The following is a 55,102-nucleotide window of genomic DNA, read 5'->3' as shown; positions in this document are numbered from 1 at the left end:
GAAGCGAAGGCGCTCGGCATTGCGCCGCCAAAGATCGAATGGCTGCGGCTGTCCGGCGCGGCGGCCATGAACGAGGCGCTGATTTCGGGCGGCCTCGATTTCGCGACCGCCGGCATCACGCCGATGATCCTGACCTGGGACAAGACGCGGACCACGGCCAAGATCATCGGCATCGCGGCGCTCGGCTCGATGGCCAACGTCCTGACCACCAACAATCCCAAGATCAAGACGCTGGCCGATTTCACCGAAAAGGACCGGATCGCGCTTCCATCGGTCAAGGTCGGCTTCCAGCCGATCGTGCTCCAGATGGCGGCGGACAAGGCGTTCGGCAAATACGACAAGCTGGACGAGCTCACCGTCAGCATGCCGCATCCGGACGCGACGGCGCAGATCCTGTCGGGCCAGTCGGAGATTACGGCGCATTTCGCCTCGCCGCCGTTCTCGCAGCAGCAACTGGCGAGCGGCAAGGTGCATCAGGTCCTCAACAGCTACGACGTGCTCGGCGGCCCCCACACCTTCAACGTGGTCTATTCCACCACGAAGTTCGTCAACGACAACCCGAAGACGATCCAGGCTTTCGTCCGCGGTCTCGACCGCGCCAACGAATGGATCAAGGCCAATCCCAAGGAAGCGGCCGCGCTTTACATCAAGGCGGAAGGTTCGAAGCTTGCGCCTGATTTCGTCGAGAGCATCATCCGCGACAAGGACGTGAACTTCACCACCGTGCCCGAGGGAGCCCAGAAGTTCGCCGATTTCGAAGCCAAGGTCGGCCTGATCAAGCAGGCACCCGCCTCGTGGCGGGACCTGTTCTGGTCGGGGCTCGGAGAGAAACCGGGAAGCTGACATGAACGTCGCTCCGCGACTAACCGGCCTCGTCGGCGACATGACGGCGCCGGCACTACTAGAGCTCGATCACGTCAGCATCAGCTATCCGACGCCGGACGGTATCCTGACTGCCGTTGAAGACGTCAGCTTCAAAATCGCGGCCGGGGAGCGGCTGGTGCTGCTCGGCCCGTCAGGCTGCGGCAAATCCACGCTATTGCGTGCCGTCGGCGGTTTCCTCAAGCCAAGCGCGGGCGAGCTCCGTATGAACGGCCGGCGGATCGGAGCTCCGGGGCCCGACCGCATGACCGTGTTTCAGGAGTTCGACCAGTTGCTGCCCTGGCGCACGGTGCTCGGCAATGTGCGCTATGCCCTGGAGCGGGGAAAATCGCTGCCGCGGCGAGATGCAGAAGGTATCGCGCGGCGCTGGCTCGAGCGCGTCGGGCTGAAGAATTTCGTCGACGCTTTCCCTCACACCTTGTCCGGCGGCATGAAGCAGCGCGTCGCGATCGCGCGGGCCTTTGCGCTGGAGCCGGCACTGCTGCTGATGGACGAACCCTTCGCCGCACTTGATGCCCTGACGCGGCGGCAGATGCAGGACGAACTGCTCAAGCTGTGTGAGGAGACCGGCAACACCGCCCTGTTCGTAACCCATGGCATCGACGAGGCGATCCGCGTCGGAACCCGCATCCTGGCCCTGACGCCGCACCCGGGACGGCTGGCCGCCACCTTCGATGTCCCCCCGGAAGTCCGCGTGCGCGGCAGCTCAGGTTTTGGCGAGCTGGAGCGGCGGATCCAGGAGACCGTGTTTTCCGCAGCGGGAATCGACCATGTCTGACATCGCGGCCCCCAAACTCGTTCATGCGCCGGCGCTGCGACGTGCACTTGCAGGAACGCCCTGGCGGCGCTTCGTCATCCTCGCCGGCTTTGCGCTAACCTGGGAGCTCTATGCGTGCTGGCTCGACAACGCGCTTCTGCTGCCGACCCTGGGCGCGACGCTGTCGGCGCTATGGTCGGCCGTCCTGTCGGGCGAGCTGCCGAACCGTGCAGCGACCTCGCTGCGGGTCCTCATCACCGGCTATGCGCTGGGCGTTGCCATCGCAGCAGTGCTGACGACCCTCGCCGCGCTGTCGCGCTGGGGCAATGAGGCTCTTGGCCTGTTGACGTCGATGTTCAATCCGCTTCCGGCCATCGCGCTGCTGCCCATTGCATTGCTGTGGTTCGGCGTGGGAACGCCAAGCCTCATCTTCGTCATCGTGCACTCCGTTCTGTGGCCGGTGGCGCTCGCCTGCTATAGCGGATTCCTCGCGGTGCCGCCGACCCTGCGAATGGCCGGCCGCAACCTTGGCCTATCGGGCGGCCGGTTCGTCGCGGAGATCCTGGTGCCCGCTGCCTTCCCACAGATCCTGTCGGGCTTGCGGATCGGCTGGGCGTTCGCCTGGCGCACGCTGATCGCGGCGGAACTCGTGTTCGGCGTCAGCGCGCGGTCCGGCGGGATCGGCTGGTTCATCTACACCAGCCGCGCGCAGCTGGAGACGGCAAGCGTCTTTGCGGGACTGCTCACGGTGATCCTGATCGGTCTTGTTGTGGAGGGCGTGATCTTCCGGAGCCTGACGCGGATCACGGTTCAGCGCTGGGGGCAGGTGCAAACCTAGGTGCCGACGATCCCGATCGGTCCTAATGGCGAAGATATGGGAATGCGTAGCGATCAGCCAGATAGCGGAGTATTCGCTCCGAGGAATCGATGAAGCGCCGGCCGTTGGCAACGCCTGCGTCCTCGGGCACCGGCCGGCTTTCATCGAAGACCAGAACCGGAAGCGATTGGTGCTGCTCGCCCAGGATTTCGACGAGGGGCGTTCGCGGACGCGCGAACGGCAGGCGGTGCACCTCGATCTGCGTTGCCAATCCGGGAAACGACGCCAGCAATCCCTCGATAGCATTACAGTGCGGGCAGACGAAGAAGCGGCCCGGCCGTTCGGGATCTTCAAATCCCGGCTTCAACAGAAAGAGGCGATCTCCGCTCATGGCAGGCCTCCAGAGGCGACATGAATCTCAATGGCCGAACAGCCGATAGCTCCGATCGGCCGCTCGCAGGTGCCGGCTCTCCTCGACCCAGCCCACCGCTCGCCGATAACTGCCCAGCAGGGTCGCCTCCTTCAACGCGGCCACGTCGACCGCCTGCGGCGCGTCGGCGAACGGCGAGACGAACAGCGCATCCTCGGGACAATAGAGCTCGCACAGGAAGCAGGTCTGGCAGTCGCTCTGGCGCGCGATCCTGGGAATGCCGTCCGTCTTGTCGAAGACATTGGTCGGGCACACGTTCACACAGATGTCGCAGGCCGTGCACCGTTCGGCATCGATGACCTCGATCATTCCGCGGCCTCCGCATATTGCTTAGACCCCAATGGGCGCGCCGATGTCCAGACGTCGTCGAGCCCGCCGGTCGTCACGAAATGGAGGTAACGGTCGTCCTGTTCGGGGTAGTCGTCGCGGCGGTGCATGCCCCGGCTTTCCTGACGCGCCAGCGCGCTGCGATACATCCAACGCGCGGTCGCGAGCATGGCGGCCGCTTCGCGTGCACGTAGCAGCTCCTGCTCGTCCGGCGCACCGGCAGCCGAGGCATCAGACCACAATGCATCCAGCCGACGGAGCGCCCCACCCAGTCGCCCGGCCTCGCGGAAGTAATTCAGCTCGTAGGGGAACACCTCGTCCTGAACGCTCCGCGCGAGCGCGCCGCCCTGCAATGGCCGCGCATTGCCGGAGCGCAGACCAACAGTGCCGCGCCGGAAGGACTGGCGCCTGCTTGTCGTACCCAGCTGGCGCGCGAACTCTGCGGCACCCTGACCGGCCCAATAGCCTGACGACATCGCCCAAGCGGCGTTGTGGCTGCCGCCACCGGTGAAGCCGCCGCAGATCAGTTCGCGCGTCGCGGCATCGCCTGCGGCGTACAGACCCGGAACCGTGGTCGCACAATTGTCGTCGATGATCCGCAAGCCCCCCGTGCCGCGAACGGTCCCCTCGAGGCGCAACGTGATCGCAAATCGTTGCGTGAAGGGATCGATACCGGTGCGGTCGAACGGGAGAAAGAAGTTCGGCTGCGACATGCGCATGTGCCGCCGGGTCTCGGCATCTGCCTGGTCAAGCTGGGCGTACACGGGACCCTGACGGAGCGCGCGCGCAATCACGGAGCGTCCGCCTTTCGACGACGCGCCGGGAATGACGCTGCCTTGCTCGTCGGTGAAACTCGCCCAGCCATAGAACAAGGTCTTGGTCACCGATCCGAAGGCCGGCGAGATCGCGTAGGCGTTGGAGAACTCCATGCTGGTGAATTCCGCGCCCGCTTCCGCAGCGAGGAGATAGCCATCGCCGGTCAGCACGTTCGAACCGAGCGTCTTGCTGAGAAAGGCGCACCCGCCGGTGGCGATCACCACGGCCTTGGCGTTCACCGCCCAGCGATCCCCCTTCTGGCGGCGCAAGCCCGTAGCTCCCGCCACCACGCCGTTGCCGTCGACCAGCAGCTCGAGCGCGGGTGAATGATCGAGGATGGTCACCCCGGCCTGCTTGGTCCGCTTGCGCATCAGCCGCATGTATTCCGGGCCCTGGAGCGAATTGCGCTGCGGCTTGCCCTCGTCATCGACGGGATAAGGATAGCCCCACTCGGCGAGCTGGTTGCTCTGGACGTAGGTCCGGTCCAGCACGCGCACCATCCAGCGGCGGTCCTGGAGGTGGCCACCGAGCTTCTCACGGCTGGCCATCGCGGCCTCGCGGCGCTCCGGAGAGGGGTCGACATACCAGACACCGGTGCCGGCTGCCGCAGTCGCGCCTGACGTGCCGCAGAACCCCTTGTCCGCCAGCACGACACGCGCACCATGCTCGGCGGCGCTGATCGCGGCCCATGTGCCCGCGGGACCGCCACCGAGCACCAGCACATCGGCGTCGAAGACGACGGATCCTGCCGAACTCGACAGCTTCTCGGCACGGTCAGGTGGCTTCGTCATCACTCGTCTCCAACCTCATTTCTGCTCAACCCTTCGGCCGCCACGCGCAATCGCTGCAAAGCTACGCCACGCGGGCAACCAGGACGTCCGCCGTGGCATCCGCGAACTCGGACGACATGTCGTTGAAGAGAGCAAGTTCCTGAACGGTTGCGGCACGCGGGCGATGGTTCGAAAACCCGGAGCCTTGTCGATTCAGGAAGAAGCGCCCCAGAGCCTGCACAAACGCCGGCGATCTCACGATCTCCGAAGCGTGGCTCTCACTACCGGCCACGAAGGCAAAGCTCATCTGATTCACGTCGACGACATAGATCATGCCAAAGCTGTTCCTCGAAGGTACGCTAGCTGCTGAACCCCGCCGGAATGAACGCCGGGATCTTCTCCTCGATGAATTGCTTCACCTCCGGCGAGTTGAACACCTGGATGAAGGCCTTCAGGCGCGGATCGTCCTTCTTGTCGGGCCGGGCCGTGAAGCGAAGCACGAGGCCATCGTCAGCGGTGCGATCGATGATCAGGGCGGACTTCGGATCGCCGCCGGCCGGAATGAGGTAAGTGATGTTGACGAGCGCCAGCGTTACGTCGTCCAGCGACCGATAGGTCTGGGCGGGGTCGAGCTCGACGATCTTGAGGTTCTTTGGATTCTCGATGATGTCGAACTTGCTGACCGAAAAGCCCTTGCCGGGCGCAAGCTTGATCAGCCCAGCCCGTTCCAGCAGGATCAAACCGCGGGCACCGTTGAGCGGCTCGTTTGGAATAGCGACGCTGTCGCCCGACTTGATCTCGTCGAGCTTCTTGATCTTCTTCGAGAACAGGCCGACAGGCGCAATCACGCCGACCTTATCGACCTGCACCAGATTGAAGCCGCGCTGCTTGTTCTGAAGAGCAAGATAAGTCGCATGCTGGAACAGATTGGCATCGACCTCGCCGCTGTTCACGACCTCGTTCAACGCCACCCAGTCCGACAGCTCGACGATCTTGACGTCCTGCCCCTTCTCCTTGGCGAGCTTGGCGGCAAAGGACGCCAATTGGGCAACCGGGCCGGCGCTGGTCGCAATCTTCAGCGGTTCGCTGGCAAGGGCGGCTGCCATGAATGCGAGCCAGAGACCTGCTGCCTGAGCGGTACGACGAAGTACTTTCATGTCCTCAATTCCCATTGCAAATCAGTTGATGCGTCTCACGCGGCCTTGCGTGTGCCGGCGTCGGCCTGCGCCAGCGCCTGCCCGAGATCGGCCAGGATGTCGTCGGGATGCTCGATGCCGACCGACAGGCGGACATAGCCGGGGGTCACGCCGGCGGCGAGCTGCTCGGCCGGAGTGAGCTGCTGATGCGTCGTCGATGCCGGATGAATGGCGAGCGAACGAGCGTCGCCGATATTGGCGACATGATAGAACAGCTTCAGCGCGTCAATGAACCGCCGCCCGGCTTCGACGCCCCCCTTCAACTCGAAGCCGACCAGCCCGCCGAAGCCGCCCTTCAGATAGGTCTCCGCCCGGCGCCGGTTCTCTCCGGTCTGCAGGCCGGGGAAAATCACGTTCGACACCGATGGATGCTTGGCGAGGAAATTCGCGACCTTTACCGCATTTTCGTTGTGCTGACGGATACGCAGCGGCAGGGTCTCGATGCCCTGGATGAACTGGAAGGCGTTCTGCGGCGCGATCGATGCGCCGAGGTCGCGCAACAGCTTGACGCGAGCGCGCAGGATGTAGGCGATCGGGCCGAGCGGCTTCGCAGCCTCGGTCCAGATCGCGCCATGATAGGCTTCATCGGGCTTGTTGAGCAGCGGGAAGCGCTCCGCATGCGCGGCCCAGTCGAAATTGCCGCCGTCGACGATGGCGCCGCCGATCGCGGTGCCATGGCCGCCGATATACTTCGTGGTCGAATAGACCACCACCGCAGCGCCATGCTCGAACGGCCGCGCGATTAACGGCGATGCCGTGTTGTCGAGGATCAGCGGCACGCCGAGCGAGCGGCCGATATCGGCGACCTCCTTGATCGGGAATACGTTCAGCTTGGGATTCGGAAGCGTCTCGCCGAAATAGGCTCGCGTCTTCGCATCGGTCGCGCGGCGGAAGTTCTCGGGATCGGAGGGATCGACGAAGCGCACCTCGATGCCGAATTGCTTGAGGGTCTGCGACAGCAGCGTCCAAGTGCCGCCGTAAAGGTCCGTCGAGGACACGATATTGTCGCCAGTCTGCGCGATGTTGAAGATCGCGAAGGCGGACGCCGTCTGTCCGGAGGCAACCGCGAGGGCCGCCGCCCCGCCCTCGAGCGCAGCAAGCCGATCCTCGAAGGCCTGCTGGGTTGGATTGCCAATACGCGTGTAGATCGGACCGAGCTGCTCCAGCGCGAACAGCCGCGAGGCATGATCGGTGTTCTCGAACTGGAACGACGTCGTCTGATAGATCGGAACCGCGACTGCACCCGTGGCAGGGTCGGTGCGGTACGATCCACCATGCAATGCGAGCGTCTCGAAGTTCCGGGTCTCCAACGCCATCTGCAATTCCCTTTTCATTTCGAGAGCGCGCAAACTTGCGCGGCAAGCGGTGCTTGTCGGCGAAAATGATGCGGTCGGATTTTGCGGCTGTCGAGCGCTCCAGGAAAATAGCGATACGCGTGCTGCATCATCGTGGCATCGCAACGCTTTTGTTTCCGCGCGTTCGCCGAATTGGAAACAAACTCGCTGGCGCAAGATGCTAAAAATGATCGCGCAGAGCGGATCGGCTCTGCGATGCACGATCGGGCTAGACCATGACGAGACCGCGCGAACTGCGCTTCAACGCTTTCAACATGACCGCACCGAGCCACAATTGGGCGGGCTTGTGGTCGCATCCGCGTGATGCGTCAATCGATTACAACACGCTCGATTATTGGATCGACTACGCCAGAACCGCGGAACGCGGACTGCTCGACGGCATTTTCCTTGCCGACGTGTTCGGCGTGTACGACGTCTTTGGCGGAAATGCCGAGGCTGCCGCGCGGCATGCGGTCCAGCTCCCCAACGCAGACCCGACGCTCCTGGTATCCGCTATGGCGCTCGTCACCAAGCATCTCGGCTTCGGCATCACGTCGAACCTGACCTTCGAGCATCCCTATCAGCTCGCCCGCACGTTCTCGACGCTCGACCATCTCACCAAGGGCAGGATCGGCTGGAACATCGTCACAGGCTATCTCGATAGCGGCGCGCGCGGCATGGGCCTTCCGGCCGGCCGCGCGCATGACGACCGCTATGATGCGGCCGAGGATTTTCTCACCGCCGCCTATAAGCTATGGGAGGGAAGCTGGGAGGACGACGCGGTTTGCCGCGACCGCGCCAGTCGCATCTTCACCGATCCCGCAAAACTGCATCGGGTGCGGCATGACGGCCCCTATTTCAAGGTTGACGGGATCCATCTCGCCGAGCCGTCGCCGCAGCGGACGCCGCTGCTGTACCAGGCCGGCACCTCCAAACGTGGCCGCGCCTTTGCGGCCCAACACTCCGAAGCGATCTTTCTCAATGGCCAGACCAAGCCGATCCTCGCCCGCGCTGTCCGGGAGATCCGAGAGGCCGCCAAGGCCTTTGGCCGCGATCCCTATGACATCCGCCTGTTCGCCGGCGCGACCGTGATCGTGGCGCCGACCCGAGCCGAGGCCAATGACCTTCTGGAAGACTACGCGCGGCATGTCGACCAGACCGGCCAGCTCGCGCTGTTGTCGGGCTGGACCGGCATCGACTTCTCGACCTACAGGCCCGACCAGCCGATCGAATATGTCGAGAGCAACGCCATCCAGTCGATGGTCGAGAATTTCACGGTGCGAAGCGAACGGCCGGTCAATGTCGGCGACCTCGCCAAATTGAGCCGGGCCGGCGCACGGTCGCCCTTCGTGGTCGGCTCGCCACAGGACGTCGCCGACGAGCTGATAGCCTGGGCGGACGAGACCGACGTCGACGGCTTCAACCTGTTCCGCCTGGTCGCGCCGGAATCGCTGAACGCCTTCGTCGACCTCGTGGTGCCGGAGCTGCAATCGCGCGGCGTCTATAAGACCGCCTACCGCGAGGGCACGCTGCGCGAAAAGCTGTTCCCGGGAGGCGGTTCACGGCTCCGCGATACACATCCTGGATCGGCCTACCGGATCAAGGAACCTGTATCGAGGACCATCGCACGGCCGGCGGAACCGGCAAGATAGTTATCCCAATCTTGTAATCCCGTGCGACGACCTTACCACGTAGCGATGTAAGTGCCCTTGAAACGCTTGTCCAGAAACTCCTTCACAGGAGCTGAACGGTATGCGTCGATGAGCTGCTTGACCCACGGCTTTTCCTTGTCCTCCTCGCGGAACGCCAGAATATTGACCCACGGGCCTTCCGCGCTCTCTCGCGCAATCGCATCGACCGCTGGATTAAGGCCCGCCTGCACCGCGTAGTTGTTGTTGATCGACACGAGATCGACATCTTGCAGAGCGCGCGGAAGCTGGGCGGCGTCGAGTTCGACAAAGCGAAGCTTTTTCGGGTTGTCGGTGATGTCGGTAAGGGTCGAGGCAACGTTGTTCGGATCCTTCAGCTTGATCACGCCGTGCAACGCTAGGATCATCAGGCCGCGGGCGCCGTTGGACGGATCGTTTGCGATCGCGACGCGGGCGCCTTCTGGCAGATCAGCGAGTTTCTTGTACTTCTGCGAGTAGACACCCTGCGGCGAGGCGATTGTGGTGGCGACCTTGACCAGCTTCCAACCGGTCTTGGAGATTTGGTTCTTCAGATACGGCTCGTGCTGGAATGAATTGGCTTCGAGGTCCTTGAGCGCCAACGCCTGGTTCGGGATCACATAATCGGTGAACTCGACCACCTTGATATCGAGCCCGCGATCGGCGCCAACCTTCTTCACGACGTCCATGATCTCGGCATGAGGACCGGCGGTCACGCCGACGCGGATCGTCTCGGCCGTCGCCGTCGTTGCAAGCAGGGTTGTCGCCGCAAGTATTGCGATAATGCGCATGGTTGTCTCCAGTTTCTTGAAAGCTTGGATCAGCGGTGCCTCAGCCGACGGTTTACCCGGCGCGCCAGATATTCGCCTGCGCTTTGTACGAGCTGCACCAAGGCGATCAGCACGACGACGACGGCCAACATCATCTCCGGCATGAAGCGCTGATAGCCATAACGGATGCCGAGATCGCCGAGCCCGCCACCGCCGACCGCGCCGACCATGGCTGAATAGCCGAGCAGGCTGACGACCGCCAGGGTCAGCGCCAGCAACAGGCCGGGCAGCGCTTCGGGGATCAGCACCTTGAAGACGATCTGGATCGGCAAAGCGCCGAATGAGGACGCCGTCTCGATCAGGCCGCCGTCGACCTCGCGGATCGCAGCCTCGACCAGGCGCGCGATGAACGGCGTCGCCGCGATCACCAGCGGTACGATAGCAGCGGTCGAACCGATCGAAGTGCCGGCGATCAATCGCGTGAACGGGATGATGGCAACGACCAGGATGATGAAGGGCGTCGAACGCGTCGCATTGACGATGATGCCAAGCACGCGATTGATGAGGGGAGCCGAAAACAGTTCGCCGTTGCGGCTGGTGGCGAGGAACACGCCGAGCGGCAGGCCGAAGGCGGTGCCGAGCAGCGCCGCGATGCCGACCATGTACAAGCTCTCTCCAGTGGCCTGGATGATCAGATTGATGAGTTCAGGCGACATAGCCGAGACGCTCCGCCGAGACTTGATGTTGAGAGAGCCACGCCATTGAGCGCGTAGCCACGATCTCGCCCCCGGGAATTCCGAGCACAAGCGTACCCACATGCTGGCCGCCAATCTCGTCGATACGCGCCGAGAGCAGCGATACGTCGAGGCCGACCTCGCGGGCCAGCCGCGCGATCAACGTGTCGCCAACCCCTGCCCCGCGTACCTGGAGGCGGATCACGGTTTGACCGCCGGGCTCTTGCACGAGCCGGCTGGCCAGCGAAACTGGCAAGCTGTCGCCAGTCACTTCGGCGATAAACGACTGCGTAATTGGATGTTTGGGATGCGTGAAGATGTCCGCGACATGGCCGCTTTCGACGACGTGGCCGGCATCGAGCACCACGACTTCCTTGGCGAGCTGACGCACCACGGACATTTCATGGGTGATCAACACGATGGTCACCCCGAGCTCGCGGTTGATATTCGCGAGCAAATCGAGAATGGCGCGCGTGGTCTGCGGGTCCAGCGCCGAAGTCGCCTCGTCCGACAATAGAACGCTCGGCCGCGTCGCCAGCGCCCGAGCAATGCCGACGCGTTGCTTCTGGCCGCCGGAAAGTTCTGATGGATAGCGGTCGTGCTTGTCAGCAATGCCAACCAACGAGAGCAGTTCGCTCACGCGTGTCCTGATATCGGCCTTCGACCAGCCGGCGATCTCCAGCGGTAGCGCGATGTTGTCGGCCGCAGTGCGCGACGACAGCAAATTAAAATGTTGGAAGATCATCCCGATCGACCGTTGTGCCAGCCGCAAATCGCGCCCTGTGAGCGCCGAAATGTCGCTATTGTCGACGACGACACGGCCCGTGGTCGGCTTCTCCAGCCCGTTGATGAGACGAACCAGGCTCGACTTGCCGGCACCGGAGCGCCCAATCACTCCGGTGATCGAGCCGCGCGCGATCTCGAAGTCTATGCCCTGCAAGGCGAGGACTTCGGGTTTGTCGCGATAGGCCGGATAAATCTTAGAGATGCGCTCGAAGCGCACCATAGCATCCGATTGCGGCCCATACGACCGCACTTCCTCAGGGCCGATCGGCTGAGCGATCATGAGCGATTGATGCGCGTTCATCTGCGACTCCCATTCCATACCGTCGGCGCCCGGCGTTGACCTTGGCCGCCCGCGACAACCGGTCAGCGCATCCAGACCGAGCATCGCCGTCTTTCGCGGTTCCGATGCTTAGAACGCAGCATCGTTCCCGCAGCGCACAAGATCGCGCGAGATGGCCGGTCTGGCAATTTCAGAGATTCACGCAGGCTTGGATAATTCTTTCCCATTCAGGCGCTCAGAAAAAATGAGATCTCGTTCGCCCCAGCACAGCAGGGATCGGTCGATCCGCTGCGGTCAAGCATTGGTTTCAATCCGTGCGTGGTGTCGTGGATCGCGATGTTCAGACTTGATCACATCAAGAACTTCATTCTCTGCCTTTGTTCTACAGGAGAATGTTCGCCTCCTTCTGCGTCGCATTCCGAAATTGCCAGGCGACCTCGTTCATCGGCACATTGCGTACGTCTGCAGCCTTGTTGATCAGGATACCGAAATGCAACTCCGAATGTCCTTGCGAGCGCTCGCCGCAGCTTCACTGAGCCTCTGCACCATCGTGTGCGCTCAACCCGCCCAGTCCGAAGAGATCCGCATCGGCTATCAGAAATCCTCGACGCTGACGGCGATCCTGAAGACGAACGGCGAGTTGGAGAAGGCGCTCGCGCCGCTCGGCGTCACCATCTCCTGGCACGAGTTCACCAGCGGCCTGCCGCTGCTGGAAGCCATCAACATCGGCAGCATCGATTTCGGCGCTGATGTCGCCGACACCGTGCCGATCTTCGCGCAGGCCGCCGGCGCCAAGCTCGCTTATGTCGCCGAGGAAGCCGCCTCGCCGGCAGCGCAGGCGATCGTCGTGCCGCAGTCTACAACCATCAAGACCGTTGCCGATCTCAAGGGCAAGAAGATCGCGGTGACCAAGGGCGCCGGCAGCCACTATCTACTGCTTGCGGCGCTGGCGAAATCCGGGCTCAGCTTCAAGGACATCACGCCCGCCTATCTGACGCCGGCGGACGGCCGTGCGGCGTTTGTCAGCAACAATGTCGATGCCTGGGTCGCCTGGGATCCGTTCCTGACCAGCGCCCTGCATCAGACCAAGGGCCGGATCCTGTCCGACGGCAGCAACGGCCTTGCGAGCTACAAGCGCTATTACCTCGCGTCGGCCGCCTATGCGGATAAGCATGCCGAGGTGCTGAATGTGATCTTCACCAAGCTTGCCGCAACCGGCAAATGGGTGAAGGCGCAGCCAAAGGACGCCGCTACATTGCTCGCCGGGCTTTGGGGTATCGACGCGGCAATCGTCGAAGAAGCGAACAGCCACCGCTCCTATCAGGTGGGCGCAGTCACCGGACCAGGCCTGTCGGAGCAGCAGCGCATTGCCGATGCATTCCACGCCGAGGGTTTGATCCCGGTGAAGCTCGACACCACGACCATCAAGATCTGGTCGCCGAAAGGGTCTTGATCGGGAGCCCATCTTCGTGCGCCTCCCGATCGGACAAAGCTGACCTCTGGAATTCGAATGCTGCCACGTCAACTACACCTGAACGTCAACCTGCTTCACTCCGGCGTCTATCCGTCAGCCTGGCGCCTGCCCGACAGTGATCCGCGCGCATTCTTCGACCTCGGTCATTACGTCCGCGTGGCGCAGATTGCCGAGCGCGGCAAGCTCGACGCGATTTTTCTGGCGGATTCGCCGGCCGTGAATGATCGCATCGACTATCGGTCGTTCACGTCGCTGGAGCCGACCATAATTTTGGCAACGGTCGCGGCCGCCACAACGCATGTCGGCCTGATCGGGACGGTATCGACGAGCTATAACGAGCCCTACAACATTGCGCGCCGCTTCGTGTCGCTCGATCACGCGAGCGGCGGCCGCTCGGGATGGAACGCGGTCACCACCGCAGATGCCGCGTCGAGCCGCAATTTCGGCCTCTCGGGCGCGCTGGAACACAAGGCCCGCTACGAGCGGGCCAAGGAATTCACGGAGGTCGTTCACGCCCTGTTCGACAGCTGGGAGGACGACGCCTTCGTCGGCGACAAGGCGAGCGCGCGATTTGTCGATACGTCGAAGGTGCACCCGATCGCGCATCGCGGCCCGCATTATACGGTGGCCGGGCCGCTGAACGTCCCGCGCTCGCCGCAGGGACGGCCGGTAACGGTGCAGGCCGGCGGCTCCAACGATGGGCGCGACTTCGCCGCCGCCTATGCGGAAGCCGTGTTCACGCTGGCGCAGTCGATCGAGGAAGGCGTCGCCTACGCGCGCGATCTGCGCACGCGTGCTGCGGCTTACGGCCGCTCCGGTGATTCCATTGTCATTCTGCCGGGACTTGCGACCGTCATCGGCAGCACGGAAGCCGAAGCAAAGCGTCGGCAAGATGAGCTTTGGGAACTGGTGCCGATCGAATACAGCCTGGCACGGCTTGCCGGCACGCTGCAGATCGATCCTGCTCTGCTCGAACTCGACAAGCCGCTTCCCAATCCATTGCCGCTTCCGGCGAACGCCAATCACACCATGTTCCAGGGTACCGTGAACATCGCCCGCCGCGGCAACCTCACCGTCCGCCAATTGATCCGCGCGCTCGGCGGGGGCGTTGGTCATCGCATCATCGTGGGCACGCCGGAGCAGATTGCCGACGATATCGAAACCTGGTTCAAGGCAGGCGCTGCCGACGGCTTCAACCTGATGCCGGATGTTCTGCCCACGGGGCTGGAGACCTTCGTCGATACCGTGGTGCCGATCCTGCAGAGGCGCGGACTGTTCCGGACCGAGTATACGGGCACGACGTTGCGCGACCATTTCGGACTGCCACGGCCGGCGAGCCGCTATACGAAGCACCCGCCTGCAGTCGCCTCGGCCTGATCGTCGCGACCGCTTATCCTAAGGGATGGGCCAGCTTCGCAGCAGGCCTGGCCGATTGTCCGGCCCGGACACGAGGGATGATCTCCTCCGCAAAACGCCGCATCTCTGCCTCGAACGGCTGGAATTGCAGCATGAAGAGTTCGATACCGGCGGCATGGAATGCCTCGATGCGCGCCGCAACCTCATCGTAACTGCCGACCAGCCCCGCGGCCGTGCCGCCGTTGCTGCCGACCCGCGGCGTCTTCTGCATCGTCTGCATCATCACGACTTTCGGGTCGGTATTCTGCTTCTGGATCGCCTTCATCGGCGCGTCCTTGGCCGCAAGGCTGAGCAGCCGCTCATAGGCGACCTGCGCCTGATCACGAGTCTCGCGTGCCACGACAAAGGCGGACAGACCGAAGCGCAATGGCGGCGCTGAACCGCGCGGCCGCGCCACGACATCGGCGATCAGGCCGGCGACATCATCGAGCGGCTGGCCATTGATGAACCAGACATCGCCATGGCCGGCGACCAGATCGCGCGCGGGCTCGGATTCCCCGCCGACATAGATGGCGGGGCGCTTGCGGTACAGGCTGGTCGGCCGCAGCGCATAGTCCGTGACGTTGAAGTGATCGCCGCTGAAATTGAGGCGCTCGCCCTCCATCAGGCGAGACACGACGGAGATCCACTCCTTGCCGTAAGCATAGCGGGCATCGTGCTCGGGAAAGCCGATCCCGGCCTTCTCCAGCTCGGGCCGGTTCCAGGCATTGACCAGATTGATCGCAAAACGGCCACGGCTGATGTTCTCGATCCCGAGCGCGAGCTTCGCCAGCACGACCGGGTGATAGAGATACGGCTTGATCGCAGCGATGATCTCGATGCGCTGCGTCAGCGCGGCGATCGCGGCGGCCGCGCTCCAGGCTTCGAGCTGATCGAGATCCTCCTGATGCGGATTGATCGTGTGCTGCGCGATCAGCGTCGAATCGTACCCGAGTTGCTCGGCCGCCAGGATGAGATCACGATTGCGTTCCCAGGAGGCATCATAGGGCTCCTCCGGGTCCTGATGCGCGGCACGCGGCCCATGCACCAGCGCCCAGATGCCGAAGCGAAGAGGTGCAGCCGTCATCATTCTCTCCCGTAACTCTCTCGACGTTCGCCGTTCTCGCCAATCGTTGGCGCAAGTTCAAGCAGACGCGCATCAAAAGATTATCTTTGTCGCGCATCCTCGCTGCGACGACAGCAGATCACTCCGCAGCAAGCGACAATTGAAATACCGCTCTATTTCTGTCGACCCGATTTCGTGGGACATTTTGTGGAGACGGCAGGTGATTGCCGTCACGCTTTCTGCATCAAATGCAGTGCGTGAAAACGAGGTCTCGCGTCTTGAGCAATATGGAACTGAGCGGCATCGATCGTGCCGCGATCGGTGCTAACAGTGCGCCGTCGGCGCAAAGCGGCAACAGCGCACTCGCTCCGACCGCTGCAAGCAGAAGGCCAGGCGCGCGGGGCCTTCAGCTTCTGTCATGGCTGGCGCCGGTCGTGCTTGTCGCCATCTGGGAATGGCTCGCGCAAGCCGGATGGCTCTCGCCGCATATCCTCCCCGCACCGAGCAAGGTGATCCGGACCGCGTTCAAGCTCGCGACCACGGGGACACTGCTCAACGATCTCGGCGTAAGCCTGCTGCGGGCCGCCGCGGGATTCGCGATCGGCACGGCCGTCGGTGGCGGCCTTGGCATTCTCGTCGGTTTCTCCCGCATCGCCGAAGCCGCAATCGACCGCAGTGTGCAGATGATCCGGGCCATCCCGTTCCTCGCAGCGCTGCCCCTGGTCATCGTCTGGCTTGGCGTCGGCGAGACTCAGAAGATCTTCCTGGTGGCCCTCGGCGTCACCTTCCCGATCTACATCAACACGGTCCTCGGTATTCGCCAGGTCGATCCAAAATTGCTCGAACTCGGTCGCGTTCAGGGCCTGAGCTCGCTTCAGCTGATCCGCCGCATCATCCTTCCGGGCGCTTTGCCGTCGATCCTGACCGGGGTCCGCTACGCGCTCGCGACGGCATGGCTGGCGCTGGTTGTGGCTGAAACCATCGGCGCGCAGGCTGGCATCGGCTTTCTCGCCATGGACGCGCGTGAATTCCTGCGCACCGACGTGATCGTGCTGACCATCGTGATCTATGCGCTCATCGGCGTCGCGGCCGACGGAATTGCACGCTTTCTCGAACGGCGCCTGCTCGCCTGGCATCCGAATTATGGGGCAGCCCGATGAACGCTCACGTGGCTCCACTGTCGCCCGCTTCATTCGAAACCGGCCCGGCCGTCATCGTCAGCAATCTCGTGCGCAGCTACGGCAGCCGCGTGGTCATCGAAAAGCTGAACTTGCGCATCGAACGGGGCGAGTTCGTCGCCCTGCTGGGCGAAAGCGGCTGCGGCAAGACGACATTGCTGCGGGCGCTCGCCGGCTTGGACTCGATCCAGGGCGGGCGCATCGTCGCGCCGCGCCGGCCGGCGGTGGTATTCCAGGAGCACCGGCTTCTGCCCTGGGACAGCCTCTGGCGCAACGTCTCGCTTGGTTTGCAGGTGCCGGACGCACGCGAGCGCGCGGCCGAAGCGTTGACCGAGGTGGGCCTTGGCGACCGTCTCGACGATTGGCCGCGCAATTTGTCCGGCGGACAGGCCCAGCGCGTCGCGCTGGCCCGCGCGCTGGTGCAGCAGCCAGAGCTCATGCTCCTCGACGAGCCGTTTGCCGCATTGGACGCGCTCACCCGCATCCGCATGCATGAGCTCGTTCGCGAGCTCGTCGCCAACCATCAGCCGGGCGTTCTGCTCGTCACGCACGACGTCGACGAAGCGATTGCTCTGGCGGATCGCATCCTGGTGATGCGGAACGGCGCCATCGCCTACGAGCACCGCGCCGCGCGCAACGGCTCGACACCCATCTCGCGCAGCGAGCTCCTTGCCGAGCTCGGCGTGAATTCGCACTCCACCCACTGATTCAAACGGAAGGCCATCATGTCCGACTCTTCCATCTCCAAGCCGTCCCGCCGTAGCTTTCTCAGCACCGCGGCCTTCGGCGTTGGCGCCCTCGCCGGCCTGAACATCGGCGACTTTGCCGAGGCCGCAACTGGCCGCACCACGGATACGGTTCGCCTGACCTGGGGCATGAGCGGTCTCAATCTGATCGCCAAGGAACGCGGCGAGTTCGAGAAGGTGCTGGCCAAGGACGGCATCAAGGTCGAATGGCTCGGGCCCTTCCCGAACCACGCCCCGACGTTGCAGGCCGTCACCGGAGGCAGCGCCGATTTCAGCTTCGGCGGCAGCACGACCCCTGCGCTGGCCGCGATCATCGCCGGTTCGCCGCTGGTGTTCACCCAGTTCGTGGTTTACGAGCCCCGCACCACGGCGATTATCGCCAAGGACGGCTCCGGCATCGATAAGGTCGAGGACCTCGTCGGCAAGTCGGTCGCGGTCAACCGCTCCGGCCTCGGCGAATTCCTGCTGGTGGCCGCGCTCGAGAAGCACAAGGTCGACCGTTCCAAGGTCAAATTCGTCTATCTCAATCCGCCCGATGCCGCGCCTGCGCTCGCCTCCGGCAAGGTCGACGCCTGGTCGATGTGGAGCCCCGGCGTCGATATCGCGCGGCTCGAATACAAGGCGCATAACATCTTCCTTGAGGGCCGCGATCTCGACTTCCAGATCGACTACACCTCGTACCTGACCACGCGCAAATTCGCCACCGACAATCCCGCGCTGGTGCGCGCCGTGAACGATGCGTTCCGCGCCGAAGGTAAGTGGATTTCGGAGAACGGCAAGGACGCCGAGTACATCGCCCAGAAGGCCGGGAAATACAGCGACGAGGTTCGCGACCAATTCATCGCATTGAAGCGGAAGTATCGCTACTTCGCCGTCAATGACGAGCGCTTCATCAGCGAGTTGCAAAAGGCCGCCGACTGGCTCGTCGCCCGCAAGGTCTTGCCGGAGCCGGTCAAGGTCACCGACCATCTCGCCCAGCTCTAGAAACGTGACCCACAGGCCGATCATGAACAAGACCGTATCTGCGCCCTCGCTCGGCACATCGGAGCCGCTCAAGACTGCGTCGCCGGAACTGGAAGCGCTGCTCAACCAGATCTCAGAAGGCGCGAGTGCGCGGGAACGCGACCGCGTGCTGCCCTTCGAAGTCATTGATCTCATCCGCCGCGCCCGTCTCGGCGCGCTGCGGCTTCCCGTGGACGCTGGCGGCGCCGGCAGCTCGATCCGGGATCTCTTCGCCTTCGTCATCCGCCTCGGCGAGGCCGACGCCAATGTCGCGCATATCCTGCGCAACCATTTCAGCGTGGTGGAACGGCTGGTGCGTACGCCCAAGGACGAGCAGAGCCGCGATTGGCAGAAGGCCGTCGCGCAAGGCGCGATCATCGGGCTCGCCACCACCGAGCTCGAAAGCCCGCGCGTCGGCAATGTCACGCCGGGCACCACCTTCACGCCGGACGGAAACGGTGACTACCTCCTCAACGGCACCAAATATTACAGCACCGGCACGCTGTACTCCGACTATGTCCTGGTCCGCGCCGCCGATCCTTCTGGAGCGACCGGCGCGACGATCGTTCCCATCAAGCGAGAGGGTATCGAGCTGGTCGACGATTGGGATGGGCTCGGACAACGGCTTACCGCAACCGGCACGACACACTTCCGGAACGTCAAGGTCAAGCGCCAGGAGATCGTCTTCGACACGCCCGACACCGGCTATGGCGTACCCTACTCCAACACGTTCGCGCAGCTGTTCCTGACCGCGATCGTAGCCGGCATTGCACGCGCAACCTTGCGCGATGCGACCGCCCTCGTCCAATCGCGCAAGCGCACCTTCTACTACGCGCCGACCGAAGTTCCGACCGACGATCCCCTGCTGCAGCAGACCGTCGGCCAGATCGCCAGCGGTGCGTTCGCGGCCGAAACGGTGGTGCTGGCGGCCGCCGAGGCGCTCGACGTCGCGACCGATGCCTTCGACGCGGGCGCATCGAACGCCGCGGAAGCCGCCCACACCGCCGCGTTGCTCTCGGCCAAGGCCAAGATTGTCGCGGACGATTTCGCCATCCGCGGCGGCAGCCTGCTGTTCGACGTCGGCGGCGCGTCGGCGACCAAGAAGGTCACCAATTTCGACCGGCACTGGCGTAATGCGCGTACGCTGTCGTCGCACAATCCGACCACCTACAAGGCGCGCTCGATCGGCCAGTACGAAATCAGCGGCACGCCGTTGCCGGCGAAAGGCTTCTTCTAGGCAGGATGGCGCCGCATTCGACGGTCCGACGCAAGGAGAGACAGACATGGGAAAGTCGGACATCCATCTCGTCACTGACAGCAATGAGATCGAGCACCAGTTCCGCGCCGTGATGCGCCGCCTCGCCGGTGGCGTCAGCATCATCACGGCCGGCCGCGACGACGACATCACGGGCATGACGGTCACGTCGCTGACCTCACTCAGCGCGAGCCCGCCGCGCGTGCTGGTCAGCGTCAATCGGCAGGCCTCGTCTTTTGCCCCGATCGAGCGTCACAGGGTGTTCGGGGTCAACATTCTCGGATCCGACCAGCAGGAGCTCGCGAGCCGATTCAGCAATGGCAGGCTGAAGGGGGCCCAGCGCTATGAAGGCGTCGCCTGGACGGCCGGGCTATCCGGCGTTCCCCTGCTTGGCAATTCACTGGCGACGGTCGAGTGCCAGGTGGAGGAGATCATCGAGCGATACTCGCATGGGATCATCGTCGGCAGCATCTTGAGCTTCGAGCTGTCGCCCCAGCTGTCGGGGCTTGTATACTGGAACGGTCAATATATCGAGATAAAGCACGATTTCGATCTGGATTTGCTCGCCGAGATCAGCATCCCCCTGGCGCATGTCAGGTAGGAGCACTCCTGCGGCTTCTCGATCTCCGGCATGAAACGAGGGCAGCATGAAACGCGAAATCCCGACATCGGACCCGGAGCCGACTGCCAGGCGGTGGCAGCTCGACCGGATCGTGGCCGAGCTACGCGTCTCCCGGGACGAGACGCACAGCATTCGCAGGGACGGCGAAGCGCGCCAGGCCCCCTCGCGCGAAGCCCTGGAGGCGGTTCTCGATGGCCTCACGGCGGCACTGTTTCCACGGCATTACGGTCGCTCCGAGCTCGACGGCGAGAATATCGACTATTTCGTCGGGAACACCCTCGGCGTCGCCCTGGACTCGTTATGCGACCAGATCCATCGCGGTGCCCTCTTCATCGGCGACGAGCTCACCGCCGGCTTCCACCGCGAGGACGCCGTCGAACTGACCCGGACATTCGGGTCGCGACTGCCGATCGTGCGCGGGCTCCTCATCAATGACCTCAGGGCCGCCTTCGTCGGTGATCCCGCCGCGCGAAATTTTCCCGAGATCCTGATCGGCTATCCCGGGATGACGGCAATCATTCATCACCGCCTCGCCCATATCCTGCACGGGCTGGGCGCCCGGCTTATCGCTCGCCTGATTGCCGAGATCGCGCATACCCGCACCGGGATCGACATTCACCCCGGCGCGAGCATCGGCTCTGGCTTCTTCATCGACCACGGCACCGGCGTGGTGATCGGCGAGACCGCAATCATAGGCGACAACGTCCGCGTCTATCAGGCCGTCACGCTCGGCGCCCGTCACTTCCCGACCGACGACGATGGCAGCTTGATCAAGGGCGACGCCCGCCATCCGATCGTGGAAGACGACGTCGTCATCTATGCCGGCGCTACGATCTTGGGCCGGATCACCATCGGCCGCGGATCGACGATCGGCGGCAATGTCTGGCTGACCCACAGTGTGCCGCCGAACAGCATCGTGACGCAGGCCACGGTCCGCAATAAGCAAGGCTAGGGGCGCGGACTCACTAAGGCGCAGCCAGAGCCTCAACGCGAGTTGAACGAAGGCAAGATAGTTTGCGGCGAGCCTGTGTAGCGCGTCGCCACCCGCCCCGGTCTGGCCTTTGACTTCCAGCTCCATCAGGCGCTGGGCGGCCCGCCTGCTACGGCGCTATGGGTGGGCGCGCGTGCGGGCGCTTTGCTCTACCGAGCGACACCATCACTGGGGACACGACCCAGCAACCTCATCTGGGATCGAAGTCGATATTGCCAGCGCATTGAAGCCTCATCGCGTGGCGAACAGGTAATCGACACTTCATGAAGGTGGGGATCTGACGCGGGTCGCTTCTCCTCCAGCGCGATAGCGCTTATGTCACTAATTACCGAAACGTCCCTCGATCCATTCAAGTCCAGACATCCGGTCCGGAGGAGTTACGTTATCGGGCGCAAACCGCTCAATGTTCGTCAAATCTATCTCTTTGCTACCTGCTGGTCGTCGTACGGTCCCGTAGACTGCTTCGGCAACAGCCTGGCGACCGTTGGCTCGCGTCATCGAAATTGTCGATCCGACACCTTCGAACGTCGAGCCGGCCAGGGCCGACGCAACGTCACTCGTCGCAGCCCCCGCGCCGGCACTATCCCAAGCAGCCTTCAATCCTAGCAGCGCGTTGGCAACCCCATAGGCAGGATAGATCGGTGCAATTTCGTATCGATCACGATAGTTGGAGCTGAACCAGCGGTTCAACTCAGTGTCATGCGCCAGCAGTCCGTGCGAACCACGGCCCCCAACGATAGTGCCATCGGGAATTATCCCCGCCAACCGGTGAAGGCCGCTCTCACCGGACACCAACAGCAAGCGTGCATCCGGTATCGTTGTTCGTGCGACTTCGACCAGACGGAACAGATCCACTCCCCAATTTCCGGAATGAATGAGCTGAGCACCCTGCTCCTTCAGAAGGTTGATAGGGGTCTCGACAGAACCGGAATAGAGCGGCGCAAAGTGACCTCCGACCTCCTGCGCATCGGGCTGGAGGACCTGCAAGGCGGCGCGAAATTCTCTCCAGCTATCCGTACCCCAGAGATATTGTTGGTTGATACCACCAAAAGCCAGGCCGCAGATCCCGAGTTGGCCAGCCACGTAGCGCGCTGCGCCGACAGAATCAGCCGTTGTCGTCGTCTGGGTACGAAAGACCCAATCCCACTGGCGTGCAAACAACTGACTGGCGCCGCCGCCGGAAACAACCGTTAGCAGGCCAAGTTCCTCGGCAACGGGCGCAATGGCCATACCGACTGCGCTGCCCGCGTACCCGACCACGATATCCGCACCGTCAGCATGTATGCGCCGCAACAGCGCAATCTGTTCGTCTTCCGAGCCACTCTCGTCGTAGACCCTCAGTGACAGCTTGCGACCAGCGAAGCCCGAAGCAGCGTAAGGTTCTGGGAGCTCGCCTCCTGCATTGATGGTTTCGACCATGAGCTCCGCAGCGTTGCGCGCTGGAAAGCCAAAAGGCGCTGCTGCGCGCCCGGACACGTAGGTCACTACGGCGACATTCACAGGCCTGTTTGTATCCGTCGCCATCTGTGCACTCCGGTTATTGGACTCCTTCTTTTTGGACCACTCGGTCGTTATTTGCAAGAGCTGTCCGTTAAGTTGCAAAGTCCAAATTGAGGCCCGTCTTGGCCTCGCATCTTGCTGCCTCCTCCGAGTGAAACGGGCTTGATATTAACGACCGCTTAGTCTAGATATTGATCATGATACGAGAGACTTCGCAGCGGATGCGCGGCCGTCCGAGAGAGTTCGATCCCGATGACGCTATCGAAAGCGCCATGGGCGTGTTCTGGACATCAGGTTATCATGCGACGTCGCTTCCGGAGTTGCTTGAGGCGACGAATCTTTCTCGTGGAAGTCTCTACGCCGCCTTCGGTGACAAGCACGGGCTGTTCTTGCGTGCGCTCGACCGGTACATCGCAGACTCCTTGACACGCCTGGATGCCGACCTTGATCCGCACAAAGACGTGTTGGACGGCATCCGGGCGTGCCTTGCAAGATACGTCGAGCGAACCAGCGGGGCTGGCGCCAAGCGCGGATGCCTGATTGTGGCAACCGCCATGGAATTGGGAAGTCAGGACGTCGAAGTGGAACAGCGCATTCGACGCTTCTTCAAGGCGATGGAAGCGCGGCTGATGACGGCATTGGAACGCGCGAAGTCCGAGCGACGATTGGCGGATGGGGTCGAGCCCTCGACCGCCGCGCGTCTCATTATGTGCCTGCTCGAAGGCATGCGCGTCGTCAGCAAGACAAATGCCGACCGCGGCTCATCGCAAGCCGTCGTTCAAGCCCTGCTTGATCGTTTTGCAAAATGAGATTTTCGATGGTTTCGTCGCCAACGCATTTGCGCATTTTTAGACCAAATGGTCGTCAAATTGCCTCCCCTCCTTTTTCAGCCGTTTGCATCGAGGGGAAGCGCCATGGACGCTGAGTTATACCCCTACCGATCACTACGGGCCGGCGACATTCGCTTTGCCTACTATCGGATGGGCTCAGGTGGTCCCCCGATCATTCTCCTTCATGGCTGGCCGCAGACATCGCATGCCTGGCGTCGCGTGGCGAAGTCTCTCAGCTCTGCGTATGACGTCGTGGCTCCGGATCTGCCGGGTTTTGGCTACACGTCAAAGCCCGACGCGGGCTTCGACAAAAAGACAATTGCCCGCCGCCTTAGAGAATTCGCGCATGGGCTCGGTTTGTCTCGCGTCGCTCTTGCCGGGCACGATCTGGGTGGACACGTCGCGTACGCCTACGCGGCACAATGGCCTGAAGAGGTCAACAACCTGATTTTTATCGAGAGCAGTCTTCCGGGCTTCGGCCAGGAAGAGGCAATGGATATTTCGAAAGGCGGAAGCTGGCACTTCGGCTTCAACATGGCCGGTGACATCTCGGAGGAATTGGTCCGGGGACGAGAGAAAATGTTCGTCGATCATTTCATGAGACGCGAGAAAGTCGGTCTGTTCGATGCCAATTCAGTGAGCGACGCGGACATTGAATTTTACGCGCGCGCGCTTCAGCGGCCTGGAGCACTGAGATCGTCGTTCAGCTATTACCGCACGTTGCCGATCGACCGAGGTGACAATTCGGTCTGGGGACAAACGCCGCTTCCGATGCCAGTTCTCGCGATCGGGGCTGACTGGGGTTACGGAGCCGCATCCGAGCAGACGGTGCGTCGGGTCGCCAAGGATGTTCAAGGAGCCGTCATCGAACGCTGCGGGCACTATCCCGCGGAAGAACGTCCGGACGAACTAGCTCGCTTGATCGCCGATTTTCTGGCGAAGACGCCAGCGGCCACACATCCAGCGCCGCAACGCTAACTTTAATGAAGGGGTCAAGAATGAATTCTGAACTAAACGGCTTCCGTCACAAATCGCTACGTGTGGGCGACGTAAAGATCCATGCTGTCGTAGGGGGCGATGGACCCCCGCTCGTACTGCTCCATGGCTGGCCACAGACCTGGTGGGAATGGCGCAGGATCATGCCGGTACTCGCCGAGCATCATACCGTGATTGCCCTCGATCTACGCGGGGCGGGGCATTCCGACTGCCCCCAGAGCGGCTATGACAAGGCAAGCCTGGCCGAAGACGTGCACGGGGCGATGGTCGTACTCGGTTTTAGCCGCTACGCCGTCTGCGGCCATGACATCGGGGCAATGGTTGCCCTGGCATTGGCCTTCACCCACCGCGAAGCCGTGACCCGCGTTGCCATCCTCGATGCGCCGATGCCCGGATGGAGCCAGTGGGAAGCCAATTTCGCCGATCCGATGGTCTGGCATTTCGCATTCCACATGAAGCGTGATTTGCCGGAACGCCTGATCTACGGCCGCGAATTTGACTACGTCTCGACCTTTTTCGCCGATCGTACCTTCAACCACGGTGCACTGCCGGTCGAGGAAGTGGAAATCTATGCGCGCGCCATGGCTCAGCCTGGCAACACGCGAGGTGGCCTCGAATGGTATCGCGCATTCCCGGTTGACCATGCCAACGCACTCGACTGGAAGCGATCTCCCTTGACGATACCTGTTCTCGCATTGGGAGGCGATCACAGGTGGGGACCGAAAATCGTCGCCATGCTGGAGGAATTCGCCAGCGACGTCTCGGGCGGAAGTATCCGGGATTGCGGCCACTGGATGGCGGAAGAGCGCCCGGCCGAGACGGCCGATGCACTTCTCAAGTTCTTCGCGCAATGATGCCTTAGGCGAAAGGCTCCCGTCGAAGCCGAGGCTGTCGGCGGGAGTACCGGGACTTCAGTCAAGGCAGCGAAGCGCAGAATTCCGCGGTATCATTTGCTGACATTGACGAGCACAAAGTCGTAGCGCAACGCGGCCATGTCCCTTGCGACTCTGTTGCCGCGTGCCAGCACGGTCGTTTGCGTCGCATGGCTCGGAAGACGGTGGTTAATAGCGTCCACCAGCATCGACACGCCCAAAGTGTCCGAAAGCAGAATGAATTCCTGCCTCGTATCAGTGCACTTTTGACCGGCGCGCGTCAGAAACGAGATTGCCTTCGCGCATTCGTCATAACTTGGCTCTACCTCCCGCACGAAATCATGAAGGTGACGAACTAGCGCCTCGCTGATGATACGGTGTCGGGGATTGGGTGCCTGGCGCGTACTCTTTCCAGCACTGCTTCCTTTATGGACGTCTCATCGAAGTTTCTCATCACGGTCTCTTATTCTTTTCAATCAATATGGAGCCGGTATAGTTCATTCAGCATGCGGGGCTTCACCTGACCATGCCCTCGCAAGCATCGAATGCAATGCGGCCGCCTCGAGCGGTCGGGGGTTCGAATACTGATCTTTCATGACCTGCTCGACGGCTCGCGCGATTCCCTCGTAAGGCATGCCGAGCTTGGAGAGCGAAAGAGGATTGCCCAGCGTCCGATTGAGGGCGAACAGGCCGGCGACAGCATCCGGCTGGCTCAATGCATTCTCGACACGTTCCATCGCTGCCAGCGCGGCGGCGCTGTTATAGGCGACAACGTGAGGGAGCATGACAGCATGCGTTTCAGCGTGACGTAGATCGAAACTGCCTCCAAGCACGTGGCAGATCTTGTGATGCAGCCCCGTCGCAACGGAGCCCAGACAAATCCCGGACCGCCAGGCGCCGTACTGAGGGGCCTCGCGCGCGGCGACGTCACTCGCCCAGAGTGTTGCCAGAGGTCGTCATCGTCGCTTCCGCGAACACCGCTTGGGCTGCGCAATCCGACGCAACACGCAGCGCGAGATCCTTCTGGTCCGCGGTGCAAACGACGAAGGCCCGGCGACAGCCCAACCGCTCCAACTCTGGCGCGACCTCGCGTGCCCTCCCGGAACCGAACAGCACACGTGCCGGATTCGATACGTAGGCGAAAGGAGAGATGCCCGTCACGGCTAGAGCGTTGCCCCACGAAGCCATGCGGCACCGCGACCATAGAGCTGTTCTACCTCTTCGCCCTTGAGGCCGGGCATATCCGGTTTAACGGTGTAACCAATGCGGGTCTGCATGTAGGCGAGATGACGGTAGCCTTCGGGAAAGCGAGCGAGCAAGGCGGGGTCGAGTTCTAGCTTCGCCGCTGGCGAGACCGGATCGATTCTATCCTTCTCATAGATCGGCTGCCTCAGCACGATGCCCCAGCGATTGTCCCGCTTTTCCAGGAAATCATAAAAGCGGCCGGTGCAGACAACATCGCAGGTAACACCTTCAACATCGCCGCGCTGAGAGATTGTCATTTTGGTCTGCGAGATAGCGCGGCTTCCGCTGACCTCAATCGATATTCCACCGAGGAAATGCAGGATGCTGACGCCACGCGCCCAGCCCTCCTGGCTCACCAGGATGAACTCGTCGCCGCTTCCTTGAAACCAGGTTGCCATCATGCGTCCGTCAGGATGCCACACCTGTCGAAATCGCTCCCAATCGCCAGCGTCGCGCCAAACGACCCAGTTCTCGAGCAAATCACGTATCTGTCGGCGATCTGCCAACTGTTCGTCTGATTTCACTGCGGCATCCATGCCAAGTCACCATGTTCTTAAATGTGAACATGTTCTTGTACATGCACAAGGCGACGGATGTCAATCCTAGCGGGCGTCGAGTTCTGATCGCGCCGCCCGCGGGTTTACGAGGAGTTGCCGCAACAGATCATCCCGGGTCTGGATCAGTGCCTGTTCTGCTCTACGCTGCATTTCCGGATTAAATCGCGAGGCCGGAATTGCGACGTTGATTGCGCCCAGCGGTTCTCCGGCCGGATCGAGCACCGGAACTCCTATGCCGACGATTCCCGGGGTCCACTCTTCGAGCGAATATGCGATGCCTTTGGCACGGATTTTTTCGATCTCCTGACGCAGGACCTTGACCGAGTGAATTGTTTTTGGGGTCGCCCGCTCAAACTGCACGCGGCCAAGATATTCTTTCTGAAAGCTGCTCGGCATGTGGGCCAAAATTGCTTTCCCCCCGGAGGTCGCATAAAGCGGCGCCAAATCACCTAGTCGCATATGGGTGACCAATCTGTGCGGCCCGAGAACTGTCGCCGCGACCTCAGCCTCATCGCCTCTCAGAAGGTTTAGCGCGCTGCTTTCGCCGGTCTTGTTCGTTAGCTCCGCCAGGAACGCTTCGGACTGGGTCGCCAGGTCACGCATCCTGCCCGCGCCCTGCGCCAGACGAAGCAATGCTTCGCCTAACCTGTATCCACGCCCGTTCGCCGTGACTTCGACATAACCGCGGGCAATCAGATTCTTCAGTAGCTGAGAGAGGCTGCTTTTCGGAATCCGCAACAAGTCCGCAATTTCACTGTGCGACATTTCGCGTCCCGCATGGGACAACAGCTCGAAAAGATCGAGAACGCGATCGGCGGACTTGACTGCCGCCAGTCCCGTATCAGACATCAAGGACATCTCCAGTTCACATATGTGAACTAATCTGTCATTTTGCCTTGTCTGTCAACGCGATGCTGCTGGCGCCACGCAGGAGCACGCACCCCACCGACGACCCGGACCCTGCTAACCAGCCGCCGGCGCTCCAGCTACCAGATGCTCCCTAAAGAACTCGATTTGAGCGTCCAGTTGAAAGAGCATCACGGCTTCACCGAGTTGGATCTCGCATCCCCGCGCCCTCGCCTGCTCCAGAAACCACGTCACCCGCGGTTTCATGACCACATCGGCCACCAGCATCTGCGACGACAGCAGCGCGGGGTCCAGAGGCAGAGGGTCATCGGGTCTCATACCGAGGGGCGTGGCATTCACCACTAGGCGAGCCCCGCGGGGATCAGGCGTATCGGCCGCGGTTACAGGGTAATCGGCCCGGCTCAATCGCTTGACGAGCGCGCTGGCACGGTCGGGGGAGACATCGAAGACGCGTACCACTGCGCCAGCCATAGCCAGTTCCGCGGCGACCGCGCAGCCAGCGCCGCCAGCCCCGATCACGAAGGCGCTCTGGCCTTCTGGATTAAACCCACGCTGTTTTAGCCCCCGCACGAAGCCTACGCCATCGAGAATGTCGCCACTCCAGGAGCCATCCGCTTCGCGACGCGCGACGTTGATCGCACCGACAAGGCGCGCGCGCTCGGAGCAACGATCAACCAGCTCAGCCATTGGAATCTTGTGCGGCACGGTGATGACCAAACCGTCGAGGTTTCCGATCAGCTTCAGGCAGCCGAACGCGATTGGCAAGACGACGGCCGGCACATGCAGTGGTACCAGGGCTGCGTTGAGGCCCGCGTGGCGCAGGCGCTGCGTCATGGGAGCAGGAGCGCGCACCTGCGACACGGGATCGCCGATCAGCCCCAAGATGCGCATCTCACCGTTGGGAAACTCGTTGCCCGGATCTATTTCTCCCGATGCCATGGCGGAGGGTTCAATGCCAGCCATAGCGGTGCAACTCTCGCAGAGCGTCGGCCATATCGGCATCTGGTGTTTCGGAGATCAATTCCACGATGCTCGTCCCCGAGAAATTGATCTCGCGAAGTGCCCGCGCGACCGCGCCGAAATCAACGGCAGATCGTCCGATCGGAGCGTGGTCCCATTTGCTGCGGCTCGCGTCGGAAAGATGGACTTGGCACAACCAGCGGCCAGCAGTCCGGATGGCTTGGGTCTGGTCTTCGCCGACAAACTCTCCATTAGCGACGTCATAGGCGATTCCAAGATGATCGCTGCCAAACGCATCCAGAAACGTCACCATCTGCTTCACGGTTGGCATCGAGCTCATATGGTGATTTTCAAGGATCAGGCGCACGCCCGCGCGCTCTGCGTGCGGAAGAAGTATCTCGAGACCGGCCTTCAACCAGCCATGCGCCGCTTCGAGTGGCGGCGGCACGAAGTTGGCGCGTCTGCCCGGAACTACAACGATCATCGGCACGCCGATCTCTTCGCAAAGGTCAATGACGTCGAGAAACTGCTGAACCGAGTATTCGCGCATCTGTGGTGTAACACTGCACAGATTTTGATCGGTGCTCGGTAAATTCAGTGAATCAAAGCTCAGGCCTTCGCTGGCGAGGAAGGTACGAAGCGCGCGACGCTGAGCAAGATCGATATCATATGGCCAAAGATGTGGTGGGATCGTGAGGACGTCAAAGCGACTGTAGCCCAGGGCCTTCAGCCGCCGAAGAGCTGCTTCCAGCTCACATGTCTGCAGATAGGTCCATGTACTGGCCCCAAGACGAAGAGTTTCCACGTAAGCTGACCTTTCAAAGTGTCGATGCGCATTGCGCCCACGGAGCGACGAAGTCCATCATTTGTCGACAGAGGCCCAATTACGCGGTGTCGCGCTTTAAGGAAGCCTCGAGAAACGGCACGATCTTTTCAATGACCGCTTCCGGCGCCTGCTCTGGCAAAAGATGTCCGCAGGCGATATCGAACCCGCTCACGTCACCCGCCCAGCGGCGCCAGACATCGGCTGCAGTCAACACCCCGGTTTCCATCCCGCTGGCAACGAGGCGTTCGTCGGCCCAAAGCACCATGACGGGACAGGCAATCTTGCGTCCCGCTGCCCGATCAGCCGCATCATGATCGAGATCAGTGTCGTAGGCGGAGCGATAGTCCTCGATCATCGCTTGACGCACCGACTTTTCCCGAAACGCTTCGCGATAGTCGGCCACGGCAGCGGGATGCAGCTTCTCGATTCCACCTGCCATCTGGTTCAATGTGGCCTCAAGAAAGGCATCAGGATCCGCCGCCAGCATCCGCTCCGGCAAATCGCCCGGTTGAAGAAACAGAAACCAGTGAAATGCGCCCTTGGCGAATTGCCGGTCGACCGCGGGCCAGACATCCAGCGTCGGCACGACGGCGAGCGAACAATAAGCACTCACACGGTCTGGATGGTCGAGCGCAAGCCGATAGCCGACACGCGCGCCGCGATCGTGTCCAACAACGGCAAAGCGATCGTGCCCGAAGGACCGCATCATCGCGACGAGCTCCGCGCCCACTGCTCGCTTGTCCCATGGCCCCGCATCCAGAACTCGGCTCTTCCCGTAGCCGGGGAGATCGGGTGCCACGACGGTATAACGCTTCGCCAACGCTGGCGCGACATCGTGCCAGGTGGCGTGGCTTTCAGGGTAACCATGGAGCAGAAGGAGCGGTGGTCCCTCTCCGCCTGTTACGCCCGCAAAGCGCACGCGCGAGGTTTGGCGATCGAGCGGTGAAAAACCTTCGAACAGATGCGGGGCTCGGCTCATCTTGATCAGTCTCGCTTGGAACAGGTTTTCGCTTTGGCTTGCCTCGGCCGAGAAAGTCATCGAAATGCACGAATGAAGGCCAGAAGGTCATCCGCTAGCAGTTCTGGTTCTTCGGTCGCCATGAAGTGGCCGCCATGCGGCAGCACGCTCCAGCGTGAAATCTCAAATTGCCGGCGGGCAAAGGATTCGGGCGGAATGCCACCGATCTCCGCGGCCGAGAGGTAGAAGCCAACTGGCACCTTGACCTGAGCTCCATCTACCCTTGCGCCGGGCGGCCAGTCGTAGACAAAATATGGCAGGAACGATGTGGCGATCGTATTGGTGATCCAGTAGAGCGTGGCATGGCCGAGGATGACGTCCATGACTTCAGGGCTCGCGAGATTCAGTTTATCGCTCCAGGAAGACCATTTCTCACCCAACCATGCGATGAGCCCTGCGGGGGAATCGCTCAGGCCATAGGCAAGACTGAGCGGTTTGGTTTGCTGAACATGCATGTAGCCGCCTTCCATGGCGGCCCATTGGTTGCGTGCGTCGAGGTACGCCTGCTCGTCCGGCGTCGCGGCGGCTTCGCCCGGCAGCGCCACCCGGAGCGCGTTCGAACTGACATGAATTGCCCGCACGCGTTGCGCATGCCGCACGCCCAGCCAGGACGTCACCCGCGCCCCGACATCGCCACCACTGGCGAAGAACCGCTCATACCCAAGCGAGGTCATCACACGCGCCCACAGGTCGGCAATCGCGGCGCCGGTATATCCGCCAAGAACACTGGTTGGGGACGAGAAGCCAAACCCAGGCAGCGAGGGGATAACCAGATGGCAGGCATCTTCGGCTCGCCCTCCAAACCGCTCTGGTTGGGTCAGGCGCTCAATTAACGGGACGATCTCCAAGAAGGTACTGGGCCAGCCGTGGGTTATGATGACGGGCACTGCATGGGGATGCGGACTTCGAACATGGACAAGATGGACGCTCACATCCTCTATGGTGAGGAACTCATGAGGCAACGCGTCGATGCGCTGCCGCCAGGCGGCGAAGTCGAAATCATTGGCCCAATATCGGACCAGGCGCCCGGCATCATCTGAACTCAAGCCAAGCGACTGATCGTCACCAGAATCATAGGACGGCCAGCGTGTAGCAAGAAGCCGAGCACGCAGATCGGTGATTTTCCCGACGAGCGATGGGGTGACGATGGCGGTCATTTGAACCCCGCCTCTTCCAGTAACCGCCTTGTCCTTGACATTGCCAGGCTTGCACGTGCCGCCGGCGACAAACCACTCCGCTGCTCGTTAGGCGCCTCGATGGCGATCGGTGTGTCCGGGGGGAAGGCTCTCATAAAATCAGCGAGCCAAAGGCCGCCTTCGCCCGGATAAAGCCGCCCTCCCCGGGCCTCGGAACGCACTCCTTCAGGCGCCGGAGGGACGGCTGGCGCATCGCACAGATGCATGTACGAGAACAGCGCCTGATCATATTGCGCCAGATCCGCTGGGCTGCCGCCCGAACGGCTCAGATGCAAGGAATCCACTAACACTCCGGCATTTGCGGGCCCGACATCTTTCAGCAATGCTATTGCTTCCGCCAGCGAGCGAATTTCAGAGTACGGGAGGAATTCCAACATTACCCGTATTCCCCTGATGTTGGCCGCTGCGCACAACCGGGAAAGGCTATCCGCAAGACGACCGCGATCAGGATCGCGCCCCGCCACAACGACGTACTTGGCGTTCAGTTCGACTGCGACATCGAGAGCGGGTTCCAGCGCGGTGACATCGCTTTCAGCCGAAAGCCAGATCGCCTCCACATCGAATATTCTGAGACCCGTGTCCGCGAGCCGGCTTTTGATGCTTCGCATCATGTCGGGATCGCCGATGACCGGGACGATATGATCGGTGGGGAACGGCGCCACGATGCGTAGCCCGACCGCGTCATACCCGCCGATCTGCGCGGCCTCGATCAGCGTGATAGGGTCAGCGTCAATAACCGTGAAGTGAGCTAGAGAAAGAAGTGGCATACTTGATCCTTGAGGATGGGAGCCGACTAGGTACGGCTTCGCTCACTGTTCGCTCAGAACAATCGTCCGGCCTGACGCTGCCGCGTCCTTCACGGCCAGCGTCGCCTGGAGCGTTCGGACCCCATCGAGACCCGACACAAGCGGAGCTTCCTCGCGGCGTATCACTCGGGCGAAATGTTCGATCTGGCGGACATAAGTGTCACCGCTTTCAGCCATCAGCGTCTCTGCATTGAGATCGCTCCGCCAGCCGGGCTCGACCGTGCCGTGATAATTGTAGTACTGGAGCGTCGGAAGCGTCACCGAGCCTTCCGTCCCGGCAAATACATGCGAACTGACCTTTTGCCGCTTCATCCGGTCCGAAGTTCCTAGCATCAGATCGAATTCGCCCGAGGCCAGATCCCACGAGAACGGGGTAACGGCGGTATCTGAAACGCTGATCGTTGCTATGGCGCCGCTGTGGAACTGCAAGAGCACCGCGGCAGTGTCCTCAACGGGGAACCCGCGCACCGCATTCGAACTCAGGGCCTGAAGCGAGCGGATCTCACCAAAAATAAAGCGAATCAGGTCAATCTCGTGGATGAGGTTGATCAGGATGGGTCCGCCACCGGCCTGCCGTCGCCAATCAAGATCAAAATAGCTCGCCGTCTTCAGTTGATTGTACATGACTGTCGCTGTGACCGGTCGTCCAATGAGCCCGTCACCAATGGCCTGACGCACACGCTGCACGGCGGTATTGTGACGGCGATGGTGGCCGACCAGAACCGGCACATTCCGCGCCTCCGCTACCCTGCACATTTCGCGAGCGGCCTCGACTTCATCGGCCACAGGCTTCTCGACCAAGACCGGAATGCCTCGTTCGATACAGGCGAGCGAAACCGGCACATGCTGCGCGTTCGGAACAGCCACAACCACGCCGTCCAGCTTCTCCCTCTCCAGCATATCGCGGTAGTCCGCATAGGCAGGTACGTGTTCGGCGCGAGCGAACTCCAGGGCCGAGGGCGTAGGATCAGAAATGGCAACCAGTGTCGTCTCCGATGACTCCCGGATTACCTTCCAATGTGCTTTTCCGATCGTGCCAAGGCCGACGATACCGATACGCACTGAAGCCATTTAACCTCTCCTTACCTAGTCACGCGATTGCTTGCCTGGCGACAGCAGCCGACGGATCATCCTGGACAACACCGAGCAGCCTCGCTTGAAGCGCATGGTCTTCCGCCAATGTCCGGGCCGCTCCTTCAAATGCGACCGCGCCGTTGACGAGCACGTACGCCCTGTCGACGATGGTCAGCACGGTTTCGGCATGATGCTCCACCACGATCATCGCAATTTTCCCGCGTAGCTTGACGAGCGCCTCCATCACTTCACTAACAACCGCCGGTGCGAGGCCCTCGAACGGCTCGTCGAGCAAGATCAGCTTGCTGGGAACAACGAGCGCACGGGCAATGGCCACCATCTGGCGTTCACCTCCGGACAGGTTCTCCGCCCTGGCCTTTTGGCGGGTCCGAAGGCGCGGAAATAGCTCGAACACCTCCGCGAGGGCGATGCCGCCCGGGCGCATCGCGAGTTGAAGATTCTCCAAAACAGTCAGGTTCGGAAACAGACGGCGGCCTTCCGGAACGAGCGAAATACCAAGCCTGTTGATTTGATACGGCTTCAATCCGTTGAGTGTCGCACCGTTGAATGTGACCGTACCTGCGCTCGACGGTAAGCTACCCGTGAGCGCTCGAAGCAGGGTCGTCTTGCCGACGCCGTTGCGGCCGAGAAGCGCGACCGCTTCACCTTCATGGATCGCCAGGTCCACCCCGGAGAGCACCGTGCTTCCAAAATAGCCCGCTGCTACGCCCTGGGCATCCAGCAGCCGGGCCCCCGAGACGTGGGTGAGTCGCTCGACCGTTGGTCGCGCTTGCGCCTCGCTTCCCCTGCTGGAGCCCAGATAGGCTGCAACAACCTCCGGATTTTTGGCCACGTCTGCTGGCTTACCATCCGCGATAATGCGTCCCTGATGCAGAACCGAGATACGGTCCGAGATGGCCAATACTCTGTCGATGTCATGTTCGATGAGCAGCACCGCGTGCTTTTCCGAGAGCTTCTTGATCAAGTCGGCGACAACGACCCGGTCGGCTTCCGCCAGACCAGCGAGCGGCTCGTCAAGTAAGAGCAGCTTCGAGTCGATCGCGAGGGTCACGGCAATCTCCAGCAGCCGCTTCGCTCCGTGGGGGAGTTCCGCTCCCAGATCCGCCGCCCGCTCGACCAAACCCACGGCATCAAGAATGGACCACGTTCTGTCGTTCAGAGCCGTGATACCGTGAGCGTCGAAGAACAATCCACCCAGGCCGTGACGTTGAGCCTGCACGGCTACTCGCACGTTCTCAAAGACACTCAGGTTCGGGAAGATTGATAGAATCTGGAACGAACGACTGATTCCGAGACGCGCGCGGGCGTGGATCGGCAGGTTCGTGATATCCCTGTCCTCGAACAATATCTGGCCGCCACTTGCCGGCAACACCCCTGTGAGCATGTTGTAAAGGGTCGTCTTTCCAGCTCCGTTTGGGCCGATAATGCTGTGAAGCACAAAGGGGCGAATCTGGAGGTCGATCTCCCTGGCGGTAACTAGGCTACCGAAATTCTTGGAGAGCTTCCGCGTTTCGAGGAGCGGCCTAGTCGCGTCGATTGCCAACGCTGCGCTTTCGTAGGGTTCAATTGCGTGAGGTCTGGGCGGAATTGCGCTGTCCGTGAGCGTCCAACGCTGGCGACGCGTCATCCGTTGCGCCAAACCGTGGATGCCTTCGGGCGATAGCAACGCGAACAAGATCAGCACTGGCGCAAACATCAGCCACCAGTTCTCTGTAAGCGCCGACAGCCTGTTCTCCAAAATGATAAAGGCGATTGCGCCCCAGAGCGGGCCGAGAAAATGATGCACGCCGCCGAGGACCGTCATCAGCAAGCTGTCACCCGCATGCTGCCAACTTAGATTGTCGGCATAGACACCTTGCAGCATAACAGTCAGAAGAGCACCAGCGTAGCCAACGACCGCGGCCATGAGTGAAAACGCGGCGAGACGAACAAGGTAGACGTTATAGCCCAGACTGCTGGCCCGCTGCTCGTTGTCGCGCACGGCCTGGAGGACGCGTCCGAATGGCGCATGCGCCAGCCGCCAAATGAGCCACATCGCGAGAACCACGGTCACAACCACAAAGACGTGGAACGAGATGTCCTTGGCAAAATTGGCGCGCGGGATACCCTGAATGCCATTTTCGCCGCCAGTTACCGAAGTCCATTTGAACGCAATCTCGAACGCGATCTGCGAGAAAGCCAGCGTCAGCAAGGAAAAATAGAGACCCTTGCGACGCAAGATGATCGCGCCGATAGCCAGCCCGAGCAGGATCGAGAACAGGATTGACAACGCCAGCGCGGAAAACTCGTTACCCACCCCGGAGAGAAGAAGAAACGCTGCCGCGTAGCTGGCACCACCGAAGAAGACGGACGCGCCGAACGGAACAAGGCCCGTATAACCGACGAGCAGATTTACTCCAGTTCCATAGAGCGCATATATTGCAATTTGCGTGACGAGAGAGACCGGAGCGCCGAGCCCGAGCCACAGGCCGGTCAACGCACTGAGAACGACGGCGACCCAAACAACGGGATGTCGCGAGAACCTGCGGACTTTCATTCGAACCTTTCCCACTTTTCGCCGAAGAGGCCGCGCGGACGAACAAGCAGGATGACTGCCATCAGGACGTACATCGCCGCACTGGACCAATCGGGATAAAACTGAATCGTCATCGCCGTCACCACGCCGACAAGGACGCCGGCAATGATCGCTCCAGCGTACGAACCCAGACCGCCGATAGTGACAATGACGAAGGCAGGCATGATCGCGCCCGCGGCCATCGACGGATTGACGGTCCAGAGCGGACCGGAAAGCATGCCCGCGAGGCCGGCAAGCAGGCAGCCGATGCCAAAAACGCTGCTCAAGACGATCGGAAGATTGATTCCGAGAAGTCCAACCATTTCCGCATCGCGCGAACCGGCCCGAATAATCCGCCCGAACGGTGTGTATTCAAGAAAACTCCAGAACGCGACGAGCGCGAAGACCGTCACCGCCAGGACGACGATACGGTATTTGGTGATCAACACCGGACCATATTCCACGAAACCGGCAAGGAATCTGGGCGGATTGAAAGGCAGAGGAGCGGCGCCGAACACCAGGCGAAGGATCGCTTCGAAAAACAAGGCCAGCGCAAACGTAAGAATCAGACCGAGTAGCGGCTCCTTTCCGTAGAGCCGTCGTATCAGCACGAATTCGACGAGCATGCCGATAAGACCGGTAAGCAACGGCGCCAGCAACGCCGCTCCCCATCCGAAATCCCGGTTCAACATCAACGCAAGATAGGCGCCGATGGCAAAGAAGGCGCCATGCGCAAAGTTCACGATGCCGAGCATTCCAAAAATGACTGAGAGTCCTACGGCGATTAGAACGTAGAGAAATCCCAGAACCAAGCCGTTCACGGCCTGAGACAAGATCAAGTCAAACATTGAGTGCTCCATTGAAGGAGCCGCATCTTTCCAGCTGGACTGCGGCGCCCCCTCACCGAGACCTAGAGCGCGTCCATCTTGCACGCGCTTTCGGCCTGCGCGCCGAAGACCTTCTCGATCTCCGCGTCATTCGAAGGCGTCTCGGCGAGAATGTCGAAGTAGTCCCATTTGTCAGTGATGCTGGGTTTGATGCCGACGACGAGCAGACGATTGACCATCTGATGATCAAATGCGCGGTAACCCGCCTTTACGCCGCCGCGCTGAACGCCCCACTTTTCGAGCGCGTTCACAATTGCTCTGGGCTCGGTGGCTTTCGCAGTCTCAACCGAATCGAGCAATGCGTTCATTGCCATCCATCCCATCCAGGTCTTGTCGGCTGCGGGACGCTTGTATTTTTTCTCATATGTTGCCGCCATCGCTTGCTCTTCGGGCGGATTGTTGGGGTTCTTGTGGTACCAGCTCATCGTGAACAGACCGTCCGCAGCTTCTGGACCCACACCCCAGAGATCCGTGGCGCCGACAGCAATTTCCGCAAATGGAATCTTGCCCTTCATGCCCAGCTCGTTCCACTGCTTCAGGAACGTGGAGATATCGTTGCCCGGCACTCCTCCCACAACGACGTCGGGCTTGGCGGCACGGATCTTGAGAATAAAGGAGCTGTAGTCAGCTGTGTTGACCGGGACCTCATCGACGCCCACAAGCGTGATTCCATTAGCCGCGCTGAATTCGGTGAAAGAACGCTTGATGTCTTGCCCGAAAGCAAAAGCTGCAGTCAAGAGATACCACTTCTTGCCAAGCCCCGCACAATATGGCGCGAGAACGCGGGTATGAACGTCTGCCGGGGGCTGCAGGCGGAAAGTGTATTTGTTGCAAAGCCGCCCGGTTAGATCGATCGCCCCCGCGTTGGCGGCAACGAACGGTATCTTCGCCTTTTTTGCGACCGCGGATATTGCGAGCGCGCTCGAACTAAGGGAGCCGCCAACAATGCCAACCACGTTGTGCTCGCCGACCAGGCGCTCGGCATTTTGCTGCGCCGCTTGTGACGTCGGCTCATCGAGCCAAATGACCTCCGCCTGACGACCCAAAAGGGTGTTGTTGCGGGTCTCAAGAGCCAACAAGCTACCTTGCGCCATATATTCCGCTTGATCAGCCACGGCTCCCGTCTTGGCGTAGATCATTCCAATCCTGATCGGATCCGCAGCGGCGGCGTTCCCAATGTAGGGCATCCCAAGCTTCGAAGCCGCAGCGTGAGCCAGCGCCAAGCCGCCCGCACCTCCGATCAAGGTTCTGCGATTAATCCTGGTCAAATGGCGCAACGAATTAGACGACATAACTACCTCCCTCACTGGTTTCTGCTTGCGGCTCTCTGGAGCTCTTGGACGGCTGCGCAGCAAGTTCCTATACATGAACTTGTTCTTGTATATGTACCATTGGGCAAGAAGTCAACGAGTCACGAGCTGCCATCGCCACAACATTGCATTTCACGACCAATTGGTCTATATATTTGTAAAGCATGGGCGCAGCTCGCTCGCGGATAAGCCCCCCCAAGAGGCGCTAGTGCGCTGCACTGCGATCACCGCTATTTTCCTGGCGGCGGCGGACGATTAACCTCACCTGTTTGCTGCCGAGAGAAGAAGCCACGCTCAAGCTGCGATCCAGGCAAATCTGTTTTCAAACGCGTCGCGAAGATCACTTCTGAGCGTCGACGTGTGCAAGCAATTGAGATTGCGGCAGACCTTGTACATGTATAAGAACTAGTTCTCTTATGAGAACTTCATTCAATCAGAAGGTGACGCGCATGAATCGTAGACAGTTGATCGGCAACGCTGTAGCTGGAGCCGTTGTCACTGGCTCCCTGCTCACGAGCTCAAACAGCGCGAAGAGCGCGGAGACCAGATCGCCGCTTACCTTTGTACTCGTGCACGGAGCGTGGCACGGGGGCTGGTGCTATCGTGACGTTGCCAGTGAACTTCGCTCCATGGGACACACGGTATTTACCCCTACCCTCACGGGCTTGGGAGAACGCGCGCACCTCAACGGTCAGGACGTCACGCTCGAGACCCACATTCGTGATGTTTGTGGGGTCATCGAGGCAGAGGAACTCTCCGACGTGATCCTTTGTGGCCACTCTTATGGAGGGATGGTGATAACGGGAGTCGCCGATCGGATGGCTTCGCGAATCCGGACATTGGTGTACCTGGACGCCTTCATTCCCGAGCATGAGCAGTCACTGAACAAGTGCCTCGAGGTTGCCTTATCACGCGAGAACTTCAAGGCGTTCATTGAGGGATTTCGGGGGAGTGCCATCAAGAACAATAGCGGTCTGATGGCACCTGCTTCGGCCGAAGGTTTCAAGGTCATTGAGCAGAAGCGCGCGTGGGTTGATCGGCGGTGCGTACCTCAAGCACTAGCGACCTTTGAAATGCCAGTGCTGCTAACCGGAGCCGGCTCCGCCATAAAGGAACGTGTCTTCATTTTGGCCGAGGGTTGGGATCCAAGCCCATTCCGCTATTACGCAGCGAAGGTGGCCGGGTTGCCGGGCTGGCGTGTTACCAAAATGCCTTGTGGACACGACGTCATGGTGGACATGCCGGTCGAACTCGCCCGCGAACTTGTGAAGCCGGCCTAGAGGCGTCGGTCTGTGAATCGGCGTGGGGTCTCGACGCCGACCGGCACGATAAGTCTCTGATTCACATGACATCGAAGGGGGCGTGCTTCGGTGCCGATTCACACTCGAGCCGCGCCAGCTCTTCGAGATTGCGGATGCGCGCGACGGCGAGGTCGCGCGTCTGCAGCGAGAACTTGATCTCGCGCCTGCCGACGAGATCCCTCAGCCGTTCGGGCACGCGCTTGCGGAACAGGAAGATTCCGCTTTCCGGGTGACGCTTCGGCGTAAAGAGCGCGTTGACCATGGTGCGTGGACCGTCGATGTGTACCGACGGTTGTCCAGCCGAACGCGAAAAGTCCTTTCAGATCAAAAGGACGGCGATTCTACCGAGGTTTTCGTGACTGCTGGCGGAAAGGGAAGCCCTACCGACACTAATCTTAATGCTCGCCTCAATCTTCCTGTCCGATTGGATCGAGGAGAAGTTGTTCGGCCACACGACCGGCATAGGCATCGCGGTCGGATTTATTGTCGGACTCTCGATCCACTATGGCCTACCTCATTTCCTAACTTCAAAACGAGACTCCACCAAAAGGGGGGCTCCGAGGAACAGGAAAGGAGTGAGCCTCTCCCTTGAGAGGAGCGAAAGGCGAGTGAACGTCAGCTTGTGGCCCGTCTCGACATATTGCGCCGCCGCATGACCTCGGCCGCTATAGGGGCGAAGCGGACACTGCGTTCGTCGTATCACGCCCCTGCGTTTATGGGTCCGCCCTAGCCAGCCGGCGCCTTCCACCGCATCAGGCGACGCTCCAGTGCCTCCAGGATCGCGTTGAAGGTGAGACCGATCACGGTGATGCCGAGGATGCCGAAATACATCTGCGGGATCAGGAAGCTGTACTGGCTGTTGATGATGAGATAGCCGAGCCCCGATTTCGCACCGACCATCTCGGACGCGACAAGGACCAGCATCGCCGAGGCGCTTGCCAAGCGAATGCCGACGAAGATGGTCGGCAGCGACGCCGGCAGGATCACCTTCCGGAACAGCTGGCTTGGCGTTGCGCCCATCGTCCGTGCCGACTTGACCAGGAGCGGATCGACCTGGCGGACTGCAGCGATCGTGTTCAGCAGCAGCGGCCAGGCGCAGCTGTAGACCACCATGGTAACCTTCGAGAGCTCGCCGATCCCGAGCAGCAGGATGAAGACCGGCAGCAGCGCAAGCGGCGCCGTATTGCGCGCGATCTCGATGATCTGGCTCAGGAGATTGCCCAGCCCGACATACCATCCCGTCAACACACCCAACGGCACGAACAGGGCAATGGCGATCAGGAAACCGCTCAGGGCCCGAAGCAGGCTTGCGCCGACGTGGTCGTAGAGCTCCCCCGACTGTGCAAGCTGCCAACCCGCGGCGAGCACCTCGGAGAACGGCGGCAGGAAGGTCACATCGATCAGCCCGAGGCGCGGCGCCGTTTCCCAGAGGGCCAGGAACAGCAGCAACAGTAGGGATCGCTGTCCGATGACGCCGAGCCATCGCACCAGGCTACCCGTCGCCGCGGCAACTACGCCGGCGCGTTGCCTGGCCCGGTCTTTCGGGCTGCCCTCGGCCAGTTCCAGCAGCGTCAGGATCTCCAGATTAGACATGAGCGAGCTCCTTCGCCTTTGCCAAGCGCTCGCCATCCGATGCCGCGGCCGGGAAGCCTTGCGCCTTCAAGACCTCGTCGCGCAGCAAGGACCACACTTCGTGCCTGACATGCCCGAACCCGGGCAGTGAACGGACATCCTCGGTCTCGCTGTGCAGCTCATCGGGAATATCGATGACTTGCTTGATGCGACCCGGACGCGAGGTCATCACCGCCACGCGCTGACCAAGGACCACGGCTTCGTCGATGCTGTGCGTAATGAACAGGATGGTCTTTCCCGTGCGGCGCCAGATCCGCAACAGCTCGCCCTGCAATGTCTCCCGCGTCTGCGCATCGAGCGCCGCAAACGGCTCGTCCATCAGCAGCACCTCCGGATCGTAGGCAAGGCTGCGGGCGATCGCGACGCGCTGCTTCATGCCGCCGGAGAGCTCGTGCGGATAGCGGTCGGCAAACCCGGACAGCCCGACCAGGTCGAGATAGTGCAGCGCCCTCGCCCGTCGCTCCCTGGCCTTCAGGCCGGCAATGTCGAGCCCGAACTCGATATTTTGCGCAGCCGTGCGCCAAGGAAACAGCGCATATTGCTGGAACACGATGCCGCGGTCGCGCGCCGGACCCTCGATGACCTTGCCATCGAGCAGGATGCGACCGCTGCTCGGTGTCGTCAGGCCGCCGAGCAGATCCAGCAAGGTCGACTTGCCGCAGCCGCTCGGCCCGACCAGCGCCAGGAATTCGCCGGTCCGAACATCCAGCGTGATGTCGTCGAGCGCGGTGAAGCGCTGCGCCGGCCCGCCATCCTTGCTGCGGACCAGGAAGTCTTTGCGCACGTGCTCGAAGCGGATCTTGGCCGTGGTCATTTGGCCTCCGCGGTCTTGCCCGGGCGGAAATAGTTGAACGCGTTGGTGTAGAGATCCGACGGCTTGAGCTGGTCCTGCTTCAAGAGGCCATCCCTGACCAGCCAGTCGATCCAGACCTGGAGCTCGGCATCGCCGATCACGCCGCCCTTGGTCGCGACGCCCGTGCTCCTCCAGTACTTGATCGGAGTGGCGTCCTCGTTGCGCTTGCGCTCGGCGATGACGCGCTCGAAGCGGGCACGGACCTCCTCCGGCGGCGTTGTCTGAGCCCAGTCGATGGCACGAGACACGCCCTCGATCAGCTTGCGGGACGTGTTCGGATTGTCCTTGATGAACTTGTCCCGCAGCACATAGGCCCCTCCGGTAAAGTTCCCGAAGACGTCCGTATCCGCAAACAGCCGCCGAATGCCGCCGCGCTCGAGCGCCTTGTCGCGCAGGACGCCGCCGAGCGTGCTAAGCTCGACCTGCCCCTGCCGCAGCGCCTGCTCACCGGTGACGGGCGGGATCGCAACCAGCGTCACCTGCTTCGCCTCCGCCGGCGTCAGGCCGTTGCGAGCCAGGTACTCGCGCAGCACGAATTCATGGTGCGCTCCCAGCGTATTGACCGCGACCTTCTTGCCGATCAGGTCCCGCGCGGTCTTGATCGGACTATCCTCCTTCACGTAGTAGCCGCTGTAGGTGTTGTCGTCCGAGCCGTAATAACCGACCACCGCCTTGATCGGCGCCTTGGCGGCGATCAACTTGATGATCGCGCCGTAGAACGCACCGCCGATGTCGATATCGCCGGTGACCACGGTCTGGATATCCTGCGGTCCGCTGATGGTGTTGCCGACCCATTTCAGCTTGAGCGGCGCGAGATAGCCGAGATCGTCAGCGAGCTCGATGAAGGTCACCTGCCCGGCCCAGCCCTGGTAACGGATCTCGCTCTTCTCGAGCTGCGGCTCGGCCATGGCGCTGCCAACGAGCCCCGTCAGACCGAGGGCCGCGAGGCCGAGTTGCCGGCCTCGTGCACGGAGCCCGGCAACCAGCCGGCGCAGAGCGGAGATAGCAATTCTCATTGTATTCACTCCCTAGCTTACTTCAGGCGGCTTTTGCTTGCGGCTTGGTCGACTTGATCCGGGTGACGCTCAGCCCGCCCTGGACGCTGACCGGCACCTCGCCGTCAATGGTCGCGCGCCGCACGACGCGATGCTGATCGCCGTAATCATTGACGGCGTAATGCTGGGTCGCGCGGTTGTCCCAGACGACGACATCCCCCTGCCGCCAGCTCCAGCGAACCGTGTTCTCCGGCGCCGTGATGTGCGACTGGAACAGGTCGAACAGCTTCTGGCCGTCATATTTCGACAGGCCAACGAAGCGCTGGACGAAGTTGCCCAGCACCAGCGTGCGCTCGCCGGTCTCGGGATGCACGCGAACGACGGGATGCTCGGTCTCATAGACCGTCCCGGTGAATACCTCGTCGAAGTGTTTTCTGTCGGCTTCGCTCGCGCGGGTCTTGACCGCATAGTCATAGGCATTGCTGTGCACCGCCCAGAGTTCGTCGGCGAGCTTTCGCAACGGAGCAGGCAGGTCGAGATAGGCGGCAGCCGTGTTCGACCAGATCGTGTCGCCGCCGAACTCGGGGATCACGACGCCGCGCAGAACCGAGATCTTCGGATAAGCGTCGATGAACGTGACGTCAGTGTGCCACTGGTCGGCCCGCCCGCCTCCGCGCGCGGAGTCGAGCTCAAGAATCGAGGCCGTGCCCTTGGTGGCGCCGACCGTCGGATGCGGCACCAGCTTGCCGAGCCGATGGGCAAATCGCTCCTGCTCGACATCGTCGAGATGATTCTGGTCACGGAAGAAGATGACCTTGTGCTCGAGCAGCACCTGGTTGATCGCCGCAATCGTCCGATCCGGCAAATCGCCGGAAAGCTTGATGTTTCTGATTTCGGCACCGATACGTGCCGATCGTTTGACGATATCCGAACGCGAAATGACGTTGTCGATGGTGATTCCGTCAGTCATGTCATCTTCCCCGAGATCGCGATCCATTGGACAAGGCTCCGCCGTGCGCCGATCGCTGCTGCAACGGCGGAGTGAAAGACAGTGATGTTGCGATCGATCCTCTCGCGTGATCGCCGTCAGCTCTGGCGGCGATCACGTCTGGCGGGATATTTCAGTAACAGCTGCATCAATGCAGCGTCTCGTCAGTCCGAGAATGCTAGCTCAAGGCTTTCGGAAATGGCTTCCAAAGTTTGAACGGCGCGGGGAATAGTTGCATTCACGAAATCAGCGGCAGCGAAACGCAGAACCGCACTCGCTGGATAGCACAGCATCGCCGCCAACCGCGACGCTGGTCTGGACATGCATATCTCGAACACACCAGGGGGCGCAGGGCGCGCGATCTAAGTTCTCAGGTTTTCTCGCAAGTTCATGCTCACGCGTAACTCAACAACGCAAATCCATTCCATCGACAACGATGTGACCGCCGACATAAATTTTGCGCAGGCCGACCCAGGAACATTTCGACATGAGCAACCCACGGCAGCTTGTTCTCAATCTCTTCATCTATCCCGGCGGTCATCACGAAGCCGCGTGGCGCTACAAGGGATCGTCCGCGGAGCGCATTCTCGACATTACCTTTTATCAGGAGCTGGCGCAGCGCGCCGAGGCGAGCAAGTTCGACGCGATCTTCTTTGCCGACGGGCCGGCTCTTGCCGACAACGTCCGTTACGCCCAGCGCTTTCGCTTCGAGCCGATCACCTGGCTGGCTGCGATCGCCGCAGTGACGAAGCGCATCGGCCTGATCGCGACGGCATCGACGACTTATACCGAGCCCTACAACCTCGCACGCATGTTCGCCTCGCTCGACCATCTGAGCCAGGGTCGCGCCGGCTGGAATATCGTGACGACCAGCGCGCCGCAGGCCGCGCAGAATTTTGGCCTGCCTGAGCACCCGCCTCACCACGAGCGCTACGAGCGCGCCCGCGAATATCTCGACGTGATCTCGCGCCTCTGGGACAGCTGGGAGGACGACGCGCTCGTCAACGATCCGGCTTCCGGCATCTTCGCCGACACCAGCAAGATCCACACGCTCGACCATGTCGGCAAGCATTTTCGGGTTCGCGGCCCGCTGAACATCTCGCGGACGCCGCAGGGCCGGCCGGTGTATGTGCAGGCCGGCTCCTCCGACGACGGCCGCGCCTTTGCCGCCCGCTTCGCGGAAGCCATCTTCACCGCGCACCAGACGCTGGACTCCGCCAAGGCCTTCTATGCCGACATCAAGCGACAGGCCCGCACCTTCGATCGCGGCCCCGACGAGATCAAGATCCTGCCCGGCATCAGCCCCTTCATCGGCAGCACGCAAGCCGAGGCGGACCGTCTACAGGACGAGTTCAACGAGCTGATCCAGCCGGAATATTCCCTGACGCAGCTGCGACAGATGATCGGCGTCGATCTCACCGGCTACGATCTCGACGGCCCCGTGCCGCGCCATCTGATCGACACCGCCAGTGCGCGCGGCGTCGCCAGCCGTTTCAAGCTCGTTGTCGACATCGTCGATCGCGAGAAACCGACGATCCGCCAACTCGTCCAGCGCCTCGCCGGCGCGCGTGGCCACTGGGTCATCGCCGGCACGCCGGAAAAGATCGCCGATAACATCCAGACCTGGTTCGAGGGCGGCGCAGCGGACGGCTTCAACGTGATGCCGCCCTGGCTGACCGGCGGCTTCGACGTCTTTGCCGAGCAGGTCGTCCCGATCCTGCGCAAGCGCGGCTTGTTCCGCGAGGACTACACCGGCACGACGCTGCGCGAGCATTACGGCCTCGCCCGCCCCGCCAGCATGTACTCCAACCAGGTCAAGGCGATCGCCTGACACCGCTCTCCCTCCAAACTGGAAACCGTAAGAAGACATGAAGACCGCATTGTTCCTCCTCTCCGGCCTTTTGGCTCTCTCCCCGCTCGCCGCCGGAAACTCCATGGCGCAGCAGCCCACCAAGCCCGAGTTGCGGGTTGGCTTCGTGCCGGGACCGTACATCGACGAGTTCAAGATCGGCGTCGAGCCGGAGCTGAGGAAGAAAGGCTACAAGATCCGCTATGTCGAGTTCTCGACCGGCCTTGAAGCCAACAACGCGGTGTTCAAGTCCGAGATCGATGCCAATGTGATGCAGCACACGGTCTTCCTCGAGTCCTACAACGAGCGCCAGAAGACCGATCTCGTCGGCATCGTCCACGTTCCGACGCCCCCGATGGGCCTCTATTCGAAGAAGCACCCGCTGGGCACGCCGATCAAGCCGGGCTCCAGCGTCGCGGTGCCGAACGATCCCGTCAACCTCCAGCGCGCGCTGTGGGTGCTGCGCGATCTCGGCCTGATCGAGATTCGCGACAGCAAGCCGGTCGACGTCACCGAGCTCGATGTCATCAAGAATCCGGGCGGCATCAAGATCGTGCCGCTCGAGGCCGCGCAGGCGCCGCGGGCGCTCGACGATGTCGATTTCGCCGCTGTCCAGGGCAATTTTGCGATCTTCAGCGGTCTGAAGCTGACCAATGCCTTTGCGCTGGAGAAGATGACGACTCCCTACATCAACGTGCTCGCCGTGAAGAAGGCCAATGCCAATGCCGAATGGGCACAGGACATCGTCGCCGCTTACAAATCGCCGACGTTCAAGACGGCGATCTTGGCCGACCGCTTCTATGACGGGTTCACCCTGCCCGACTACATGAAGTGAGGGGATCGCGGAACAACAGTGAGACGGTGCGTCAGCATGTTCGAGTTCACACTGGAATGGACGGGTGTTCGTTCTCCCGCTGAGCGGGCGGCCGACGCGCGAGCGGTGACCGATCGCGTCGGCTGGCATGAAGCCTTGATCCTGCCGCTGGTGCTGCTGATCGCGTTCCTGTTCGTGCTCGGCGTGATGACGGGGGCGCACCTGCATGAGCGCGCCGACCGGAGCCTGATGTATGCATCGTTCGGCAGCATGGGCCTGCCCATGCTGCCGATGGCGCCGGACTCCTGCCGTAGACCGCTGAACGCCGGCTCTACCCCGCGTCTGCAGCACGCCGACGTGCTCGCGCTACTCGCGAACGAATGATCTGACGCCTCCGCACTCCCCCCACCGCATGAAAAATGTTCCTTGCGAAACGGCACTATGGAATTTTGTGCTCGAACAGATGACACTATCAGTACGATCCAACCAAACTGAACGTGGCCAACGGCTGGCGATGTTCAACATGTTACCGCTCGTGTTAGCTTTGTCGTGTTCTCGCCCTACAATGTTGTCCGGAGTGAACATGAGCTACGTCATCTCGCTGCATTCAAGCTTCGCCAGCTGGTTCGAACAGGCACGTGAATGGTTCCGGCGCTCACTGCGACCGCAGACGGGCGGCCCGAACGATGACCGCAGCGACCGCTTGGACGATCTTTACGAAATCTTCCTGTTCGGGCCTCACGGCTGACAACCCGCCCAAGCGCCGGCCCCCAGCTTCCGCTGACACAAAGGTAATCAGACAATGTCCGACGCTGCGCTGCAGTTCGCCGAGACCGGCCGGCGCCTCGACGCCATCGACCGCAAGATCCTGACGGTGCTTCAGGAGGACGCCTCGCTCTCGGTGGCCGAAATCGGCGACCGGGTCGGCCTGTCCTCCACGCCCTGCTGGAAGCGTATCCAGCGCCTCGAGGCAGACGGCGTGATCCTGAAGCGCGTCGCGCTCGTCGACCAGAACAAGATCGGCCTCGGCCTTTCGGTGTTCGTCTCGGTGGAAAGCTCCGATCATTCCGATGCCTGGCTGAAGCGCTTCGCCGCGGCGGTCAGCGCCATGCCCGAGGTGATGGAGTTCTACCGCATGGCCGGCGACGTCGACTACATGCTGCGCGTCGTCATTCCGGACATGCCGAGCTACGACGTGTTCTACAAGAAGCTGATCCACGCCGTGCCGCTCAAAAACGTGACCTCGCGCTTCGCGATGGAGAAGATCAAGTCGATCACCGCGCTGCCGGTGCCGACGGCGGTGGCGGACTAAGGCGACAGCGGGAAGACTCCATCCCCAAGCGCAACGGTTTGGCGAACTACAGCACGCTGGCATTGCGCACGCATGCGTAATGCCTAGCTGAGCGCAATACCCTGACGATTCTTTTGCGTGATCTAGACGTTTTGCAGGCATCATCAGCAAGTTTGAATGGCCTTTAAGGCTCCCGGTGCGAGCACCGGAGCACCCTCAACTACAAGCGACCTCCATGGACGTCGTTTATCATGAAACGTGAATCGTGAAACAGCCTCCGTCGCCTCTCGAAGCGACATGAGAGTGTGTTCCGTCCATCTTACGGCGTAATCCAAGATTCGAGCGTCTAGTGAAGAGCTTCAATGTCCCCATCCTCCCGCGCATCGACGGCAATCTCTGGCGGAAGATAGCGAGGAGGGCGCAACGCTGACTAGTCGGCGTAGGCTTCCTGAAGGAGACCCATCGCAGTTTGTGCAACACGAACCGATTTGTTCGCTTGCTACCGCGCCCGTTGAGCTTCCCGCAGCATGATTCCTCTGCAGAGGCCTTCGCAGCATTCAACCATCATTTCAGTCAGCGCCCGCACCTTTCGGGCTGGATGTTGGCCGGCCGGCCGTACCACGTAGATGCCCAAACTTGGAGGTGGGTACTGCTTCATCACCGGGACCAACGCACCGGACTCAAGATGCTCGATGATAAGTTCCTTCGGAATACCTGCAAGCCCGATGCCCGCAAGAGCAGCGGCGACGAGAGCGACGGCGTTGTCTGCTTTAAAGCGTCCTTTCGGCCTCAGTGTGATCAGCTTGTCGCCATCGAGTGCCAGCCAGGTCTCAGTCCCTTGCATGACAACGTCGTGAGTTTCGAATTCTTCCGGGGTTTCTGGAGCACCATGACGCTCGATGTATTCAGGCGTCGCCACGTATACGGCTGGCGTGTAACCGACTTTCCTGGCGAGCAGGTTTGAGTCGGCGAGGTGACCGATCCTGATGGCGCAATCAAATCCTTCCGCTATCAGATCAACGAATCGGTCCGTGTAGCTGGCGCGAACCTGCAGCTCAGGATTCAGGCGCGCCAGTTCGGCTATCACCGGCGCGAAGTGTGTCGGACCGAAAGTCAGCGGAGCGGCGATCCGTAAGTTGCCGCGTAGTTTGCCCGCTGGCAGGATCGTTTCTCGAGCAATGTCGATCTCTGCGCAGATTTTCGCGGCGTGTTCGCGAAACGTTATCCCAGCTTCGGTCAGGCCAGCGCCACGTGTGGTTCGTGCGAGCAATTGGATACCCAGGTCGGCCTCTAGCCTAGCTAACCGCCGACTGATGATTGACTTGGAAACGCCAAGGCGAAGCGCAGCTGCCGTGACGCTTCCCGCATCGGCGACCTCAACAAATGTCCGCAGTTCCTCGATATCCACTCGCGTTCCCCGATCCGCAACTCAGCACAACACTTCTTGAAGCTATACGCACCAGAAATGCAATGGCATTCGAACATGCGCGGTGCGCTGCAATCGCGTCAAATGAGCGCTTCTGCAGGAAAGGAATTGCCATGAGTTTTCGCCAAGGTCTCGGTTCCCTCCTTAGACCGGAGGATTCGGTGTTGGTCCTGATCGACCATCAGCCCTACCAGCTCGCCAACCTGAACAGCCATGATCCTCAGGCAGTAGTTAACAACACAACTGCACTAGCCAAGGCCGCCAAGGTCTTCGGCGTCCCGACGATCCTGACGAGCGTCATTGCGGGGCGGGGCGGACTGATCTTCAAACATGTCACCGACGTCTTCCCGGACCAGAAGGTGATCGACCGCACCTTCATCAATACCTGGGAAGACAAGGCCGTCGTAGATGCTGTGAAAGCGACCGGACGTAAGCAGCTGATCATCGCCGGCCTTTGGACAGAAGTCTGCGTCGCGATGCCGGCGATCCAAGCTGCGGGCGAAGGTTGGGATGTGACAGTGATCACCGACGCATCAGGAGGTACGTCGGTTGAGGCCCACGAGGTCGCCATTCAGCGCATGATCGGGGCCGGCATCAACATGATGACCTGGTTGGCCCTCGCAGCCGAATGGCAGCGCGACTGGGCGCGTCTCAAGACGGCCGGCCCGCTGACGCAGGTCATGATCGATCATGTTGGCGGCAGCGGCGTCGCCTACCTGTGGGAGCAGCAGCTGCTGAACACACCAGTGCCCAACGAACAGTCGGCAGGCGTCTGATCGGAATGAAGGGGGACGCGGGATGCGCCCCGTGGCGCGACCCGCTCTCTGCCCCGCCGCAGAAAGCGGCGGCCCAAAGGTGCCCCTCGCTGCGTAGGGAGTGTGAAGATATCGATTGAGCTTCCCCATCGACAGGAGATGGACGTCACTTACCCCGAGTTTCGGGTGATGCCCACTCGAGGAGCACTGGGACGGGCTCCAGGACGAGGTGAAGCCGTCCTGCGGCATCTCCATGTTCAATCCTCTGGAACGTAAGCGTCAGGCGCCACGAGACGCCGGCTCAGCCGAGCCGCCACCTGATCCCTCCTGCGCCTCGAAAGACCCAAAATGGAAGTTGGCATCGACAGCTTCGCCGCCCTCCCCCTCGATTTCGCGACTGGCGTAGGTGGTCCGACGACAGTTCCGGCCAAGATCCACGAGGCAAGTGCAGTCCTGGGCAGGCTTTCACGTATCACTTTCCAAACGAGTATCGCCTCCAGGACTCCCTGGGATCAGCACTCGATCGAGCTCCTAGGCAATGAAGTCGCTCCCTCGCCAGGAGCATCGTTTGAAGGCTGCGCAGCAATCCAGGAGGGTCGTTATGGCATCCCGCCCCCGACGTCGCCGGTATTCGGTCGTGATCACCGGAGCCGGCACCGGTCTCGGACGCGAGCTCGCGTTGGGCTACGCCGCCCGAGGCTGTATCGTCTTCGGAACTGCAGTGTCTGCTGCTGAGGTGGAGGAGCTCAGAACTGCGTCTGGCGGGCGCGTCAGCCTCGCGGTGAGCGATGTCACCAAATTCACCAAAGGCAAAATTTGGGCGGAAGGCGTGTCGGACGCGCTCGATGGGGCCGGGCTCGACCTCCTCATCAACAATTCTCACGTTATCCCCCCGAGCCCGCTCGAAACGATCTCCATCGATACGGCACGGCATGCTCTTGAGGAGAACGTCCTTGGTGCGATGAGCATCATCAACGCCTTTCTGCCGGCGCTTCGCCGATCGCGCGGCCAGATCGTCCAGATCATCGACGCGAGTAACAGTACCCCAGATACCTTTTGTGGGCTTGCGGCAGCGTCTAACGCGGCGCTCGAGGCGCTCGTGTCCGCTTACCGGGCCGACCTCAAGCCGTTCGGCGTGCACGTCACGACGGTATCGATGGGCCGCATCCAAGGCGGTGATGTATCGACGACTTCAGATGCTCTGATGAGCGCCGCTAAGAACATGGACCCTGAGCAGCGCGAGCTGTATAGCAGGCGGCTTGCAGAATATTCCAAGAGTAACGAAGAGCTGGGCGCGAAGGCTTTGGAGTCCTGCGAAGCTGCTGCGCGCCTGATCGAGATTCTGGACCAGAAACCCGCCCTAAGCCGGGTCGCCGTCGGGTCCGATGCGAAGGCACATTGAAATTCCCCGTTCCGCCGAAGCAGCGGTATCAGGTCGCGATCACCCGCCGTCCTCAAGTATCCGATCTCGGCGTTCCATTCCCTGCAACACAGCTCAGCAGGTTTCGCCACTAAGCACGGCGAACCCGCCTCCCCAAGATATGCCGAGCATGTGATCCCGTCGCTGCTTCACGCGCTCCGGCTGGAACGGCCGATTTCAGGGATGGCAGAAAGGAAAAGAGAATGATCGATCTGAGTGGAAAGCGAGCCCTCGTGGCCGGTGGTTCGCGGGGAATCGGTGCCGCGATCGCGCTGGCGCTCGCTGAAAACGGCGCCGACGTCGCGTTCACGTATCAGAACTCCGCCGAGAAGGCCCAGGCAATAGCTGCGTCGATCAAGGCGACCGGGCGTCGTGCCGTTACCATCCAGGCCGACAGCGCCGATCCCGAGGCGATCACGCGCGCGGTCGACGAGGCCGTGGCCGAGCTTGGCGGCATCGACATACTCATCAACAGCGCGGGGATCGGCTATTATGGACCTATGACCGAGCTGGACCTCGGCCAGTACCAGAAGCTGATGGACGTGAACGTCCGCGCGCCGATGCTGTTCGCGAAGGCTGTCATTCCGCACCTTCGCGCAGGGGGCCGCATCGTCACCATCGGCTCCGGTCTCGCCGAGCGCGTTCCGTTTCCGGGCGTGACGGCCTACGCGGTTTCGAAGGCGGCGCTCACCTCGTTCACCCGAGGCCTGTCGCGCGAGCTTGGGCCGAGCGGCATCACTGTCAACCTGGTGCAGCCCGGCTCGACCGACACTGATGCGAATCCCGCGAACGGCGACGCGGCCGACTTCCAGCGGGGCATGACGTCGCTCGGGCGCTACGCTGAGCCGCGCGAGATCGCCAATGCGGTCGTTTTCCTTGCGAGCCCGGCCGCGAGTGTGATCACCGGCACGATCCTCAACGCCGATGCGGGCGCGCTCGCCTAGCTTCGACTCCGCGCCGCCTGGTCGGCCAAGTGCAGCTTGCCGGCACCATCGCCACAATCATAAAGGGCAGACAGATGTCGAGCGTCCGCTATCGCACCGAACAGGTCGGGGCTGTCGAGGTCTTCTATCGGGAATCCGGCCCCGTCGACGCCCCGGCCCTGCTGTTACTCCATGGTTTCCCTACGGCAAGCCACATGTTCCGGGACTTGATTCCGCTGCTGTCGGACCGTTACCGCATCATTGCGCCCGACCTGCCAGACGCGGGCACCCGAGCGCGGCTCCTTTACCTACAGCTTCGACGCGCTGGCCGGAGTGATCGAGGAGTTCGTCGATGCAATCGGGCTAGACCGTTTCGCCACCTACATATTCGACTATGGAGCGCCGATCGGCCTGCGGCTCGCCATGAAGAACCCGGATCGCATCACCGCAATCATCTCTCAGAACGGAAACGCCTACGAGGAGGGCTTTAGTGACGAATGGGGCGCGTGGCAGGCCTACTGGCGCGAGCCTACCGAGGCAAATCGCGAGGCTTGTCGCGCATCGCTGTCGCCTGAGACGGTCCGAAGCTGGCAATATGGGACAGGCGCGAATCCGGATCTGCTTGGCCCTGACGGATACGAGCTAGACATCGCGTACATGGCGCGTCCTGGCGCGGAGGACATACAGCTTGATCTCATCCTGGACTATCGCAGCAACGTCGCGCTCTACCCGACCTTCCAGGCGTACTTTCGCGAACACCGTCCGCCGCTCCTGGCGGCATGGGGTCGTCACGATCCTGCGTTCGTTCCCGCAGGAGCGCTCGCCTACAGGCGGGACCTGCCTAACGCCGAGGTGCACCTGCTCGACGCGGGCCACTTTGCACTGGAGACGCACCATCGGGAGATAGCCGTCATCATCCGCGACTTTCTTCAACGCTCACTCGGAACGTGACGCGACCTTTGCACCGCACATAGGAGATACCGATGTCCACACGCGAGCCGATCTTCCCGGCCGAGCGCCACGCCCTTTATGACAAGCATCGCTACTCGGCGGCGATCAGGTCCGGCGACCTGCTGTTCGTGTCCGGGCAGGTTGGGAGCCGCGAAGACGGCTCGCCCGAACCGGTGTTCGAGAAACAGGTCCGGCGCGCCTTCGCCAATCTCAGATCTGTTCTGGCAGCGGCCGGTTGCACGCTCAATGACGTGGTGGACGTCACCACCTTCCACACCGATCCCGAAGCGCAGTTCGAAACCGTTATGAAGGTCCGATCTGCCGAGATCGGCGATCCGCCTTTCCCCAACTGGACGGCGGTCGGCGTGACCTGGCTGGCCGGCTTCGATTTTGAAATCAAGGCGATTGCCCGCATTCCAAGTCAACATTGAGCGGCTGCCGGTTTCAAGCGATGGGCGAGCACCAGTGTCCTTGTCTAGAACCTGGCCGGCAGAACTGCCGAGAATCTAGACCGGCATCGCGATGCAGGAGGGCTCGCAGGTCCTGGTCGGTTACGAGCTTCGGAGCTGGCTTTTGAGAGCCAACTCGGCTTTGCAGGCCCTCGCGACGGCGGTGGCTCCAACTAGGCCGGACGGCTCGAAGTCGGCGGGCCGTGGCCTGAATGACTTATTCCGGGCGGATCTTAGGCTGCTTTCAGACGCTGGTTTCCGATCCGTCCGGATTTGCCTTGATGAGATATTCGCCGCTTGCTCTAAAACTGCGGACGGTCGCGAAGGTATCTTCCATAAACTGCACGTATGACAGCTTGCCGTTCTCGCCGCGCGCCAGAACCGCGAAGGGTGATGTCACCGTTTTTCCCAGAGCGTTTGATGTGTACGTAAAGGAGCCAAAGATCGCTGCGCCGTTCTTATTCTCGAAGCTGTCCTGAATCTGGAAGTCGTCTACCGTCCAATAACGGCTGACGTCGATAAAGGTCTGAACCAGCCCTTTGGTGCCTTCGTTGGTTCCGGCCCAAGGCATGATCTGCTTCAGTTCCGGATGATCATAGTTGAGCGATACATATACGAAGTCATCAGTCGTGAATTGTTTG

The 55,102-nt window shown here is 61.6% G+C and carries 55 protein-coding genes and 2 pseudogenes (2 of these 57 only partly in view); 26 read left to right on the top strand and 31 right to left on the bottom strand.

Annotated elements, in window-relative coordinates:
* The 3 genes in view from P0R31_RS15595 to P0R31_RS15585 are tightly spaced (at most 1 nt apart) and all read left to right on the top strand, a layout consistent with a single transcriptional unit that may run on beyond the window.
* Positions 1-843: the 3' portion of an ABC transporter substrate-binding protein gene (locus P0R31_RS15595; RefSeq protein WP_275508825.1), read on the top strand. It extends 162 nt beyond the left edge of the window; only the last 843 of its 1,005 coding nucleotides appear in the window; the start codon falls outside the window, past its left edge; the stop codon is at positions 841-843.
* Position 844: 1 nt separating this feature from the next.
* The gene (locus tag P0R31_RS15590) at positions 845-1,660 is read left to right on the top strand and encodes an ABC transporter ATP-binding protein (RefSeq protein ID WP_275514771.1); all 816 of its coding nucleotides are present in this window, start codon (positions 845-847) and stop codon (positions 1,658-1,660) included.
* Positions 1,653-2,477: an ABC transporter permease gene (locus P0R31_RS15585; RefSeq protein WP_275508823.1), complete on the top strand. Its 825-nt coding sequence runs from the start codon at positions 1,653-1,655 to the stop codon at positions 2,475-2,477. The genes P0R31_RS15590 and P0R31_RS15585 overlap by 8 nt, the downstream gene beginning before the upstream one ends.
* 22 nt (positions 2,478-2,499) lie before the next feature.
* On the opposite strand, the gene P0R31_RS15580 is transcribed toward P0R31_RS15585, so the two are convergent.
* From P0R31_RS15580 to P0R31_RS15555, 6 genes are all read right to left on the bottom strand, one after another.
* Positions 2,500-2,847 (bottom strand): DUF3088 domain-containing protein, encoded by a 348-nt coding sequence (locus P0R31_RS15580; RefSeq protein WP_275508822.1) that lies wholly within the window; start codon positions 2,845-2,847, stop codon positions 2,500-2,502.
* Positions 2,848-2,874: 27 nt separating this feature from the next.
* Positions 2,875-3,195 (bottom strand): 4Fe-4S dicluster domain-containing protein, encoded by a 321-nt coding sequence (locus P0R31_RS15575; RefSeq protein WP_225172335.1) that lies wholly within the window; start codon positions 3,193-3,195, stop codon positions 2,875-2,877.
* Entirely contained in the window at positions 3,192-4,820 is a 1,629-nt protein-coding gene (locus P0R31_RS15570) for an FAD-dependent oxidoreductase (protein ID WP_275508821.1), read from the bottom strand. The genes P0R31_RS15575 and P0R31_RS15570 overlap by 4 nt, the downstream gene beginning before the upstream one ends.
* 61 nt (positions 4,821-4,881) lie before the next feature.
* Positions 4,882-5,133: a hypothetical protein gene (locus P0R31_RS15565; protein WP_225172337.1), complete on the bottom strand. Its 252-nt coding sequence runs from the start codon at positions 5,131-5,133 to the stop codon at positions 4,882-4,884.
* 25 nt (positions 5,134-5,158) lie between these two features.
* Positions 5,159-5,956, bottom strand: a complete 798-nt coding sequence (locus P0R31_RS15560; RefSeq protein ID WP_275508820.1) for a MetQ/NlpA family ABC transporter substrate-binding protein — start codon at positions 5,954-5,956, stop codon at positions 5,159-5,161.
* A gap of 35 nt (positions 5,957-5,991) precedes the next feature.
* A complete protein-coding gene (locus P0R31_RS15555; RefSeq protein ID WP_275514770.1) occupies positions 5,992-7,311 on the bottom strand; it encodes an O-acetylhomoserine aminocarboxypropyltransferase/cysteine synthase family protein in 1,320 nt (439 codons plus the stop codon).
* A 254-nt stretch (positions 7,312-7,565) separates the two neighbouring features.
* Between P0R31_RS15555 and P0R31_RS15550 the strand changes: the two genes are divergently transcribed.
* Positions 7,566-8,981, top strand: coding sequence for an LLM class flavin-dependent oxidoreductase (locus P0R31_RS15550; RefSeq protein WP_275514769.1), 1,416 nt, complete (start codon positions 7,566-7,568; stop codon positions 8,979-8,981).
* A gap of 32 nt (positions 8,982-9,013) precedes the next feature.
* Here the strand turns inward: P0R31_RS15550 and P0R31_RS15545 are convergent, their stop codons facing one another.
* From P0R31_RS15545 to P0R31_RS15535, 3 genes are read right to left on the bottom strand one after another with little or no spacing between them, the layout of a single operon-like run.
* Positions 9,014-9,787, bottom strand: coding sequence for a MetQ/NlpA family ABC transporter substrate-binding protein (locus tag P0R31_RS15545; RefSeq protein WP_275508817.1), 774 nt, complete (start codon positions 9,785-9,787; stop codon positions 9,014-9,016).
* 29 nt (positions 9,788-9,816) lie between these two features.
* Positions 9,817-10,482 (bottom strand): methionine ABC transporter permease, encoded by a 666-nt coding sequence (locus tag P0R31_RS15540; protein WP_275514768.1) that lies wholly within the window; start codon positions 10,480-10,482, stop codon positions 9,817-9,819.
* On the bottom strand, positions 10,472-11,566 hold the full coding sequence (locus P0R31_RS15535) for a methionine ABC transporter ATP-binding protein (protein WP_275514838.1): 1,095 nt from the start codon (positions 11,564-11,566) through the stop codon (positions 10,472-10,474). Before P0R31_RS15535 ends, P0R31_RS15540 begins: the two co-directional genes overlap by 11 nt.
* A 490-nt stretch (positions 11,567-12,056) precedes the next feature.
* Between P0R31_RS15535 and P0R31_RS15530 the strand changes: the two genes are divergently transcribed.
* Entirely contained in the window at positions 12,057-13,019 is a 963-nt protein-coding gene (locus P0R31_RS15530) for an aliphatic sulfonate ABC transporter substrate-binding protein (protein WP_430516667.1), read from the top strand.
* 57 nt (positions 13,020-13,076) lie between these two features.
* Complete coding sequence (locus tag P0R31_RS15525) at positions 13,077-14,417, top strand: LLM class flavin-dependent oxidoreductase (RefSeq protein WP_275508814.1); 1,341 nt, start codon at positions 13,077-13,079, stop codon at positions 14,415-14,417.
* 13 nt (positions 14,418-14,430) lie between these two features.
* Here P0R31_RS15525 and P0R31_RS15520 read toward each other — a convergent pair whose 3' ends face one another.
* Positions 14,431-15,522, bottom strand: coding sequence for an LLM class flavin-dependent oxidoreductase (locus P0R31_RS15520; protein WP_275508813.1), 1,092 nt, complete (start codon positions 15,520-15,522; stop codon positions 14,431-14,433).
* Between the two features lie 266 nt (positions 15,523-15,788).
* Here P0R31_RS15520 and P0R31_RS15515 point away from each other — a divergent pair, with 266 nt between their 5' ends.
* Genes P0R31_RS15515 through epsC form a run of 6 tightly spaced genes read left to right on the top strand, consistent with a single transcriptional unit; the run spans position 15,789 to position 21,256 of the window.
* On the top strand, positions 15,789-16,661 hold the full coding sequence (locus tag P0R31_RS15515) for an ABC transporter permease subunit (protein ID WP_275509226.1): 873 nt from the start codon (positions 15,789-15,791) through the stop codon (positions 16,659-16,661).
* Positions 16,658-17,386 (top strand): ABC transporter ATP-binding protein, encoded by a 729-nt coding sequence (locus tag P0R31_RS15510; protein WP_275508812.1) that lies wholly within the window; start codon positions 16,658-16,660, stop codon positions 17,384-17,386. Before P0R31_RS15515 ends, P0R31_RS15510 begins: the two co-directional genes overlap by 4 nt.
* Positions 17,387-17,404: 18 nt before the next feature.
* Positions 17,405-18,409 (top strand): NrtA/SsuA/CpmA family ABC transporter substrate-binding protein, encoded by a 1,005-nt coding sequence (locus tag P0R31_RS15505; protein ID WP_275508811.1) that lies wholly within the window; start codon positions 17,405-17,407, stop codon positions 18,407-18,409.
* Between the two features lie 22 nt (positions 18,410-18,431).
* Complete coding sequence (locus P0R31_RS15500; protein ID WP_275508810.1) at positions 18,432-19,664, top strand: acyl-CoA dehydrogenase family protein; 1,233 nt, start codon at positions 18,432-18,434, stop codon at positions 19,662-19,664.
* 46 nt (positions 19,665-19,710) lie between these two features.
* Positions 19,711-20,283, top strand: a complete 573-nt coding sequence (locus tag P0R31_RS15495; protein ID WP_275496821.1) for a flavin reductase family protein — start codon at positions 19,711-19,713, stop codon at positions 20,281-20,283.
* A 46-nt stretch (positions 20,284-20,329) separates the two neighbouring features.
* A complete protein-coding gene (epsC, locus tag P0R31_RS15490) occupies positions 20,330-21,256 on the top strand; it encodes a serine O-acetyltransferase EpsC (protein ID WP_275508809.1) in 927 nt (308 codons plus the stop codon).
* 360 nt (positions 21,257-21,616) lie between these two features.
* Here the strand turns inward: epsC and P0R31_RS15485 are convergent, their stop codons facing one another.
* The gene (locus P0R31_RS15485) at positions 21,617-22,819 is read right to left on the bottom strand and encodes an ABC transporter substrate-binding protein (protein WP_275508808.1); all 1,203 of its coding nucleotides are present in this window, start codon (positions 22,817-22,819) and stop codon (positions 21,617-21,619) included.
* A gap of 173 nt (positions 22,820-22,992) precedes the next feature.
* Here P0R31_RS15485 and P0R31_RS15480 point away from each other — a divergent pair, with 173 nt between their 5' ends.
* The 3 genes from P0R31_RS15480 (at position 22,993) to P0R31_RS15470 (ending at position 25,475) form a co-directional block, all read left to right on the top strand.
* On the top strand, positions 22,993-23,604 hold the full coding sequence (locus P0R31_RS15480; RefSeq protein WP_275496824.1) for a TetR/AcrR family transcriptional regulator: 612 nt from the start codon (positions 22,993-22,995) through the stop codon (positions 23,602-23,604).
* Positions 23,605-23,709: 105 nt separating this feature from the next.
* On the top strand, positions 23,710-24,603 hold the full coding sequence (locus P0R31_RS15475) for an alpha/beta fold hydrolase (protein ID WP_275496825.1): 894 nt from the start codon (positions 23,710-23,712) through the stop codon (positions 24,601-24,603).
* Between the two features lie 20 nt (positions 24,604-24,623).
* Positions 24,624-25,475 (top strand): alpha/beta fold hydrolase, encoded by an 852-nt coding sequence (locus tag P0R31_RS15470; RefSeq protein WP_275496826.1) that lies wholly within the window; start codon positions 24,624-24,626, stop codon positions 25,473-25,475.
* A gap of 167 nt (positions 25,476-25,642) precedes the next feature.
* On the opposite strand, the pseudogene P0R31_RS40855 reads toward P0R31_RS15470, so the two are convergent.
* The 13 genes and pseudogenes from P0R31_RS40855 to P0R31_RS15400 form a co-directional block, all read right to left on the bottom strand.
* A pseudogene (locus P0R31_RS40855) lies at positions 25,643-25,947 on the bottom strand (dioxygenase); the annotation flags it as partial.
* 43 nt (positions 25,948-25,990) lie between these two features.
* Positions 25,991-26,326 (bottom strand): hypothetical protein, encoded by a 336-nt coding sequence (locus P0R31_RS15455; RefSeq protein WP_430516666.1) that lies wholly within the window; start codon positions 26,324-26,326, stop codon positions 25,991-25,993.
* 330 nt (positions 26,327-26,656) lie between these two features.
* A complete protein-coding gene (locus P0R31_RS15450; RefSeq protein ID WP_275496827.1) occupies positions 26,657-27,274 on the bottom strand; it encodes a nuclear transport factor 2 family protein in 618 nt (205 codons plus the stop codon).
* Positions 27,275-27,340: 66 nt separating this feature from the next.
* Positions 27,341-28,144: an IclR family transcriptional regulator gene (locus P0R31_RS15445; protein WP_275496828.1), complete on the bottom strand. Its 804-nt coding sequence runs from the start codon at positions 28,142-28,144 to the stop codon at positions 27,341-27,343.
* Between the two features lie 114 nt (positions 28,145-28,258).
* On the bottom strand, positions 28,259-29,125 hold the full coding sequence (locus tag P0R31_RS15440; RefSeq protein ID WP_275508807.1) for a shikimate dehydrogenase family protein: 867 nt from the start codon (positions 29,123-29,125) through the stop codon (positions 28,259-28,261).
* Positions 29,112-29,927, bottom strand: coding sequence for a sugar phosphate isomerase/epimerase family protein (locus P0R31_RS15435; RefSeq protein ID WP_275508806.1), 816 nt, complete (start codon positions 29,925-29,927; stop codon positions 29,112-29,114). Before P0R31_RS15435 ends, P0R31_RS15440 begins: the two co-directional genes overlap by 14 nt.
* A gap of 79 nt (positions 29,928-30,006) precedes the next feature.
* Positions 30,007-30,987 carry an alpha/beta fold hydrolase gene (locus P0R31_RS15430; RefSeq protein WP_275508805.1) on the bottom strand — a complete coding sequence of 327 codons (981 nt, stop codon included), beginning with the start codon at positions 30,985-30,987 and terminating at the stop codon, positions 30,007-30,009.
* Positions 30,984-32,123, bottom strand: coding sequence for an epoxide hydrolase family protein (locus P0R31_RS15425; protein ID WP_275514767.1), 1,140 nt, complete (start codon positions 32,121-32,123; stop codon positions 30,984-30,986). Before P0R31_RS15425 ends, P0R31_RS15430 begins: the two co-directional genes overlap by 4 nt.
* On the bottom strand, positions 32,120-32,929 hold the full coding sequence (locus P0R31_RS15420) for a sugar phosphate isomerase/epimerase family protein (RefSeq protein ID WP_275514766.1): 810 nt from the start codon (positions 32,927-32,929) through the stop codon (positions 32,120-32,122). Before P0R31_RS15420 ends, P0R31_RS15425 begins: the two co-directional genes overlap by 4 nt.
* A 42-nt stretch (positions 32,930-32,971) precedes the next feature.
* On the bottom strand, positions 32,972-34,039 hold the full coding sequence (locus tag P0R31_RS15415; RefSeq protein ID WP_275508802.1) for a Gfo/Idh/MocA family protein: 1,068 nt from the start codon (positions 34,037-34,039) through the stop codon (positions 32,972-32,974).
* A gap of 19 nt (positions 34,040-34,058) precedes the next feature.
* On the bottom strand, positions 34,059-36,599 hold the full coding sequence (locus P0R31_RS15410) for a branched-chain amino acid ABC transporter ATP-binding protein/permease (protein ID WP_275496835.1): 2,541 nt from the start codon (positions 36,597-36,599) through the stop codon (positions 34,059-34,061).
* Positions 36,596-37,465, bottom strand: coding sequence for a branched-chain amino acid ABC transporter permease (locus P0R31_RS15405; RefSeq protein ID WP_100176178.1), 870 nt, complete (start codon positions 37,463-37,465; stop codon positions 36,596-36,598). The genes P0R31_RS15410 and P0R31_RS15405 overlap by 4 nt, the downstream gene beginning before the upstream one ends.
* A gap of 62 nt (positions 37,466-37,527) precedes the next feature.
* Positions 37,528-38,691: an ABC transporter substrate-binding protein gene (locus tag P0R31_RS15400; protein WP_275514765.1), complete on the bottom strand. Its 1,164-nt coding sequence runs from the start codon at positions 38,689-38,691 to the stop codon at positions 37,528-37,530.
* Positions 38,692-39,230: 539 nt separating this feature from the next.
* Between P0R31_RS15400 and P0R31_RS15395 the strand changes: the two genes are divergently transcribed.
* A complete protein-coding gene (locus P0R31_RS15395) occupies positions 39,231-40,094 on the top strand; it encodes an alpha/beta fold hydrolase (RefSeq protein ID WP_343299320.1) in 864 nt (287 codons plus the stop codon).
* Positions 40,095-40,155: 61 nt separating this feature from the next.
* Here the strand turns inward: P0R31_RS15395 and P0R31_RS15390 are convergent, their stop codons facing one another.
* The 5 genes from P0R31_RS15390 to P0R31_RS15370 form a co-directional block, all read right to left on the bottom strand.
* On the bottom strand, positions 40,156-40,377 hold the full coding sequence (locus P0R31_RS15390; protein ID WP_275514763.1) for a DUF6538 domain-containing protein: 222 nt from the start codon (positions 40,375-40,377) through the stop codon (positions 40,156-40,158).
* 464 nt (positions 40,378-40,841) lie between these two features.
* Positions 40,842-41,708 carry an ABC transporter permease gene (locus tag P0R31_RS15385; RefSeq protein ID WP_275496840.1) on the bottom strand — a complete coding sequence of 289 codons (867 nt, stop codon included), beginning with the start codon at positions 41,706-41,708 and terminating at the stop codon, positions 40,842-40,844.
* Entirely contained in the window at positions 41,701-42,561 is an 861-nt protein-coding gene (locus P0R31_RS15380; protein WP_275508800.1) for an ABC transporter ATP-binding protein, read from the bottom strand. The genes P0R31_RS15385 and P0R31_RS15380 overlap by 8 nt, the downstream gene beginning before the upstream one ends.
* Complete coding sequence (locus P0R31_RS15375; RefSeq protein ID WP_275508799.1) at positions 42,558-43,616, bottom strand: ABC transporter substrate-binding protein; 1,059 nt, start codon at positions 43,614-43,616, stop codon at positions 42,558-42,560. The genes P0R31_RS15380 and P0R31_RS15375 overlap by 4 nt, the downstream gene beginning before the upstream one ends.
* Before the next feature lie 22 nt (positions 43,617-43,638).
* On the bottom strand, positions 43,639-44,565 hold the full coding sequence (locus P0R31_RS15370) for a TauD/TfdA dioxygenase family protein (RefSeq protein ID WP_275508798.1): 927 nt from the start codon (positions 44,563-44,565) through the stop codon (positions 43,639-43,641).
* 505 nt (positions 44,566-45,070) lie between these two features.
* On the opposite strand from P0R31_RS15370, the gene P0R31_RS15365 reads away from it, so the two are divergent.
* The 5 genes from P0R31_RS15365 to P0R31_RS15345 all read left to right on the top strand — a co-directional run bounded on the left by P0R31_RS15365 (position 45,071) and on the right by P0R31_RS15345 (position 48,558).
* Positions 45,071-46,414, top strand: a complete 1,344-nt coding sequence (locus P0R31_RS15365) for an LLM class flavin-dependent oxidoreductase (protein WP_275508797.1) — start codon at positions 45,071-45,073, stop codon at positions 46,412-46,414.
* Positions 46,415-46,451: 37 nt separating this feature from the next.
* Positions 46,452-47,267 carry a MetQ/NlpA family ABC transporter substrate-binding protein gene (locus tag P0R31_RS15360; protein ID WP_275514762.1) on the top strand — a complete coding sequence of 272 codons (816 nt, stop codon included), beginning with the start codon at positions 46,452-46,454 and terminating at the stop codon, positions 47,265-47,267.
* Positions 47,268-47,303: 36 nt separating this feature from the next.
* A complete protein-coding gene (locus P0R31_RS15355; RefSeq protein WP_275508795.1) occupies positions 47,304-47,630 on the top strand; it encodes a hypothetical protein in 327 nt (108 codons plus the stop codon).
* Between the two features lie 199 nt (positions 47,631-47,829).
* Positions 47,830-47,994, top strand: a complete 165-nt coding sequence (locus tag P0R31_RS15350; protein WP_275508794.1) for a hypothetical protein — start codon at positions 47,830-47,832, stop codon at positions 47,992-47,994.
* A 54-nt stretch (positions 47,995-48,048) separates the two neighbouring features.
* Positions 48,049-48,558, top strand: a complete 510-nt coding sequence (locus P0R31_RS15345) for an Lrp/AsnC family transcriptional regulator (protein WP_275508793.1) — start codon at positions 48,049-48,051, stop codon at positions 48,556-48,558.
* A gap of 478 nt (positions 48,559-49,036) precedes the next feature.
* On the opposite strand, the gene P0R31_RS15340 is transcribed toward P0R31_RS15345, so the two are convergent.
* On the bottom strand, positions 49,037-49,945 hold the full coding sequence (locus P0R31_RS15340) for a LysR family transcriptional regulator (protein ID WP_275508792.1): 909 nt from the start codon (positions 49,943-49,945) through the stop codon (positions 49,037-49,039).
* A 131-nt stretch (positions 49,946-50,076) separates the two neighbouring features.
* On the opposite strand from P0R31_RS15340, the gene P0R31_RS15335 reads away from it, so the two are divergent.
* The 5 genes and pseudogenes from P0R31_RS15335 to P0R31_RS15315 all read left to right on the top strand — a co-directional run bounded on the left by P0R31_RS15335 (position 50,077) and on the right by P0R31_RS15315 (position 54,443).
* The gene (locus P0R31_RS15335; protein WP_275508791.1) at positions 50,077-50,739 is read left to right on the top strand and encodes a hydrolase; all 663 of its coding nucleotides are present in this window, start codon (positions 50,077-50,079) and stop codon (positions 50,737-50,739) included.
* Positions 50,740-51,319: 580 nt separating this feature from the next.
* Entirely contained in the window at positions 51,320-52,120 is an 801-nt protein-coding gene (locus P0R31_RS15330; protein ID WP_275508790.1) for an SDR family NAD(P)-dependent oxidoreductase, read from the top strand.
* Between the two features lie 221 nt (positions 52,121-52,341).
* The gene (locus tag P0R31_RS15325; protein ID WP_275508789.1) at positions 52,342-53,082 is read left to right on the top strand and encodes an SDR family NAD(P)-dependent oxidoreductase; all 741 of its coding nucleotides are present in this window, start codon (positions 52,342-52,344) and stop codon (positions 53,080-53,082) included.
* Positions 53,083-53,156: 74 nt separating this feature from the next.
* Positions 53,157-54,012 (top strand): annotated as a pseudogene (locus tag P0R31_RS15320) (alpha/beta fold hydrolase).
* 32 nt (positions 54,013-54,044) lie between these two features.
* Positions 54,045-54,443, top strand: a complete 399-nt coding sequence (locus P0R31_RS15315; protein WP_275508787.1) for a RidA family protein — start codon at positions 54,045-54,047, stop codon at positions 54,441-54,443.
* 262 nt (positions 54,444-54,705) lie between these two features.
* Here the strand turns inward: P0R31_RS15315 and P0R31_RS15310 are convergent, their stop codons facing one another.
* Positions 54,706-55,102 carry the 3' portion of a nuclear transport factor 2 family protein gene (locus tag P0R31_RS15310; RefSeq protein WP_275496855.1) on the bottom strand. Its footprint extends 119 nt past the window's final position, so only the last 397 of its 516 coding nucleotides appear in the window; its start codon lies beyond the right edge, outside the window — the gene reads right to left on this strand; the stop codon is at positions 54,706-54,708.

The sequence above is a fragment of the Bradyrhizobium yuanmingense genome (assembly GCF_029167105.1).
In the GTDB taxonomy this organism is placed as follows: Bacteria; Pseudomonadota; Alphaproteobacteria; order Rhizobiales; family Xanthobacteraceae; genus Bradyrhizobium; species Bradyrhizobium yuanmingense_A.
This window is presented reverse-complemented; position numbering and strand designations above follow the sequence as displayed.

Excerpts from the sequence above, each read along its gene's own strand:
- P0R31_RS15590 (WP_275514771.1), top strand. The coding sequence starts at position 845 with ATGAACGTCGCTCCGCGACTAACCGGCCTCGTCGGCGACATGACGGCG.
- P0R31_RS15585 (WP_275508823.1), top strand. The coding sequence starts at position 1,653 with ATGTCTGACATCGCGGCCCCCAAACTCGTTCATGCGCCGGCGCTGCGA.
- P0R31_RS15580 (WP_275508822.1), bottom strand. The coding sequence starts at position 2,847 with ATGAGCGGAGATCGCCTCTTTCTGTTGAAGCCGGGATTTGAAGATCCC.
- P0R31_RS15575 (WP_225172335.1), bottom strand. The coding sequence starts at position 3,195 with ATGATCGAGGTCATCGATGCCGAACGGTGCACGGCCTGCGACATCTGT.
- P0R31_RS15570 (WP_275508821.1), bottom strand. The coding sequence starts at position 4,820 with ATGACGAAGCCACCTGACCGTGCCGAGAAGCTGTCGAGTTCGGCAGGA.
- P0R31_RS15565 (WP_225172337.1), bottom strand. The coding sequence starts at position 5,133 with ATGATCTATGTCGTCGACGTGAATCAGATGAGCTTTGCCTTCGTGGCC.
- P0R31_RS15560 (WP_275508820.1), bottom strand. The coding sequence starts at position 5,956 with ATGAAAGTACTTCGTCGTACCGCTCAGGCAGCAGGTCTCTGGCTCGCA.
- P0R31_RS15555 (WP_275514770.1), bottom strand. The coding sequence starts at position 7,311 with ATGGCGTTGGAGACCCGGAACTTCGAGACGCTCGCATTGCATGGTGGA.
- P0R31_RS15550 (WP_275514769.1), top strand. The coding sequence starts at position 7,566 with ATGACGAGACCGCGCGAACTGCGCTTCAACGCTTTCAACATGACCGCA.
- P0R31_RS15545 (WP_275508817.1), bottom strand. The coding sequence starts at position 9,787 with ATGCGCATTATCGCAATACTTGCGGCGACAACCCTGCTTGCAACGACG.
- P0R31_RS15540 (WP_275514768.1), bottom strand. The coding sequence starts at position 10,482 with ATGTCGCCTGAACTCATCAATCTGATCATCCAGGCCACTGGAGAGAGC.
- P0R31_RS15535 (WP_275514838.1), bottom strand. The coding sequence starts at position 11,566 with ATGATCGCTCAGCCGATCGGCCCTGAGGAAGTGCGGTCGTATGGGCCG.
- P0R31_RS15530 (WP_430516667.1), top strand. The coding sequence starts at position 12,057 with ATGCAACTCCGAATGTCCTTGCGAGCGCTCGCCGCAGCTTCACTGAGC.
- P0R31_RS15525 (WP_275508814.1), top strand. The coding sequence starts at position 13,077 with ATGCTGCCACGTCAACTACACCTGAACGTCAACCTGCTTCACTCCGGC.
- P0R31_RS15520 (WP_275508813.1), bottom strand. The coding sequence starts at position 15,522 with ATGACGGCTGCACCTCTTCGCTTCGGCATCTGGGCGCTGGTGCATGGG.
- P0R31_RS15515 (WP_275509226.1), top strand. The coding sequence starts at position 15,789 with ATGGAACTGAGCGGCATCGATCGTGCCGCGATCGGTGCTAACAGTGCG.
- P0R31_RS15510 (WP_275508812.1), top strand. The coding sequence starts at position 16,658 with ATGAACGCTCACGTGGCTCCACTGTCGCCCGCTTCATTCGAAACCGGC.
- P0R31_RS15505 (WP_275508811.1), top strand. The coding sequence starts at position 17,405 with ATGTCCGACTCTTCCATCTCCAAGCCGTCCCGCCGTAGCTTTCTCAGC.
- P0R31_RS15500 (WP_275508810.1), top strand. The coding sequence starts at position 18,432 with ATGAACAAGACCGTATCTGCGCCCTCGCTCGGCACATCGGAGCCGCTC.
- P0R31_RS15495 (WP_275496821.1), top strand. The coding sequence starts at position 19,711 with ATGGGAAAGTCGGACATCCATCTCGTCACTGACAGCAATGAGATCGAG.
- epsC (WP_275508809.1), top strand. The coding sequence starts at position 20,330 with ATGAAACGCGAAATCCCGACATCGGACCCGGAGCCGACTGCCAGGCGG.
- P0R31_RS15485 (WP_275508808.1), bottom strand. The coding sequence starts at position 22,819 with ATGGCGACGGATACAAACAGGCCTGTGAATGTCGCCGTAGTGACCTAC.
- P0R31_RS15480 (WP_275496824.1), top strand. The coding sequence starts at position 22,993 with ATGATACGAGAGACTTCGCAGCGGATGCGCGGCCGTCCGAGAGAGTTC.
- P0R31_RS15475 (WP_275496825.1), top strand. The coding sequence starts at position 23,710 with ATGGACGCTGAGTTATACCCCTACCGATCACTACGGGCCGGCGACATT.
- P0R31_RS15470 (WP_275496826.1), top strand. The coding sequence starts at position 24,624 with ATGAATTCTGAACTAAACGGCTTCCGTCACAAATCGCTACGTGTGGGC.
- P0R31_RS15450 (WP_275496827.1), bottom strand. The coding sequence starts at position 27,274 with ATGGATGCCGCAGTGAAATCAGACGAACAGTTGGCAGATCGCCGACAG.
- P0R31_RS15445 (WP_275496828.1), bottom strand. The coding sequence starts at position 28,144 with ATGTCTGATACGGGACTGGCGGCAGTCAAGTCCGCCGATCGCGTTCTC.
- P0R31_RS15440 (WP_275508807.1), bottom strand. The coding sequence starts at position 29,125 with ATGGCTGGCATTGAACCCTCCGCCATGGCATCGGGAGAAATAGATCCG.
- P0R31_RS15430 (WP_275508805.1), bottom strand. The coding sequence starts at position 30,987 with ATGACTTTCTCGGCCGAGGCAAGCCAAAGCGAAAACCTGTTCCAAGCG.
- P0R31_RS15425 (WP_275514767.1), bottom strand. The coding sequence starts at position 32,123 with ATGACCGCCATCGTCACCCCATCGCTCGTCGGGAAAATCACCGATCTG.
- P0R31_RS15420 (WP_275514766.1), bottom strand. The coding sequence starts at position 32,929 with ATGCCACTTCTTTCTCTAGCTCACTTCACGGTTATTGACGCTGACCCT.
- P0R31_RS15415 (WP_275508802.1), bottom strand. The coding sequence starts at position 34,039 with ATGGCTTCAGTGCGTATCGGTATCGTCGGCCTTGGCACGATCGGAAAA.
- P0R31_RS15410 (WP_275496835.1), bottom strand. The coding sequence starts at position 36,599 with ATGAAAGTCCGCAGGTTCTCGCGACATCCCGTTGTTTGGGTCGCCGTC.
- P0R31_RS15405 (WP_100176178.1), bottom strand. The coding sequence starts at position 37,465 with ATGTTTGACTTGATCTTGTCTCAGGCCGTGAACGGCTTGGTTCTGGGA.
- P0R31_RS15400 (WP_275514765.1), bottom strand. The coding sequence starts at position 38,691 with ATGCCCTACATTGGGAACGCCGCCGCTGCGGATCCGATCAGGATTGGA.
- P0R31_RS15395 (WP_343299320.1), top strand. The coding sequence starts at position 39,231 with ATGAGAACTTCATTCAATCAGAAGGTGACGCGCATGAATCGTAGACAG.
- P0R31_RS15390 (WP_275514763.1), bottom strand. The coding sequence starts at position 40,377 with ATGGTCAACGCGCTCTTTACGCCGAAGCGTCACCCGGAAAGCGGAATC.
- P0R31_RS15385 (WP_275496840.1), bottom strand. The coding sequence starts at position 41,708 with ATGTCTAATCTGGAGATCCTGACGCTGCTGGAACTGGCCGAGGGCAGC.
- P0R31_RS15380 (WP_275508800.1), bottom strand. The coding sequence starts at position 42,561 with ATGACCACGGCCAAGATCCGCTTCGAGCACGTGCGCAAAGACTTCCTG.
- P0R31_RS15375 (WP_275508799.1), bottom strand. The coding sequence starts at position 43,616 with ATGAGAATTGCTATCTCCGCTCTGCGCCGGCTGGTTGCCGGGCTCCGT.
- P0R31_RS15370 (WP_275508798.1), bottom strand. The coding sequence starts at position 44,565 with ATGACTGACGGAATCACCATCGACAACGTCATTTCGCGTTCGGATATC.
- P0R31_RS15365 (WP_275508797.1), top strand. The coding sequence starts at position 45,071 with ATGAGCAACCCACGGCAGCTTGTTCTCAATCTCTTCATCTATCCCGGC.
- P0R31_RS15360 (WP_275514762.1), top strand. The coding sequence starts at position 46,452 with ATGAAGACCGCATTGTTCCTCCTCTCCGGCCTTTTGGCTCTCTCCCCG.
- P0R31_RS15355 (WP_275508795.1), top strand. The coding sequence starts at position 47,304 with ATGTTCGAGTTCACACTGGAATGGACGGGTGTTCGTTCTCCCGCTGAG.
- P0R31_RS15350 (WP_275508794.1), top strand. The coding sequence starts at position 47,830 with ATGAGCTACGTCATCTCGCTGCATTCAAGCTTCGCCAGCTGGTTCGAA.
- P0R31_RS15345 (WP_275508793.1), top strand. The coding sequence starts at position 48,049 with ATGTCCGACGCTGCGCTGCAGTTCGCCGAGACCGGCCGGCGCCTCGAC.
- P0R31_RS15335 (WP_275508791.1), top strand. The coding sequence starts at position 50,077 with ATGAGTTTTCGCCAAGGTCTCGGTTCCCTCCTTAGACCGGAGGATTCG.
- P0R31_RS15330 (WP_275508790.1), top strand. The coding sequence starts at position 51,320 with ATGGCATCCCGCCCCCGACGTCGCCGGTATTCGGTCGTGATCACCGGA.
- P0R31_RS15325 (WP_275508789.1), top strand. The coding sequence starts at position 52,342 with ATGATCGATCTGAGTGGAAAGCGAGCCCTCGTGGCCGGTGGTTCGCGG.
- P0R31_RS15315 (WP_275508787.1), top strand. The coding sequence starts at position 54,045 with ATGTCCACACGCGAGCCGATCTTCCCGGCCGAGCGCCACGCCCTTTAT.